Source organism: Micromonospora sp. HNM0581 (genome assembly GCF_012726175.1).
Lineage (GTDB): Bacteria > Actinomycetota > Actinomycetes > Mycobacteriales > Micromonosporaceae > Micromonospora.
Genome location: NZ_JAASAD010000017.1, coordinates 1 through 55,606, shown reverse-complemented (window position 1 = coordinate 55,606; position 55,606 = coordinate 1). Strand labels below are relative to the sequence as shown.

At 70.0% G+C, this 55,606-nt stretch carries 50 protein-coding genes, 6 tRNA genes and 4 pseudogenes; 33 read left to right on the top strand and 27 right to left on the bottom strand.

Annotated elements, in window-relative coordinates; genetic code table 11:
* Positions 1-68 precede the first annotated feature (68 nt).
* The 5 genes from HCA58_RS18965 to HCA58_RS18945 all read left to right on the top strand — a co-directional run bounded on the left by HCA58_RS18965 (position 69) and on the right by HCA58_RS18945 (position 5,848).
* Positions 69-1,358, top strand: coding sequence for an extracellular solute-binding protein (locus HCA58_RS18965; RefSeq protein WP_169599173.1), 1,290 nt, complete (start codon positions 69-71; stop codon positions 1,356-1,358).
* A gap of 111 nt (positions 1,359-1,469) precedes the next feature.
* Positions 1,470-2,435, top strand: a complete 966-nt coding sequence (locus HCA58_RS18960) for a sugar ABC transporter permease (protein WP_169599172.1) — start codon at positions 1,470-1,472, stop codon at positions 2,433-2,435.
* Positions 2,436-2,445: 10 nt separating this feature from the next.
* Entirely contained in the window at positions 2,446-3,288 is an 843-nt protein-coding gene (locus HCA58_RS18955) for a carbohydrate ABC transporter permease (protein WP_169599171.1), read from the top strand.
* Positions 3,285-4,718, top strand: a complete 1,434-nt coding sequence (locus HCA58_RS18950) for a GH1 family beta-glucosidase (protein WP_169599170.1) — start codon at positions 3,285-3,287, stop codon at positions 4,716-4,718. The genes HCA58_RS18955 and HCA58_RS18950 overlap by 4 nt, the downstream gene beginning before the upstream one ends.
* An 83-nt stretch (positions 4,719-4,801) precedes the next feature.
* On the top strand, positions 4,802-5,848 hold the full coding sequence (locus HCA58_RS18945; protein WP_169599169.1) for a LacI family DNA-binding transcriptional regulator: 1,047 nt from the start codon (positions 4,802-4,804) through the stop codon (positions 5,846-5,848).
* A gap of 13 nt (positions 5,849-5,861) precedes the next feature.
* On the opposite strand, the pseudogene HCA58_RS18940 reads toward HCA58_RS18945, so the two are convergent.
* Positions 5,862-6,093, bottom strand: a pseudogene (locus HCA58_RS18940) (phosphotransferase); the annotation flags it as partial.
* A gap of 148 nt (positions 6,094-6,241) precedes the next feature.
* On the opposite strand from HCA58_RS18940, the gene HCA58_RS18935 reads away from it, so the two are divergent.
* Together HCA58_RS18935 and HCA58_RS18930 are read left to right on the top strand one after the other, a co-directional pair.
* The gene (locus tag HCA58_RS18935) at positions 6,242-6,943 is read left to right on the top strand and encodes an amino acid-binding protein (protein ID WP_169599168.1); all 702 of its coding nucleotides are present in this window, start codon (positions 6,242-6,244) and stop codon (positions 6,941-6,943) included.
* Positions 6,944-7,048: 105 nt separating this feature from the next.
* Positions 7,049-8,113 (top strand): GNAT family N-acetyltransferase, encoded by a 1,065-nt coding sequence (locus HCA58_RS18930; protein ID WP_169599167.1) that lies wholly within the window; start codon positions 7,049-7,051, stop codon positions 8,111-8,113.
* Between the two features lie 565 nt (positions 8,114-8,678).
* On the opposite strand, the gene bioB is transcribed toward HCA58_RS18930, so the two are convergent.
* Entirely contained in the window at positions 8,679-9,674 is a 996-nt protein-coding gene (gene bioB / locus HCA58_RS18920; RefSeq protein WP_169599165.1) for a biotin synthase BioB, read from the bottom strand.
* A 164-nt stretch (positions 9,675-9,838) separates the two neighbouring features.
* Here bioB and HCA58_RS18915 point away from each other — a divergent pair, with 164 nt between their 5' ends.
* Together HCA58_RS18915 and bioD are read left to right on the top strand one after the other, a co-directional pair.
* Complete coding sequence (locus tag HCA58_RS18915; protein ID WP_169599209.1) at positions 9,839-10,975, top strand: 8-amino-7-oxononanoate synthase; 1,137 nt, start codon at positions 9,839-9,841, stop codon at positions 10,973-10,975.
* Entirely contained in the window at positions 10,963-11,700 is a 738-nt protein-coding gene (bioD, locus tag HCA58_RS18910; RefSeq protein ID WP_169599164.1) for a dethiobiotin synthase, read from the top strand. Before HCA58_RS18915 ends, bioD begins: the two co-directional genes overlap by 13 nt.
* A gap of 31 nt (positions 11,701-11,731) precedes the next feature.
* Here bioD and HCA58_RS18905 read toward each other — a convergent pair whose 3' ends face one another.
* Together HCA58_RS18905 and HCA58_RS18900 are read right to left on the bottom strand one after the other, a co-directional pair.
* Positions 11,732-12,916 (bottom strand): cytochrome P450, encoded by a 1,185-nt coding sequence (locus HCA58_RS18905; protein WP_169599208.1) that lies wholly within the window; start codon positions 12,914-12,916, stop codon positions 11,732-11,734.
* Positions 12,917-12,928: 12 nt separating this feature from the next.
* Positions 12,929-13,597, bottom strand: a complete 669-nt coding sequence (locus HCA58_RS18900; RefSeq protein ID WP_169599163.1) for a 50S ribosomal protein L11 methyltransferase — start codon at positions 13,595-13,597, stop codon at positions 12,929-12,931.
* Positions 13,598-13,774: 177 nt separating this feature from the next.
* Here HCA58_RS18900 and HCA58_RS18895 point away from each other — a divergent pair, with 177 nt between their 5' ends.
* Positions 13,775-14,656, top strand: coding sequence for a hypothetical protein (locus HCA58_RS18895; protein WP_205809063.1), 882 nt, complete (start codon positions 13,775-13,777; stop codon positions 14,654-14,656).
* Between the two features lie 54 nt (positions 14,657-14,710).
* Here the strand turns inward: HCA58_RS18895 and HCA58_RS18890 are convergent, their stop codons facing one another.
* Both HCA58_RS18890 and HCA58_RS18885 read right to left on the bottom strand, forming a co-directional pair.
* Complete coding sequence (locus tag HCA58_RS18890; protein WP_169599162.1) at positions 14,711-15,286, bottom strand: TIGR03086 family metal-binding protein; 576 nt, start codon at positions 15,284-15,286, stop codon at positions 14,711-14,713.
* 95 nt (positions 15,287-15,381) lie between these two features.
* Positions 15,382-15,984 (bottom strand): TetR/AcrR family transcriptional regulator, encoded by a 603-nt coding sequence (locus HCA58_RS18885; RefSeq protein ID WP_169599161.1) that lies wholly within the window; start codon positions 15,982-15,984, stop codon positions 15,382-15,384.
* Positions 15,985-16,159: 175 nt separating this feature from the next.
* On the opposite strand from HCA58_RS18885, the gene HCA58_RS18880 reads away from it, so the two are divergent.
* From HCA58_RS18880 to HCA58_RS18870, 3 genes are all read left to right on the top strand, one after another.
* Positions 16,160-16,232: transfer RNA gene (locus HCA58_RS18880), tRNA-Gly, on the top strand.
* 34 nt (positions 16,233-16,266) lie between these two features.
* Positions 16,267-16,337: transfer RNA gene (locus HCA58_RS18875), tRNA-Cys, on the top strand.
* Between the two features lie 15 nt (positions 16,338-16,352).
* Positions 16,353-16,427 (top strand) — tRNA-Val (locus HCA58_RS18870).
* A 167-nt stretch (positions 16,428-16,594) separates the two neighbouring features.
* Here HCA58_RS18870 and HCA58_RS18865 read toward each other — a convergent pair.
* Positions 16,595-16,840, bottom strand: a complete 246-nt coding sequence (locus tag HCA58_RS18865) for a DUF6458 family protein (RefSeq protein ID WP_169599160.1) — start codon at positions 16,838-16,840, stop codon at positions 16,595-16,597.
* A gap of 153 nt (positions 16,841-16,993) precedes the next feature.
* On the opposite strand from HCA58_RS18865, the gene HCA58_RS18860 reads away from it, so the two are divergent.
* Both HCA58_RS18860 and HCA58_RS18855 read left to right on the top strand, forming a co-directional pair.
* A tRNA-Gly gene (locus HCA58_RS18860) sits at positions 16,994-17,066 on the top strand.
* A 39-nt stretch (positions 17,067-17,105) separates the two neighbouring features.
* Positions 17,106-17,180: transfer RNA gene (locus HCA58_RS18855), tRNA-Val, on the top strand.
* A 50-nt stretch (positions 17,181-17,230) separates the two neighbouring features.
* On the opposite strand, the gene HCA58_RS18850 is transcribed toward HCA58_RS18855, so the two are convergent.
* Complete coding sequence (locus HCA58_RS18850) at positions 17,231-18,205, bottom strand: nitroreductase (RefSeq protein WP_169599159.1); 975 nt, start codon at positions 18,203-18,205, stop codon at positions 17,231-17,233.
* Between the two features lie 244 nt (positions 18,206-18,449).
* Here HCA58_RS18850 and HCA58_RS18845 point away from each other — a divergent pair, with 244 nt between their 5' ends.
* Positions 18,450-19,088 carry a response regulator transcription factor gene (locus HCA58_RS18845; protein WP_169599158.1) on the top strand — a complete coding sequence of 213 codons (639 nt, stop codon included), beginning with the start codon at positions 18,450-18,452 and terminating at the stop codon, positions 19,086-19,088.
* A 10-nt stretch (positions 19,089-19,098) separates the two neighbouring features.
* Here HCA58_RS18845 and HCA58_RS18840 read toward each other — a convergent pair whose 3' ends face one another.
* Positions 19,099-20,772, bottom strand: a complete 1,674-nt coding sequence (locus HCA58_RS18840) for a GAF domain-containing sensor histidine kinase (protein ID WP_169599207.1) — start codon at positions 20,770-20,772, stop codon at positions 19,099-19,101.
* A 120-nt stretch (positions 20,773-20,892) separates the two neighbouring features.
* Positions 20,893-21,927: a nitroreductase family protein gene (locus tag HCA58_RS18835; RefSeq protein WP_240956485.1), complete on the bottom strand. Its 1,035-nt coding sequence runs from the start codon at positions 21,925-21,927 to the stop codon at positions 20,893-20,895.
* Positions 21,928-22,076: 149 nt separating this feature from the next.
* On the opposite strand from HCA58_RS18835, the gene HCA58_RS18830 reads away from it, so the two are divergent.
* On the top strand, positions 22,077-23,993 hold the full coding sequence (locus tag HCA58_RS18830) for a heavy metal translocating P-type ATPase (protein WP_169599156.1): 1,917 nt from the start codon (positions 22,077-22,079) through the stop codon (positions 23,991-23,993).
* A gap of 84 nt (positions 23,994-24,077) precedes the next feature.
* Here the strand turns inward: HCA58_RS18830 and HCA58_RS18825 are convergent, their stop codons facing one another.
* Together HCA58_RS18825 and HCA58_RS18820 are read right to left on the bottom strand one after the other, a co-directional pair.
* Complete coding sequence (locus tag HCA58_RS18825) at positions 24,078-26,471, bottom strand: phosphoketolase family protein (RefSeq protein ID WP_169599155.1); 2,394 nt, start codon at positions 26,469-26,471, stop codon at positions 24,078-24,080.
* 84 nt (positions 26,472-26,555) lie between these two features.
* Positions 26,556-27,416 carry a universal stress protein gene (locus tag HCA58_RS18820; RefSeq protein ID WP_169599154.1) on the bottom strand — a complete coding sequence of 287 codons (861 nt, stop codon included), beginning with the start codon at positions 27,414-27,416 and terminating at the stop codon, positions 26,556-26,558.
* Positions 27,417-27,712: 296 nt separating this feature from the next.
* Here HCA58_RS18820 and HCA58_RS18815 point away from each other — a divergent pair, with 296 nt between their 5' ends.
* From HCA58_RS18815 to HCA58_RS18800, 4 genes are all read left to right on the top strand, one after another.
* A complete protein-coding gene (locus HCA58_RS18815; RefSeq protein ID WP_346776041.1) occupies positions 27,713-28,708 on the top strand; it encodes a diacylglycerol kinase family protein in 996 nt (331 codons plus the stop codon).
* Positions 28,709-28,856: 148 nt separating this feature from the next.
* On the top strand, positions 28,857-29,873 hold the full coding sequence (locus HCA58_RS18810) for a YihY/virulence factor BrkB family protein (protein ID WP_169599152.1): 1,017 nt from the start codon (positions 28,857-28,859) through the stop codon (positions 29,871-29,873).
* 72 nt (positions 29,874-29,945) lie between these two features.
* Positions 29,946-31,436 carry a phosphatase PAP2 family protein gene (locus HCA58_RS18805; RefSeq protein ID WP_169599151.1) on the top strand — a complete coding sequence of 497 codons (1,491 nt, stop codon included), beginning with the start codon at positions 29,946-29,948 and terminating at the stop codon, positions 31,434-31,436.
* Positions 31,387-32,232, top strand: a complete 846-nt coding sequence (locus HCA58_RS18800) for an endonuclease/exonuclease/phosphatase family protein (protein ID WP_205809058.1) — start codon at positions 31,387-31,389, stop codon at positions 32,230-32,232. Before HCA58_RS18805 ends, HCA58_RS18800 begins: the two co-directional genes overlap by 50 nt.
* A 120-nt stretch (positions 32,233-32,352) precedes the next feature.
* Here the strand turns inward: HCA58_RS18800 and HCA58_RS18795 are convergent, their stop codons facing one another.
* Positions 32,353-33,315: a TIGR03557 family F420-dependent LLM class oxidoreductase gene (locus HCA58_RS18795; protein WP_169599150.1), complete on the bottom strand. Its 963-nt coding sequence runs from the start codon at positions 33,313-33,315 to the stop codon at positions 32,353-32,355.
* 73 nt (positions 33,316-33,388) lie between these two features.
* Here HCA58_RS18795 and HCA58_RS18790 point away from each other — a divergent pair, with 73 nt between their 5' ends.
* Positions 33,389-33,544 (top strand): hypothetical protein, encoded by a 156-nt coding sequence (locus HCA58_RS18790; protein WP_169599149.1) that lies wholly within the window; start codon positions 33,389-33,391, stop codon positions 33,542-33,544.
* 102 nt (positions 33,545-33,646) lie between these two features.
* On the top strand, positions 33,647-34,663 hold the full coding sequence (locus tag HCA58_RS18785) for a sporulation protein (protein WP_169599148.1): 1,017 nt from the start codon (positions 33,647-33,649) through the stop codon (positions 34,661-34,663).
* Positions 34,664-34,788: 125 nt separating this feature from the next.
* Here the strand turns inward: HCA58_RS18785 and HCA58_RS18780 are convergent, their stop codons facing one another.
* A complete protein-coding gene (locus HCA58_RS18780) occupies positions 34,789-35,166 on the bottom strand; it encodes a hypothetical protein (RefSeq protein ID WP_169599147.1) in 378 nt (125 codons plus the stop codon).
* A gap of 309 nt (positions 35,167-35,475) precedes the next feature.
* Here HCA58_RS18780 and HCA58_RS18775 point away from each other — a divergent pair.
* Positions 35,476-35,712, top strand: a pseudogene (locus HCA58_RS18775) (hypothetical protein); the annotation flags it as partial.
* Between the two features lie 83 nt (positions 35,713-35,795).
* On the opposite strand, the gene HCA58_RS18770 reads toward HCA58_RS18775, so the two are convergent.
* Both HCA58_RS18770 and HCA58_RS18765 read right to left on the bottom strand, forming a co-directional pair.
* A complete protein-coding gene (locus HCA58_RS18770; protein WP_169599205.1) occupies positions 35,796-38,021 on the bottom strand; it encodes an AAA family ATPase in 2,226 nt (741 codons plus the stop codon).
* A 160-nt stretch (positions 38,022-38,181) separates the two neighbouring features.
* Positions 38,182-39,849, bottom strand: coding sequence for a tetratricopeptide repeat protein (locus HCA58_RS18765; RefSeq protein ID WP_169599146.1), 1,668 nt, complete (start codon positions 39,847-39,849; stop codon positions 38,182-38,184).
* A gap of 98 nt (positions 39,850-39,947) precedes the next feature.
* Between HCA58_RS18765 and HCA58_RS18760 the strand changes: the two genes are divergently transcribed.
* Positions 39,948-40,793: a hypothetical protein gene (locus tag HCA58_RS18760; protein WP_169599145.1), complete on the top strand. Its 846-nt coding sequence runs from the start codon at positions 39,948-39,950 to the stop codon at positions 40,791-40,793.
* A 155-nt stretch (positions 40,794-40,948) separates the two neighbouring features.
* On the opposite strand, the gene HCA58_RS18755 is transcribed toward HCA58_RS18760, so the two are convergent.
* From HCA58_RS18755 to HCA58_RS18745, 3 genes are all read right to left on the bottom strand, one after another.
* On the bottom strand, positions 40,949-41,122 hold the full coding sequence (locus HCA58_RS18755; RefSeq protein ID WP_169599144.1) for a DUF4236 domain-containing protein: 174 nt from the start codon (positions 41,120-41,122) through the stop codon (positions 40,949-40,951).
* A gap of 140 nt (positions 41,123-41,262) precedes the next feature.
* Positions 41,263-41,718 carry an Rrf2 family transcriptional regulator gene (locus HCA58_RS18750; RefSeq protein ID WP_169599143.1) on the bottom strand — a complete coding sequence of 152 codons (456 nt, stop codon included), beginning with the start codon at positions 41,716-41,718 and terminating at the stop codon, positions 41,263-41,265.
* Positions 41,719-41,786: 68 nt separating this feature from the next.
* Positions 41,787-42,686: an AraC family transcriptional regulator gene (locus HCA58_RS18745; RefSeq protein ID WP_169599142.1), complete on the bottom strand. Its 900-nt coding sequence runs from the start codon at positions 42,684-42,686 to the stop codon at positions 41,787-41,789.
* 193 nt (positions 42,687-42,879) lie between these two features.
* Between HCA58_RS18745 and HCA58_RS18740 the strand changes: the two genes are divergently transcribed.
* On the top strand, positions 42,880-43,656 hold the full coding sequence (locus HCA58_RS18740) for a glucose 1-dehydrogenase (protein ID WP_169599141.1): 777 nt from the start codon (positions 42,880-42,882) through the stop codon (positions 43,654-43,656).
* A gap of 169 nt (positions 43,657-43,825) precedes the next feature.
* On the opposite strand, the gene HCA58_RS18735 is transcribed toward HCA58_RS18740, so the two are convergent.
* Positions 43,826-44,257: an SsgA family sporulation/cell division regulator gene (locus tag HCA58_RS18735; protein ID WP_007457244.1), complete on the bottom strand. Its 432-nt coding sequence runs from the start codon at positions 44,255-44,257 to the stop codon at positions 43,826-43,828.
* Positions 44,258-44,772: 515 nt separating this feature from the next.
* Between HCA58_RS18735 and HCA58_RS18730 the strand changes: the two genes are divergently transcribed.
* Both HCA58_RS18730 and HCA58_RS18725 read left to right on the top strand, forming a co-directional pair.
* A complete protein-coding gene (locus HCA58_RS18730) occupies positions 44,773-45,228 on the top strand; it encodes a TIGR02611 family protein (RefSeq protein WP_240956484.1) in 456 nt (151 codons plus the stop codon).
* A gap of 50 nt (positions 45,229-45,278) precedes the next feature.
* Positions 45,279-45,350 (top strand) — tRNA-Val (locus HCA58_RS18725).
* Between the two features lie 83 nt (positions 45,351-45,433).
* Here the strand turns inward: HCA58_RS18725 and HCA58_RS18720 are convergent.
* The 3 genes and pseudogenes from HCA58_RS18720 to HCA58_RS18710 form a co-directional block, all read right to left on the bottom strand.
* Positions 45,434-46,649: pseudogene (locus HCA58_RS18720) on the bottom strand (tyrosine-type recombinase/integrase).
* Complete coding sequence (locus tag HCA58_RS18715) at positions 46,649-46,846, bottom strand: excisionase family DNA-binding protein (RefSeq protein WP_169599140.1); 198 nt, start codon at positions 46,844-46,846, stop codon at positions 46,649-46,651. Before HCA58_RS18715 ends, HCA58_RS18720 begins: the two are co-directional and overlap by 1 nt.
* Positions 46,843-48,410, bottom strand: a pseudogene (locus tag HCA58_RS18710) (replication initiator). Before HCA58_RS18710 ends, HCA58_RS18715 begins: the two are co-directional and overlap by 4 nt.
* Before the next feature lie 1,099 nt (positions 48,411-49,509).
* Between HCA58_RS18710 and HCA58_RS18705 the strand changes: the two are divergent.
* On the top strand, positions 49,510-50,034 hold the full coding sequence (locus HCA58_RS18705; RefSeq protein ID WP_169599139.1) for a hypothetical protein: 525 nt from the start codon (positions 49,510-49,512) through the stop codon (positions 50,032-50,034).
* 508 nt (positions 50,035-50,542) lie between these two features.
* Here HCA58_RS18705 and HCA58_RS18700 read toward each other — a convergent pair.
* A complete protein-coding gene (locus HCA58_RS18700) occupies positions 50,543-50,758 on the bottom strand; it encodes a winged helix-turn-helix domain-containing protein (RefSeq protein WP_254876763.1) in 216 nt (71 codons plus the stop codon).
* A 439-nt stretch (positions 50,759-51,197) separates the two neighbouring features.
* Here HCA58_RS18700 and HCA58_RS18695 point away from each other — a divergent pair, with 439 nt between their 5' ends.
* Together HCA58_RS18695 and HCA58_RS18690 are read left to right on the top strand one after the other, a co-directional pair.
* On the top strand, positions 51,198-51,353 hold the full coding sequence (locus HCA58_RS18695) for a hypothetical protein (protein WP_169599137.1): 156 nt from the start codon (positions 51,198-51,200) through the stop codon (positions 51,351-51,353).
* A complete protein-coding gene (locus tag HCA58_RS18690) occupies positions 51,350-51,646 on the top strand; it encodes a hypothetical protein (protein WP_169599132.1) in 297 nt (98 codons plus the stop codon). The genes HCA58_RS18695 and HCA58_RS18690 overlap by 4 nt, the downstream gene beginning before the upstream one ends.
* A 52-nt stretch (positions 51,647-51,698) precedes the next feature.
* Here the strand turns inward: HCA58_RS18690 and HCA58_RS18685 are convergent, their stop codons facing one another.
* The 3 genes from HCA58_RS18685 to HCA58_RS18675 all read right to left on the bottom strand — a co-directional run bounded on the left by HCA58_RS18685 (position 51,699) and on the right by HCA58_RS18675 (position 53,875).
* The gene (locus HCA58_RS18685; RefSeq protein WP_169599136.1) at positions 51,699-52,028 is read right to left on the bottom strand and encodes a hypothetical protein; all 330 of its coding nucleotides are present in this window, start codon (positions 52,026-52,028) and stop codon (positions 51,699-51,701) included.
* A gap of 144 nt (positions 52,029-52,172) precedes the next feature.
* Complete coding sequence (locus tag HCA58_RS18680) at positions 52,173-52,751, bottom strand: HD domain-containing protein (protein WP_169599135.1); 579 nt, start codon at positions 52,749-52,751, stop codon at positions 52,173-52,175.
* On the bottom strand, positions 52,748-53,875 hold the full coding sequence (locus HCA58_RS18675) for a helix-turn-helix transcriptional regulator (RefSeq protein ID WP_169599134.1): 1,128 nt from the start codon (positions 53,873-53,875) through the stop codon (positions 52,748-52,750). The genes HCA58_RS18680 and HCA58_RS18675 overlap by 4 nt, the downstream gene beginning before the upstream one ends.
* A 171-nt stretch (positions 53,876-54,046) precedes the next feature.
* Between HCA58_RS18675 and HCA58_RS18670 the strand changes: the two genes are divergently transcribed.
* Together HCA58_RS18670 and HCA58_RS18665 are read left to right on the top strand one after the other, a co-directional pair.
* Positions 54,047-54,460, top strand: coding sequence for a hypothetical protein (locus HCA58_RS18670; RefSeq protein ID WP_169599133.1), 414 nt, complete (start codon positions 54,047-54,049; stop codon positions 54,458-54,460).
* Complete coding sequence (locus HCA58_RS18665; protein ID WP_169599132.1) at positions 54,457-54,753, top strand: hypothetical protein; 297 nt, start codon at positions 54,457-54,459, stop codon at positions 54,751-54,753. Before HCA58_RS18670 ends, HCA58_RS18665 begins: the two co-directional genes overlap by 4 nt.
* Positions 54,754-55,606: the final 853 nt, after the last annotated feature.

Below are 55,606 nucleotides of genomic sequence, written 5' to 3'. Positions count from 1 at the left end.
TCGGGTCGGCAGGCGCTGCGGCACCCCCCACCACAATCAGCAGCCTCACCATTGAAAGAGGGGTCAGGATGAGCCTCACCACGCGGCGTTCCCGCATGGCGGCAGCCACCCTGGCCGCGATCACCGCTGTCGGCGGTCTCGCGGCCTGCGGCAATGACGACGACGCACCGGCCGAGGGCGGGAAGCCCACGAAGCTGGTGGTCGACACCTTCGGCGAAATGGGCTACGACGAGCTCGTCAAGCAGTACGAGCAGGAAACCGGCATCAAGGTCGAGCTGCGCAAGACCGCGCAGCTCAGCGAGTACCGTCCCAAGCTGGTCCGTTACCTCGCCACCGGCAAGGGTGCGGCCGACGTGACGGCCCTCGAAGAGGGCATCCTCAACGAGTTCAAGGCCAACCCGCGTAACTGGGCCGACATGACTCCGCTGGTGTCGTCCGACATCGCCGACGACTACCTGCCCTGGAAGTGGGAGCTGGGCAAGGCGCCCGACGGTCGGCTGATCGGTCTGCCGACCGACGTCGGCAGCCTTGCGGTCTGCTACCGCAAGGACCTGTTCCAGGCGGCCGGGCTACCCACCGAGCGTGACCAGGTGGCGGCGCTCTGGCCTGACTGGAACGGCTTCCACCAGGCTGGCAAGACCTACAAGGAAGCCACCGGCAAGGCGTTCATCGACTCGGTCACCGCTGTCTCCAACGGTGTGCTGTTCCAGCAGGGCAGTGATCTGTTCTACGACAAGGAGAACAACATCATCGCGGACACCAGCCCTGCGGTGAAGAGCGCCTGGGAGATCGCCACCTCGATGGCGGACATCTCCGCCAAGGCGCAGACCTGGTCGCCGGAGTGGTCGGGTGGCTTCAAGCAGGGCACCTTCGCGGCGACCTTCTGCCCGTCCTGGATGCTCGGCATCGTGCAGGAGAACTCCGGCGAGGCCAACAAGGGCAAGTGGGACGTCGCAGCCGTGCCGGGCGGTGGCGGTAACTGGGGCGGTTCGTGGCTGTCCGTGCCGGAGCAGAGCAAGTACCCCGAGGAGGCGGCGAAGCTGGCCCAGTTCCTGACCAACGCCACCAGCCAGGTCGAGGCGTTCAAGGCGAAGGGCCCGCTGCCGACCAACCTGGAGGCGCTGCAGAACGAGGCCTTCCTCAACTACACCAACGAGTACTTCAGCAACGCGCCGACCGGAAAGATCTTCGGTGAGAGTGTCGCCCAGATCGAGCCGATCCACCTGGGCCCGAAGCACCAGGCGGTGAAGGAGAACGCGCTGGAGCCGGCGCTGCGGGCGTTCGAGAACGGGCAGGCCAGCAAGGACAAGGCCTGGGAGCAGTTCACGAAGGACGCGCAGACTCAGGGTGCCTTCTAAGTGATTGCCTTCCGGTGGCGTTCGGGTTCGCTCGAACGCCACCGGTCGGTCCCCACCGCGCAGTGTGCTGCGCGAGGGCCCCCCGGGCCTCGTTGATAAAGGAAACTTCGCATGAGCCTGTCTGCTACCACGGCGGCACCGTCGCCAGCGCCACCGGACGACGCGCCGCCCCGACGTCGCCGGGGCTACCTCTTCAACCGCCTGGATCTGAAGTACTCGCCGTACCTCTACATCGCGCCGTTCTTCTTGATCTTCGGCGCTTTCGGGCTGTACCCGATGCTGCGCACCGCCTGGATGTCGCTGCACGACTGGGACATGATCGGCGACCACACCTTCATCGGGTTCGACAACTACACCGAGCTGGTCACCGACGACTACTTCTGGAACGCGCTGTTCAACACGTTCGGCATCTTCGCCCTGTCGACCATCCCGCAGTTGCTGATGGCGCTGTTCCTGGCGAATCTGCTCAACCGGACGTTCCTGCGCGCCAAGACCTTCTTCCGGATGGCGATCTTCGTACCGAACGTGGTGTCGGTGGCCGCCGTGGCGATCGTCTTCGGCATGCTGTTCCAGCGGGAGTTCGGCCTGTTCAACTGGCTGCTCAGCTTCGTCGGCGTCGAGCAGGTCGACTGGGACGGGCAGCGTTGGAGCTCCTGGACCGCCATCGCCTCGATGGTCAACTGGCGCTGGACCGGATACAACACCTTGATCCTGCTCGCCGGCATGCAGGCCATCCCGAAGGACCTGTACGAGGCTGCCGCGATCGACGGTGCGAGCCAGTGGCGGCAGTTCTGGCAGATCACCCTGCCGATGCTCAAGCCCACCTTCATCTTCGTGGTGATCCTCTCCACGATCGGCGGCATGCAGCTGTTCACCGAGCCGCTGCTCTTCGGCAACGGCAACATCATCGGTGGTGACCAGCGGCAGTTCCAGACGCTTGCCATGTACATGTACGAGAAGGGCATCGAGAACCTGAACACCGCTGGCTACGGCGCCGCCGTCGCCTGGGCGATCTTCATGATCATCGTGCTGGTGTCGCTGTTCAACTTCGTACTCATCCGCCGCACGGCCAAGTGAGGAGAGATCGATGATCTCGGCTTCCCAGCGCCTGTGGCGCACCAGTCCGTTGACCTACGTGGCGCTCGTTCTGGCGGCGCTGCTGTCGATCTACCCGTTCTACTACATGGTGGTGATCGGCACCCGCAGCCTGGACTCCATCAACGACGTGCCGCCGCCGATCACCCCGGGCGGCGCGTTCGGTGACAACTTCGGGCGGGTGCTCGAGAATGACGCGGCCAACTTCCTCAAGGGCCTGATGAACTCGATCATCGTGTCCACGGTGGTCACCGTGTCCGTGGTGATCACCGGCTCGCTCGCCGGCTTCGCCTTCGCCAAGCTGCGCTTCCGGGGCAGCAACGTGCTACTGCTGGGGATCATCGTCACCATGATGATCCCCACCCAGATGGGCATCATCCCGCTTTGGGGCATGATGCAGGAACTCCAGTGGTACGACACGCTCTACGCGGTGACCGTGCCGTTCCTGGTCAGCGCCTTCGGCGTGTTCATGATGCGGCAGTACGCCAGCCAGGCGATCTCCGACGAGCTGATCGAGGCCGGTCGGGTCGACGGCGCCAGCACGTTCCGGATCTACTGGAACATCGTGCTGCCCGCGCTGCGCCCGGCAGCCGGCGTGCTCGGTCTGCTCACCTTCATGGAGACCTGGAACTCGTTCCTCTGGCCGTACGCGATCCTCTCCCCGGAGAACCCGACCCTCCAGGTCTCACTCTCCTTCCTGTCGTACGCCTATTACACGGACTATTCCCAGGTCTTCGCCGCCACGGCGGTTGGCACCATCCCGCTGGTGCTCGTCTTTCTTATCTTCGGCCGCCAGATCATCGGCGGGATCATGGAAGGTGCAGTCAAGTCGTGAGCAACCCCGCCAACCCGCCCGCCGTCGGCGTCCTCGACGAGCGTGCGCCGCTCGCCTTCCCGCCCAACTTCCTCTGGGGCGCGGCGACCGCCGCCTACCAGATCGAGGGTGCGGCGAACGAGGGCGGCCGGACCGCGTCGATCTGGGACACGTTCAGCCACACCGAGGGCCGCACGGTCGCCGGGCACACCGGCGACGTCGCCTGCGACCACTACCACCGGCTCGGCGACGACGTACGGCTGATGGCCGAGCTGGGATTGAAGTCGTACCGGTTCTCGGTGTCCTGGCCCCGGGTGCAGCCCGGCGGGTCGGGTCCGGCGAACGCCGAAGGGCTCGACTTCTACCAGCGGCTGGTCGACGATCTGCTTGCCAACGGGATCGTGCCCTGGCTCACCCTCTACCACTGGGACCTGCCTCAGGAACTGGAGGACGCCGGTGGCTGGCCGGCCCGGGACACCGCTGCGCGATTCGCCGACTACGCCTTGCTCATGGCCGACGCGTTGGGTGACCGGGTCAAGTACTGGACGACGCTCAATGAGCCGTGGTGCTCGGCCTTCCTCGGCTACGGCTCGGGGGTGCACGCTCCGGGCCGATCCGACGGTGCCGCCGCGGTCCGCGCCGGGCACCATCTGATGCTTGGGCACGGCCTCGCCGTGCAGGCGCTGCGCACGGCGGTGCCGCAGGCGCAGCTCGGCGTAACCGTCAACCTGTATCCGGTGACCCCGGCCAGCGACGCGCCGGATGACGTCGACGCAGCCCGGCGGATCGACGGGCTGGCCAACCGGTTCTTCCTCGACCCGCTCCTACGCGGTGCCTACCCCGACGACCTGGTGGCCGATCTGACGCAGGTGACCGACTTCGCGCACGTCCACGACGGTGACCTGGCCACCATCGCCACCCCGCTGGACGTGGTGGGGATCAACTACTACAGCCGGCACGTGGTGGCCGCGCCGATCCCCGGTGAGCAGCCGGAGGCCTACTGGCGGGCGCCGTCCTGCTGGCCGGGCAGCGAGGATGTCCGGTTCGTCACCCGGGGGGTACCGGTCACCGACATGGATTGGGAGATCGACGCCCCAGGGCTGGTGGAGACCCTGCGCCGGGTACACGAGGAGTACACGGATCTTCCGCTCTACGTCACCGAGAACGGTTCGGCCTTCGTCGACGAGGTCGTCGACGGTCGGGTCGACGATGTCGACCGGCTGGCCTACTTCGACGCGCACCTGCGCGCCTGCCACGAGGCGATCAGCGCGGGAGTGCCCCTGCGCGGATACTTCGCCTGGTCGCTAATGGATAATTTCGAATGGGCCTGGGGCTACACCAAGCGGTTCGGCATGATCTACGTCGACTACGACAAGCAGACCCGCATTCCCAAGTCCAGCGCCAGGTGGTACGCGGAGGTGATCCGACGCAACGGTCTGGCCGCACAATAGGGCGACGGCCAGCCCAGTAGCGGGCGGCCCGGCACCGACGCCAACGAAGGTGCCGGGGCCGCCTGACGTCGGAGGAGCAGACGATGACAACGCAGCGCACCCGGTCGCTCGGGCGACCGACGCTCGACGCGGTCGCCGCCCGCGCCGGAGTCGGCCGCGGCACAGTCTCCCGCGTGGTCAACGGCTCCCCGCAGGTGAGCCCGGAGGCCCGGGCCGCCGTGCAGCAGGCCATCGCCGAACTGGGCTACGTACCGAACCGTGCTGCACGGGCCCTGGTCACCCAACGGACGGACTCGGTGGCCCTGGTGGTCAGCGAGTCCGGTGAGCGGATTTTCGCCGAGCCGTTCTTCGCCGGAATCGTCCGGGGGATCAGTTCCGCGCTGCTGGAGACGCCGTTGCAACTCTGGCTGGCCATGGCCCAGTCACCGCTGGAGCGGGAGCGGGTCGAACACCACCTGACCAACCAGCACATCGACGGTGTGCTGCTGCTGTCGCTGCACGACGACGATCCGCTGCCGACCCTGCTTGAGGAACGTGGCCTGCCCACCGTCCTCGGCGGGCGGCCCGCGCGGATGTTGCATCCGGAAGCCCAGCCCGCCTCTTTCGTGGACGTCAACAACGCCGGTGGGGCCCGGCAGGCCGTCGAGTATCTCGCCGGCCGGGGCCGGCGGCGGATCGCCACCATCGCCGGCCCGCAGGACATGGGCGCAGGCCTGGCCCGCCTGGCCGGCTATCGGGAAGCGGTACGCACCGCCGGGTTCGGCGTCAATCCCGACCTGATCGCGTACGGCGACTTCAGCGAGGAGAGCGGCGCGACGGCCATGCGGGGGCTGCTGGAGCGCTGCCCTGACCTTGACGCCGTCTTCGTAGCCGCCGATCTGATGGCCTTCGGCGCCATCCGGACGCTGCGTGAGGCCGGCCGCCGGGTGCCGCAGGACGTGGCCGTGGTCGGTTTCGGCGACGAGCCGATCGCCCGGCAGGCCAACCCGCCGCTCACGTCGGTGTACCAACCCGTGGAGGAGATGGGCCGGCAGATGGCGCGGCTGCTGGTCGACCGCATCCGGGGCGACGAGATCCGCACGCCGCACGTCGTCCTGGACACCCAGTTCGTCGAACGGGCGTCCACCTGAACCGCGTACCGCCGCGGAACTCCCGGGCCATGTCGTGCGCGGTGGCCAGCAGGTGCCCGAGCGGCGGGCGGCGCAGCACCACGTGCCGAGCGCCGGTGTGAACGAGGTACGTCAGGTTCGACCGGCCACCGGCGATCAGCTCGGCCCGTAGGGACCGGCGGCCAGATCGGGGTGGTGCGCCGTCAGGTAGCCGCCGAGCCGTTCCAGATCCCACCGGCGGGCGAGCCGGCGGTCGGTTCGGTCATCCAGGCAGTTCATGGCAGCTCCGGCGGCTTGTCAAGGTCGGCATTGACCCTCGGGACATGCCGCCGCAACAGGGGCGAAATGGTCAAGTGTCACGCTGGTATCAGCTTGCCGACCAGTGCGTCGGCCCGCCGAGCGGAGGGGTTTGAGATGTTGCTGCGCGTTCGGGTCACCCTGCCGGACCGGCCGGGCACGCTCGGTCAGGTGGCGCGAACCCTCGGCGTCTCCGGGGCCGACATCGTTCAGGTGGTCGTGCTGGAACGGCTCGGCGGGCGGGCGGTCGACGACTTCACGGTGGTGTGGCCGGGTGCTGCGCGGGTGGAGCGGCTACTCGCCGGCTTGGCGGCGATCCCCGGCGTACGGGTCGACGGTGTCTGGCGGGCGATCGGCGCGCCCACCACCACCGGCCAGGACGCCGAACTGCTGGCCCAGGTCGCGGCCAACCCGACCGACGGGATGGCCACCCTGGTCGACGCCGTACCGGGGCTGCTCGCCGCCGACTGGGCGGTCGCCGCAGTGGTGCCGGCCGACTGGGCGTCGCGTACCGATGGCGGTGGTGCGACGGTCGGGCACGCCAGCTGGCGTACCCCGGTACCGCCGAGGCTGCCGGAGGTGACGCCGCTGCGCGCCCGGGCGATGACCGCACCCGACGGCAGTCACTTCGCGGTCGCGCCGTTCGGCCGGGCCGGGCTGGTCCTGGTGGTGTCCCGCGAGCACAGCGAGACCCTCACGCCGGCCGCGTTCCACTCCACGGAGGTGGACCGGCTCGCGCAACTCGTCCGCGCCTGCGCGGTGATCCTCGGCGACCGGCTCGATCTGGTCGGCACCACGTCGGTGAGCAACAACCCCTGACCAGGCGGCTGTGACGCACACCGCAGGGCCCGACGTGGCTGGACATGGTGAGGCAACCGACCGGCAACAGCCGTGGACGAGGGTGGGACCGGAAAGGAGGCAACGATGACGCTGTGGCGGATCCGAGCCACCGTGAACGACCGGCCGGGCTACCTGTCGGTGCTCACGGCGAGCCTCGCGTTGCGTGGAGTCAACATCCTCACCGTGCAGGTGCACACCACCGAGCATGGCGCTGTCGATGACTTCCTCGTCGACGCGCCGGACACCCTCGACGAGGCGGGCCTGCTCGCCGCCGTCGAACGTGGCCGAGGGCGGAACTGCTGGGTCTCGCGTAGCGAGGCGCAGGGCCTGGCCGATCAGCCGACACGGGTGCTCGGGCTGGCGACCAGGCTGGTACACGACCCGGACGCGACCGGCGAGGTGCTCCGGGCGCTCCTCGGTGCCGACGAGGTGACCTGGCGGGCGACGCCGGTTCCGGCGGCCCGCCCCGGGATTGACGACGTGACGATGCTGCTGGTCGACCCGAACGGCGGCTCGTACACTCTGCGCCGAGCCGAGCCGATCTTCACCCCGGCGGAGTACGCACGGGCGCAGGCGTTGCTCGAACTGGGGGCCACCGCGGTGCGACGCAGCACCGAACAGGTCACCGTGGTCCTGCCCGATGGTGCCGAGTTGACCGTACGCCCTGCCGTCGCGGACGACCTGACGGCGGTGATCGAACTGCACCAGGCCTGCTCGGTGAAGAGCCGGCAGCGTCGCTACCTGGGCGGTGCGGGTGCCCCCTCGCCGACCCGGCTGCGTCGGCTTCTGGAGCCGGCACGCGGGCTGACTCTGGTCGCCACGACGACCGGCTCCGGCGGGGCGGTGGAGTCGGTTGTCGCCATGGGGAACCTGCTCGCTGAGGGCGACGAGGCCGAGTTGGCGTTGCTGGTGCGGGACGACTGGCAGCGTCGCGGGCTGGGCTCGACGCTGCTGCGTCGGCTGAGTCGGCAGGCGGAAGCTGCCGGGTACGCGGCGATGGTGCTGCACGTCCAGGCGGACAACGCGCCGATGCTGCGTACGCTGAGCCGGTTGTCCCGGCCGACCACCGTCCAGCGGGACGGCACCCTGCTGACCATGACTGTGCCGTTGGCGGTCGGGGCTGCGGCGGTGGCGGAGAACGCCGGCTGACGGTTCAGGCGACCGATCTCCGGTGCGGCGATCGGTGAGGTGGGCAGGATTCCCGGTGCGGGAGTCCTGCCCATCGTTTTCTCCGGCGGCTGTGCCTCGACCGGTCTTCACGAAGCGATGACCAGAGCACCGCCACCGCCGGCAGACCGTTCCGCCTGACCTGGCTCCGCCTCCGTAGGCACTGCCGGCCATGCACCAACCGACCCGGCTGGGCCATTCACCCGGCCGTGCACACCTGCCCGTCGCTGCCCGTGCGGCTGTCGGTCTTCCTCCCCGCACACTGTCGAGTTCCCCGCGAGCGTTCTCCATCGTCGGCCGCACGCTCCCCGGAGTCCCCGACCGTCACCGCCTCGCCACGCAGCATCCGATCAGCTCAGGATCTCGCCGTGCTCGACGCAGACCGCCGACCAGCCCACCGGCAGTACCTGCACCTTCATGCGGCGCCGGCACCGGGCGCAGTACCGGGGCGGCTCCAGGGCGCGGGCCGTCGCACACCGCTCGTGTGCGCCGGACGCCGTTGCCTCACCGCACCTGTCGCACCAGATGTGGCCTGCCGCCGGCGCTGTCACAGGGTCGCCGACAGCGCCTTGACCGGCATCTTCAGCTCATCGAGCAGCGCTAGGTCGTCGGTGGCCGGCCTGCCCAGGGTGGTCAGATAGTTACCGACGATCACGGCATTGATGCCGCCGAGTAGCCCGTCGCGGGTACCGAGATCACCCAGAGTTATTTCCCGGCCGCCTGCGTACCGCAGGATGGTCCGCGGCATGGCCAGTCGAAACGCGGCGATGGCCCGCAGCGCGTCCCTGCCCTCCACCACCGGGCGGTCGCCGAGCGGGGTGCCGGGCCGAGGGTTGAGGAAGTTCAGAGGCACCTCGTGCGGATCCAGTTCGGCGAGCTGTGCGGCGAACTCCGCCCGCTGCTCGACGGTCTCGCCGAGGCCGAGGATGCCGCCGCAGCAGACCTCCATGCCGGACTCGCGGACCATGCGTAGGGTCTCCCACCGCTCCTCCCAGGAATGCGTGGTGACCACGTTCGGGAAGTACGACCGGCAGGTTTCCAGGTTGTGGTTGTAGCGGTGCACACCCATCTCGACCAGCTCGTCGACCTGCTCCTGGGTGAGCATGCCGAGCGAGGCGGCGACCTGGATGTCGACCTCGGCCCTGATCGCGGCGACGCCCTCCCGCATCTGCCTCATCAACCGGGCGTCCGGGCCGCGTACGGCGGCCACGATGCAGAACTCCGTCGCCCCCGTCGCAGCCGTCTGCTTCGCCGCCTGCACCAGCGAGGGAATATCGAGCCACACCGATCGCACCGGCGAGGTGAACAGACCCGACTGCGAGCAGAAGTGGCAGTCCTCCGGGCAACCGCCAGTCTTCAGTGACACGATGCCCTCGACCTCGACCTCCGGACCGCACCAACGCATCCGCACGTCATGGGCGAGTTGGAGGGTGGCGGACAGGTGCTCGTCGGGCAGGTTCAGCACGGCGAGGACACCGGTCTCGTCGAGACCGACGCCGTCGTGCAGCACCTGGTCCCGGGCCTGGTCGAGGATCTCTGGCATGCCACGTACCCTACAAGGCCGCCGCGCCGTCCTGCCCGACCCGGCCGGCCGGTGGCAGAGCGCGGCGAGCCGTACGCCGCCACGCCGGTACGGGCATGCCGGATGGTAACTTCGCCCGGCGGAAGCGCCTGACAGGCGGGAGCCGGCAGGGAAGGGACATGGCGGTGGCGGACTGGCTGGCGGCCCTGGACCGTCGCGCCGAGCTGCGGGCGAAAGCGGGGCTGACCCGCCGGCTGCATCCGCGTACCGCCGGCGACGGCGTGATCGACCTGGCCGGCAACGACTATCTAGGGCTGGCCACCCATCCCGACGTGATCGCCGCGGCGGCCCGGGCCTTGGCCGGGTACGGGTTGGGGGCCACCGGTTCTCGGCTGATCCGCGGTTCCACCGATGCCCACCACACCCTGGAGGAGACCCTCGCGGGCTGGCTCGGCACCGAACGGTCGCTGGTCTTCTCCTCCGGATACCTGGCCAACCTCGGTGCGGTACGCGCGCTGGTGCGACCCCGAACGCTATTGATCTCCGACGCGCACAACCATGCGTCACTCATCGACGGCTGTCGTATCTCCGGTGCCGAGACGGTGGTGACCCCGCACGCCGACGTGGCGGCGGTCGCCGCAGCCCTCACGGCAGCCCTCGGGCGACCGGCCGTGGTGGTCACCGAGTCGGTGTTCTCCGTCGACGGTGACCTCGCTCCGCTGGCGCGGCTGCACGCCACCGTCCGTGAACACGGCGCCCTGCTACTTGTCGACGACGCGCACGCGCTGGGTGTGGTCGGACCGGACGGTGCCGGTGCGGTGGCCGGGGCCCGCCTGACCGGCGAACCCGACGTGGTGGTCACCGCGACCCTGTCCAAGGCGCTCGGCGGGGCCGGTGGTGTGGTGGCCGGCCCCACCGAGTTCATCCGACACCTGGTGGAGACCGCCCGGACCTTCATCTACGACACCGCTCTACCGCCGGCGGTGGTGGCTGGGGTGCAGGCTGCCGTCGAGTTGACGTGTGCCGGTGACGGGCTGCGCGCCGAGTTGGCCGACCGGGCGGCCCGGGTGATGGACCGGCTGCGCGCCGCCGGTCTGGAGGTGTCAGCTGCCGACGCCGCCGTCGTCTCGGTCACCGCGCCGGGCCCGGACGCGGCCACCGCGTGGGCCACCGCCTGCCGGGACCGGGGTGTGGCGGTCGGCTGTTTCCGCCCACCCTCCACTCCTGACAACCGGTCGAGGCTGCGTCTGACCATCAACGCCGGGGTCTCTCGGCGGGACTTCGAACACGCCCTGGAGGTCATCGTGGAATGTGCGCCATGACGGATCAGTGGCGCGGGCCGGTGCTGGTCACCGGCACCGACACCGAGGTCGGTAAGACGGTGGTGACCGCGTCGATCGCGGCGGCGGCGCAGGCGGCCGGGCTGCGGGTCGCGGTGGTCAAACCGGGCCAGACCGGCACAGCCGCCGGTGAGCACGGCGATGTCGAGGCGATCACCCGGCTGGCCGCCCCGATGACCGGGCGCACGCTCGCCAGCTTCCCCGACCCCCTCGCGCCGCTGGCCGCCGCCCGGGTCGCCGAGTTGCCGCCGCTGGAGTTGTACAGCGCGGTCGACGCGGTACGGGAGGAAGCCGAGAAACACGACCTGGTGCTTGTCGAGGGGGCCGGTGGACTGCTCGTACCGATGGGACTGCGGCCCTCCGGGGAGCCATGGACGGTCGCTGATCTGGCCGTGTCGCTCGGCGCTCCTGCGGTGGTGGTGGCTCGCGCCGGGCTCGGTACCCTCAATCACACCGCGCTGACCCTCGAAGCGCTGCAACGGCGGGCCGTGCCGGCCGGGGTGGTGATCGGTGCCTGGCCAGCCAAGCCTGCCCTGGTGCACTGGGCGAACCTGGGCGATCTGTTGCCGACCCTGCTCGGCGCGTTGCCGGCCGGGGCCGGCGCGATGGACCCGGGGGTGTTCCGGCGATCCGCGCCCGGATGGCTCACTCCCGCGCTGTACGGAGTGCTCGACGACTGGCGAACCTGGGCCGACGGGACCAGCTGAGTCACCCCGATCGTGGTCGCCGGAGGGGATGTCAGCGGCGGACGACGAAGGTGTCGGGCATCCGAAAGGTGAAATTGTCGGGATAGTGGGGTGGACGCACCACACGCACCCCTGTCAGCAGGGTTGTGGCCTCTGCGACAAGTGTGGCGGCCTCCATCCGGGCGAGCTGGTCGCCGACGCAGCGGTGGACGCCCGCGCCGAAGGCCAGATGCCGTCGTGACCCGGGTTGACCCGGCCGGAACTCGTCCGGCGACTGCACGACCTGAGGGTCACGTCCGGCTCGGGCCAGCCACAACACGACACTGCTGCCCGTCGTCACCGAGGTTCCGCCCAGCGTGGTGTCCACGGCGGCGATCCGTCGCCAGGTGACGATCGGCGGTTCCAGTCGCAGCCCTTCCTCGACCACGTCGGCGACGTTCACGCGTCCGTCCCGCAGCCCGGTGAGGACCGCCGGCTCACCGACGAGCCGGTGCATCAGCAGGGTGAGGAACTGGGAGGTGGTCTCCTGCCCGGCGACGAGCAGGAAGAACAGGGCGCCGACGACCACGTCGGGTGGGTGGCCGGCGGCGCGCAGGGACGCGACCAGACCGTCGCCGGTGGCCGCGAACTCCCGCAGCAGCAGGTGGAACCGGCCGACCTCGGCGGCGAGCATCTGCTGTCGGCTGGTGTCCAGCGGTGCCCAGAAAAGTTCCAGCGCCGCGCGGGCGAAGTCCTTCACTGCCGCTACGGGGGCGTCGGGCAGGTCGATCAGCCGGGCCAGGACCAGCAGCGGCAGGTCGGCGGCGAGGCCGGCGTGCAGGTCGACCGGGGCGCCGGTGGCCAGGGTGGCGGTCAGCTCGGCTACCCGCTGGCGGATCAGCGCGGTCAGCCAGTCCCGTTGGGCGGCCACCCGGGTGGGGTGCAGCGCCTCGGCGACCAGGGCGCGGATCGCCGGGTGACCGGCGCCGCCGTTGTTGGCCAGCGTCGGCGGTAGCCGGAACCGGTGGGCGGCGAGCGTCCGTAACGCGGCCACCGGTATCGGGGTGATCGCGTCGAGCGCGTTGTCGGGTCGGAACGTCGTCGGGTCGTTGAGCACCTGCCGGACCAGGGTGTGCCGGGTCACCAGCAGGTGCTCGACGCCTACCTGGTCGGCGACCCGGGCCACGTCGGGCCACGGGGTGACCCCGGCCCCGGTGCCGGCGCTCGCCGTGGGGGCCTGCTCCCAGCCGCGGAACAGCACGGCGTCACGCTAGTCGGCGGTTCCCGGTCGGCTGGTACGCAGCCGCCACACCGTGGTGTGCTTCACCCGTACGCTCTCCAACGCCGCACTCACCGGCACCTGGTAGGCGGCGAGTTCGGTGAAGCGTTCCCGGGGCAGGAAGGCCCGGCCCGGGTCGCCGACCAGCACCGTGGCCCCGCCACGGGCGGCGCGGAGCAGGAATCGCAGCACCCGGTTGGCCATCGCCTCGCTGTAGAACACGTCACCGGCCAGGATCACTTCGGCGTCGCGCGCGTCGCCGTCGAGGATGTCGCCGTGTTCGGCGTCGACGTGTACTCCGTTGGCTTCGGCGTTGAGTGCGACGGCCGCGACGGCCAGTTCGTCGATTTCCACGGCCCGGACGGTGGCCGCGCCGGCCCGGGCGGCGGCGATGGCCACCAGGCCGGAGCCGGTGGCCAGGTCGAGAACCCGGTGTCCGGCGACGGTTTCCGGGTGGTCGGTGACGTAGCGGGCCAGGCCCTGTCCGCCGGCCCAGGCGAAGGCCCAGAACGGTGGCGGCCGGTCGCTGCGGAACTCGCCTTCGGTCAGCTCCCACAGTCCGATCGGCTCGTCCGCTTGGTGCAGCCGCACCTCCGGTACGAAGGCGACGGGCGCGAGCCGGGCGTGCAACTGAACGAAGGCGGTGGAGAGCGCGGACATCAGACGATTGTCCACCGGCACCTGTTTCACGGCGTGTCGCGCTGATTCGTGTCCGGTTCAATACTTTGCGTGAAAACGGGCATCTCGCTTCACAGTACGTGCAAACACCCCCGTCTACCGGGTGGCCTCCTGCGCTCCTAGCGTTGCCAATGGAGGCGACCAACGGGAGGACGGATCGTGAAGAGGCTGTGGCGTTACACGCTAAGGATCGGGGTGGCGTTGGCATGTCTCACCGGAGTGGACGTTGCCATGGCTGTGCCGGCACAGGCGGCGTTCGCCACCGAACTCGGCGGCCTGCCGGACCAGTTCACCGCCGGCGGGCAGGTGGAGACGGTCTCCGCCGTGGTGTCCCGCGACGATGAGGGCGACTGCATAAAGGTGCGCTGGTCGTTGGTGCTGGGTGTGCAGGGGCTGCGGCTGGATCAGGTGCGGGTGGAACGGATCGAGGAGACAGGTTCGTTCCCGGTGGAGGTGCAGGCCGAGGGGGACGCGGCGCGGCTGACCGACCGTCAGCTCGACCCGGGCACCCTCTGCCTGGGGCGCACGGTCACCGCCCAGTACCGGATCGCGTTCGACGGGGACGTCGACCGGGGACGGGTGAGCCTGGCAGCTGAGGCGTACGACCGGGACCTGCGGCTGCTGTCCCGACAGACCGCCACCCGTGAGGTGGTGGGTCAGGGCGTGGAGGTCGACCAACCGACCGAGCCCCCCACCCCGACGGAGGAGCCGGTCGACGTGCCGACCGTGGACCCGACCGAGGAGGAGACCGAACCTGCCGACGACGCGGGGGACGCGGGTGGGGCGGTCGATCCGCCGGACGCCGACGCGGCCGGCAACCAGACCGGCAGTGGGCTCGGCCTGACCGAGGCGGCCTTCCTTCTCGGGGGTCTGCTGCTGTTCCTCGGAGTGGGGCTGTTGCTGCGGCTGCGGCAGTTGACCCGGGAGCCCGAGCCGGCGGTCGGGGCAGTCAGCCGGGCGCCCAGACGTTGGGTCGAACGGCGCTCGGATCCGCAGGGCGGGTGGCGGACGGTACCCCGCGACGACGGTTACCTGAGTTGACACTGGAACACGGTGGGCGGCGTTTCGTCCGGCCCACCGTGGCTTCAGGTCACGTCACGGGGCCCAGTTCGGGTCGCGGCCGAAGGCAGCGAGGAGCCGGTCCTGTTCGTCGGCTCCGTCGGGCAGCTCGACCTCCGGTTCGACGAGGTTGTTGCTCCGGTAGTCCTGCACGTGGCGGGAGTACCAGCGGGCCGCCTCGGCGACCGCGTCGGCGTCCATCGTCGGGTCAGCGCCGATCGCCACTGCCAGGTCCCAGCCGTGCACGAGATGTTCGGCGAGCAACTGGTGCAGGTACTCCTCGGCGGGGGTGGCGCCGGCCGACAGGTGCACGGCCTGTTCCAGGGCCCCCGGGCTGGTGGCGGCGACCTCGGCCTGTGCCGCGGCTTGTCGGGCGACCGCGATCGGGTCGGCGCCGAGTTGGTCGCCGTCGTAGCGGTCACCCACCTCGTCGATGGTCCGCCCGGCGAGTAGCGGCACGCTCCACCGTTCTTCGCTGACCACGTGGTTGACGAGTGCGCGCACGTCCCAGCCGGGGCAGGGGGTGGCGGCCGACCATTGTCCGGGGTGTACCTGTTCCACCCGGTCGGTGAACTCGGCCAGGCTGCGCCGGTATGTCTTCAGCAGCTCCATGTCGCCTCTGTTCCCGTCGTTGGCGCGGGTAACCCGCTGGATCGGGTGGTGCGGGTAACCCTCGGATCCGTGGCGTCGATCGTGGCGGTAGCGCCCTACTCCAGCTGCTCGGCAGCCAGTCCCAGCTCGCGGGCGGCCACGAGGCGCACCCATTCGGCGAACTGCCGGCGGGAGATCACCCGGTCGTGTACCGCGAGCTGCACCGCCAGGCCGTCCATCACGGCGCTGATCCGCCAGGCGGCACCGGCCGGGTCGGTGCAGACGAAACTTCCCTCCCCGACCCCGTCGGAGATCACCGTCGCCAGGTCCTGCCGCCACCGCAGGTCCAGCTTGCGGGAGACCTTCTCCAACTCGGGGGTACGCAGCGACTCCGCCCAGCCGTCGATCCACATGGACCAGGAGATGGCGCGTCCCGCGGGTGTGTAGAGGCGCAGGATGCGGCGGAGTTTGGTCAGTGGCGGGGCGCCGGATCGGGTGACCGCGTCGAGCCGGGCCAGATCCTGTTCGACCGCGTACGCGAAGGCTTGGGCGAGCAGGCGTTCCTTCGTGGCAAAGTGGTAGAAGACGAGCGCCTGGCTCACCCCGGCGGCCTGCGCCACATCCGCGGTGCGGGTGTTCGCCAACCCGCGCTGCCCGATCACGTCACATGCGGTGCGCAGCAGGGCATCCAGGCGGATTTCCGCCGCACGTCTCGTCACGCCCGTCACCGTATCCGATCGAGATGGATACGGCCGGTCACCAAACCCCTGTTGATCCGGCTTGCGGCAGTCGGAAGCCGGACAGTTTCGGACTCGCCGGCATTGGACCCCGATTTGGCATCCGTTCCGCCGCTCGGCTAAAGTTCTCATCCGTCACCGGGAACATCCGGGGCATGCGGACGTAGCGCAGTTGGTAGCGCATCACCTTGCCAAGGTGAGGGTCGCGGGTTCGAGTCCCGTCGTCCGCTCGGAGCTGCCGCCACGCGTGACGGGGGCAACCTCGGTGGGGTGGCCGAGAGGCGAGGCAACGGCCTGCAAAGCCGTGTACGCGGGTTCAAATCCCGTCCCCACCTCGGTAGGAACAGCAAGGGCGATTGGCGCAGTGGGAGCGCGCTTCCTTGACACGGAAGAGGTCACTGGTTCAAACCCAGTATCGCCCACCAGTAGATAGAAGCCCGTTACCGGTGATCCGGTAACGGGCTTCTCGCGTATCCGCTGACGTGCTCTGTCCGCTCCCGGCGCTCGGTGCCACGGAGCGGGCCGTCGGCTCGTCGTGGCCGACCTGCGGCGGTGGCGGGCACCCGCTACGGTGACCGCCACCACCGGTCGGTCACCTGGGCGGTGCGACGTCCCGACGCTCCTCGACCCGGCGGTACTCCACCGGCTCCTCGGTGGTGGTGGCGACCGTCTGGCGACGGCGACCCCAGACGAGCGTGGTCAGGATCAGGCCGAGCGCGCCGGCGGCCATCAGGATCCAGCCGACCACGTCCAGATCGAGTCCGCCGACGCTGGCGTTGACCGCGAAGGTGAGGATGGCGCCGAGCGCCAACAGAAAGATGCTGGTGCCGATACCCATGACAGCCTCCTTTGTCCGGGGGGTGCGGTGTGCTGTCGGGAGAGGTCTGTACCCGGGGGGTGAGCGGCGCAATCACTGTTGTCCCGGCCCGCCGCTCCAAGCGATCTTGTCATCGGGTAGAGTTGCCCCGTCCCCGGCACAGTCGGAGGCAATGCGGACGTAGCGCAGTTGGTAGCGCATCACCTTGCCAAGGTGAGGGTCGCGGGTTCGAGTCCCGTCGTCCGCTCGTGACCCGGCCGCACCTGCGGGTGCCGCCGGTCGCCGCGGGCGATTGGCGCAGTGGGAGCGCGCTTCCTTGACACGGAAGAGGTCACTGGTTCAAACCCAGTATCGCCCACCACGACCTCCGGTGTGACTGGTGGAGCTTGCGGCACCGTCCCGAAGTGACAGTCAGGCGAGCTGCATCGGCAGGTCCAGCACCTCGTCCACCGGGCGGCGAGGGGTGGGCCAGCCCGGCTGGCCGTACCCGACCCGCATCACCATCTGCGGCGTACCGAACCGTCCCAGCGACAACCGCAGCTGCTCCCGGGCCGACGGCACCTCGATCGGCTGCGACAGCATCGACACCGACAGCCCGGCGCTGGTGGCGGTCAGTAGCACCCGCTGCAACGCCTGACCCGCGACCACCTGGTCGACGGCGGTGTTACCGGCGGAACCGAGCACCGCCACCAGCGGCTCCGGCTCGAAGTCCCGCCCGGGTGCCCGCCGGGTGCCACCGAAGCCACGCGTCGGCAGCAGGTCCTGCGGCTCGGCCCGCGGGCCGCTGGCGGCCATCGGGACGCCGTCCGGCTCGGTGCCGGCGCGTACCCATGCCTCGCGTTCCGCCCGGTAGGTGGGGTTACGTTCGAGTACCCGGTGTGCGCCGCGGGCGATCTCGGCGAAGGCGTTGACGGCACTCACCCCGATCAGCAGTTCCAGCCAGCAGTGCTCGGCCCGGGCCGCCTCACCCAGCTGCCAGCGGGAGTCAGCCGGAACGGGGTCGGGCCAGAACGGGGCACGGTTGCTGAACCGGCGTGGAATGGCCAGGTGGAGGCTCTGCTCGCCGGGGCTGGGTCGACGTGGCAGATCCGGCACCAGCCGGGCCAGCACGTCCGGCTCCGACGGGTACGGGCGCAGTCGTACCGTCGCCGGTGTGCCGGCCACCGCCAGGGCCAGGCGCAGGTTGAACAGCGCCGCGCCACCGGCGACGCGGGCACCCCAACCGCTCGGGTCGGTGGCGGGTAGCCGCCGGGTCGGGTCGAGAAGCACCTCGATCCCGCCGTCGCGTAGCCGGAATCGCCACGGCTGGACGTTGTGCAGGGACGGCGCGCGGACCGCGTCGGTCGCGACGGCCCGCAGTTGTTCGACGGTGTAGCCGGTCTCCATGGTCGTGCCCCCTCGCTTCCGCCTGGTACTCCTCACGGTGCGCCCCGCACACCCCACCCGGCAGGGCCACACGTCCCGAACCCTCGGGCCCCCGGCCGCCGCCCGGCTACCGCAAGTTGCCGGGCCACGCCGGGCCACGCCGGAGGTCAGCTGCGACAACGTCATGACTGACGGGGCGAAGGCGGACGGAAGGTCGGGACTTTCGACCCGGGTGGGGGTGAGCGGGAGGGGGTAGAAAGGGGAAATGATCCGGGTGTTCCTGCTTGACGACCATGAGGTCGTCCGTCGTGGTCTGGCCGACCTGCTGCACGCCAGTGGGGACATCGAGGTGGTCGGTGAGTCCGGTTCCGCACCGGAGGCGGCCCGCCGGATTCCGGCGCTGCGGCCCGACGTGGCGATCCTCGACGCCCGACTGCCCGACGGCAACGGCATCGACGTGTGCCGGGACGTACGGGCCGTGGACTCCTCGATAAGAGGGCTGATCCTCACGTCGTACGAGGACGACGAGGCGCTGTTCGCGGCGATCATGGCTGGTGCCTCCGGGTACGTGCTCAAGCAGATCAGGGGCACCGACCTCGTCGACGCGGTACGCCGGGTGGCGGCCGGTCAGTCGTTGCTCGACCCGGCGATCACCACCCGGGTGCTGGACCGCATCCGCAGTGGCGTGGAGCAGCCCCGCGAGTTGCGGTCCCTCACCGAGCAGGAGCGGCGCATCCTGGAGTACGTCGCCGAGGGGCTGACCAACCGGGAGATCGCCAGCAAGATGTTCCTGGCCGAGAAGACGGTGAAGAACTACGTTTCCAGCGTGCTGGCCAAACTCGGTCTGGAGCGACGAACCCAGGCCGCGGTGCTGGCCACCCGCCTGCTCGGCAAGACCAACTGACCAGTGCGGCTCAGTCCCGGATCGGGACCGACCAGTGCAGCTCAGTGCCGTGGGGTTCCGCGCCGCGTACCTCGAAGGTGCCGCCGTGCCGTTCGGCGCGTTCACGTAGGTTCAGCAGCCCACCCCGGGCGGCGGCCGGGTCACAGCCCACCCCGTTGTCGGTGACGGTGACGGTGACCCGGGCGGCGTGTACACGTACCTCCACCGACACCGTTGTTGCCGTGGCGTGGCGTACCGCATTGGACAGCGCCTCGCGGAGCACGGCGGTGAGTTCGGGGCGGACCTCGTCCGGCACGGCGCTGTCGACCGGCCCGGTCAGCTCCAGTCTCGGTCGGAAACCCAACGACTCGGCGGCGGCCTCCACCGCCTCGCGGATCTCGGTGCGCAGCACCGCACTCATCGGGGTACGTAGTTCGAAGATGGTGCGGCGGATGTCCTTGATCGTGGTGTCGAGTTCGTCGACCGCGGTGTTGATCCGGGCGACGATCTCCGGCCGCGATATCAGCGGCACCGCGCTCTGCAGTTGCAGGCCGGTGGCGAACAACCGCTGGATCACCACGTCGTGCAGGTCCCGGGCGATCCGCTCGCGGTCCTCCAACACCACGAGCTGCTCGCGTTCCTCCTGGCCCCGGGCGCGCTCCATGGCGAGCGCCGCCTGACCTGCGAAGCTGCCCAGCAGGGTCGTATCGTCGTCGGTGGCGCCGCCGTGGTCGACGCTGTGCGCGATCACCAGTACCCCGTGCAGGGTGTCGGCGGTGGCCAGTGGAGAGATCACCGCCGGCCCGGTGTGCAGCACCGCCGGCCACGGTGCGGCGTGGGCCAGATCCTCCACCGAATCGTGCCGGCCCGCCACGATGGACCCGGCGAAGCTGGTGTCCCCGGCCGGCAGCACCGTACCGACGAGCGCGCGGGCCTGGGTGCCGACACCGTCGACGACCTCGACGGTGAAGTGCTCAGCCTCGTCGTCGTAGAGCAGCACCAGAGCCAGCTCGGCCTCAGCCACTTCACGGGCTCGCCTGGCGACGAGGGTCAGCGCGTCGGTGCGACGCACCTCACCGAGCAGCAGTGAGGTGATCTCGGCGGTAGCGGCGAGCCAGCGTTCCCGCCGGTGGGCCAGCGCATACAGTCGGGCGTTCTCGATCGCCACACCGGCCGCGCCCGCGAGCGCGACGACGATCTCCTCGTCGTCCTCGGTGAATTCGGCGCCGCCCTGCTTCTCGGCCAGGTAGAGGTTGCCGAAGACCTGGTCGCGGATGCGGACCGGCACGCCGAGGAAGGTGTGCATCGGCGGATGGTTCGGCGGGAAGCCGTAGGAGTTCGGATGCCTCGTGATGTCGGGCATCCGTACCGGTTGCGGATCGTCGATGAGCAGGCCGAGCACCCCTCGGCCGTGCGGCAGGTCACCGATCTCCGCGTGTAGTTCCGCGGCGATGCCGTGGGTGATGAAGTCGTGCAGCATCCGGTCGGGCCCGATCACCCCGAGCGCGCCGTAGCGGGCCCCGGCCAGGTCGCATGCGGCCTGCACGATACGTCGCAGGGTGCTGCGTAGATCCAGGTCGGTACCGATGCCGACGACCGCGTCGAGCAGCGCCCGTAGCCGTTCCCGGCTGGTCACCACCTCGCCGACGCGATCCAGCATCTCCTGGAGCAGTTCGTCCAGGTGGACTCGGGACAGCGGGCTCAGGCCGAGCGACGGTGGCTCGTGCCGGGGTTCGGGTACACCGACGGTCACCGGGCGATGCTAGCCGGCTGATGGACGCGCGGGAACGCCCACCGCCGCTTCGACGCGACGCCGGGGTGCCGCTCAGGCGGCGTCGTCGGACACCGCCGAGGTGTCCACCACCTGCTCGCGGGGCAGTCGCGGGGTGTGCGGTGGGCCGGCGTGGACCGGGTCGGCGACCCCCAGTCGCAGGCCGAGGTACGGGTGGCCGAGCCCGGCGAGCACCTGGCGCAGGGTCTGCCGGGTGGCCGGCACCTCGACCACGCCACTGAGCGGCACCATCGACACACCCAGCCGGGTGGCGGCGAGCCAGGCGGCCGACAGTGCCTCGCCGGCCCGGAGCCAGTCGACGGGCTCGTCCCGGTCGCCGTAGAGCACCGCGTAGGACGCCGCCCGGTCGTGCCCTGGCCCGATCGGCAGGCTGCCGGGGCGACCGAAGTCCCGGCCCGGCACGGTGGTCTGCGCGGGCTGCTCCGGCAGCACCTCCGGTGTGAGCCCGGTGCCGCCGGCGCGGCTGGTCCAGTACTCCAGTTCGTCCCGTAGCCGGGAGTCCTCCGCTTCGACTGTGGCCGCGTGCGAGGCGGAAGCGGCAAGCTGTAGCACCTGATCGCGGTCGAGGAACTCCCACTGGGCGCCCTGCTGCCTGGCGGCCGTCGCGATGGCAGTCAACGAGTCGTCGGTGACCGGCTCGTCGCTGACCGGCCGCCGGTCGGTGTGCCTCGTCTGCATGCACTGCACCGACCGCATCGCGTCCGGGTCGGCGCCGGTGGCCCGTGGCGCGGTGAGCCGGGCGAGCAGATCAGGGTCACCCGCGTCGGGAATCCGCTGCACGCTCGTCTCCCAGCCCTCGGCTGCCAACGCCAACCGGGCGTGGTGCAGCGCCGCACCGCAGCTGAGCACAACCAGCTCACCCTGCGGGTCGGTGGCAGCCAACCTGGTGTCGCGGAGCATCCTCAGCTCCAACGCGTCGGGCAGCACCCGCCAGCGCCACGGCTGGCTGTTGTGCACCGATGGCGCGTGACCAGCCATCGCGGCAGCATCCGCAAGAGCGGTGGTCAGCGGGCGGTGGGTGACCGGCGTCTGGTGGCTCATCCTCACGACCTTTCCGTCTCTGCTCATCGTGCCGCACCTCGGTGGGACCGTGGGGGCGGTCCGGCCCATCGTGTGCCACCGGTCGGTGGTCCGGCACGATCCGTACGTCCCGACCGCTCGGGACCTGTGACCCGTGTTCCGTCCCCACGCCGCGCGGCGGCTGACACGATCCGCAGGTGGGGCAGGAACAGACAGCGCGTGACGGGGTCGCAGGCGAGTGCCTGCCGGACCAGCCGGCGCGATCTACACCCGAGAGGCCCGGAAGGTGGCGCCGGAGCTGGTGGCTGTGGACCCCGCTGGGCGGGCTCGTGCTGCTGGTGTCGGCCGGTGCGGTGGCGCGATCGGTCGGGCATCCCGGCGTCGCCGACCGGTGGTGGGCCTTCGCCACCCTGGCCGCGTTGCTGCCGGCCGCCGTGTCGGTGCTGCGGGAACTGTTTCGGCGGCGGTTCGGCGTGGATGTGATCGCCGTACTGGCGCTTGGCGGCGCCCTTGTCGTCGGCGAGTACCTGGCCGGCGCGGTGGTCGCGGTGATGCTGGCTACCGGGCGGACCCTGGAGGCGTACGCGCAGCGTCGGGCGACCCGTGATCTGCGGGCACTGCTGGAGCGGGCCCCCCGCACCGCGCGGCGGCGTACCGCCGAAGGTGGCGTCGAGGTGGTGCCGGTGGACCGGGTGGCGGTAGGTGACCGGTTGCTTGTCGGCCCAGGTGATGTGGTCGCTGTCGACGGTGCAGTAGAGACCGACGCGACGTTCGACGAGTCGGTGGTCACCGGGGAGTCACGGCTGGTCGAGCGGAGGGCCGGGGCCCGGGTGGCCAGCGGTGTGGTCAACGCCGGAGCGGCCGTGGGGCTGCGGGCCGTGGAGAACGCCGAGCGCAGCACGTACGCCGGGATCGTACGGTTGGCCGAGGAGGCGACCGCCCGTAAGGCACCGACGGTCCGGCTCGCCGACCGGTACGCCGCAGCCTTCGTGCCGTTCACGCTCGTGCTGGCCGGGCTGGGCTGGATGCTCTCCGGTGAGTTCCTTCGCGCGGTGGCGGTACTGGTGGTGGCGACACCGTGCCCCTTGCTGCTGGCCACACCCATCGCCATCGTCTCCGGACTGTCCCGGGTGGCTCGGCGTGGGGTACTGGTTCGTGACGGCGGTTCGCTGGAGGTCCTGGGCCGGGCGCGCACTCTGCTCGTCGACAAGACCGGGACGCTCACCGCCGGTCGTCCCCGGGTCGCCGACACCGTCGTGGCTCCCGGCGGTGATCCCGACGAGGTGTTGCGGTTGGCCGCCTCGGTTGAGCAGTTGTCCTCCCATGTGTTGGCGTTGGCGCTGGTGCGTGCCGCAGCTGAGCGCGGCCTGCGACTGATCGCACCGGCCGAGGTGACCGAGGATCCCGGCCGGGGGGTGAGTGGGCGGGTGGACGGGCGGCGGATCCGGGTCGGCCAGGTCCCGGTGGAGCTGCCGGAGTGGGGTGAGCGGGCCGGTGCGGCGGGACACTCGCTGGTCTGGGTGGTCGACGAGCAGGCCGGGCCACTCGGTGTCGTCCTGTTGGAGGATCCGGTACGCCCCGACGCCCAGCGGACCGTGGCGCGGCTGCGGGCCGCAGGGCTGACCCGGATCGTGATGGTGACCGGGGACCGGCCGGAGAATGCCCGCCGGGTCGCCGACGCGGTGGGTGTCGACGACGTGGTGGCCCGGTGCACCCCGCAGGAGAAGGTGAACCAGGTCCGTGCCGAGGCGGGTCGGGCGGTGACCGTGATGGTGGGTGACGGGGTGAACGACGCTCCGGCGCTTGCGGAGGCTGACGTCGGCGTGGCGATGGGGGCCACCGGGGCGACCGCCTCGGCTGACGTCGCCGACGCCGTGCTGAGCGTCGACCGTCTCGATCCGCTGGCCGACGCGGTGGAGGTGGCCCGGTACGCCCGCCGGATCGCCGTGCAGAGTGCCACGGTGGGGATGGGGTTGGCGTTGCTCGCGATGGGAGCGGCGGCGGCCGGTCGGCTACCGCCCGTGGCGGGCGCGTTCCTTCAGGAGGGCATCGACGTGCTGGTGATCCTCAACGCGTTGCGTGCGCTTCGGGGTGGGCGCCGTGGGCCGGCGTGACGGGGGCCGGCCCACGGTGTACCTCAGCGTTCCGGATCACCGTGACCGGGCCCGGTGCTGTGCGCGCTCAGGACGGATCCCTGCTCACCTGCTGGTCGGGTCGCTCCCGCGGACCCAACGCCACTCGGCCACCTTCGGGTCGTCCTCGCCGAAGCGGCGGGTGTGGTCACGGGCCGACTGGCGCGCGTCGGTCATCTCCTGCCGCAGGTGCGCGGCGCGGGCGGCCAGCCCAGGCACCCGGTCGATCACGTCGATCACCAGGTGGAAGCGGTCCAGGTCGTTGAGCATCACCATGTCGAAGGCAGTGGTGGTGGTGCCCTCCTCCTTGTACCCGCGCACGTGCAGGTTGTGGTGGTTGGTGCGTCGGTAGGTCAGCCGGTGGATGAGCCACGGATAGCCGTGGTACGCGAAGATGATCGGCTTGTCGCGGGTGAACAGTGTGTCGAACTCGGAGTCCGGTAGTCCGTGCGGGTGCTCGGAGTCCGGTTGGAGCCGCATCAGGTCGACGACGTTGATCACCCGGACCTTGAGTCCGGGTAGGTGCTGGTGCAGTAGGTCCGCCGCGGCGAGGGTCTCCAGCGTCGGCACGTCACCGGCGCAGGCGAGTACGACGTCCGGTTCGCTGCCGTCGTCGGTGCTGGCCCAGTCCCAGATACCCACGCCACGGCGACAGTGGGCGACCGCCTCGTCCATCGTGAGCCAGTTGGGTGCGGGCTGCTTACCGGCCACCACCACGTTGATGTAGTGGCGGCTGCGCAGGCAGTGGTCCATGGTGGAGAGCAGCGTGTTGGCATCCGGTGGCAGGTAGACCCGAACCACCTCGGCCTTCTTGTTCATCACGTGGTCGATGAAGCCTGGATCCTGGTGCGAGAAGCCGTTGTGGTCCTGCCGCCAGACATGGCTGGAGAGCAGGTAGTTCAGCGAGGCGACCGGCTGCCGCCACGGTATGCCACGGGTGACCTTCAGCCACTTGGCGTGCTGGTTGACCATCGAGTCGACGATGTGGATGAAAGCCTCGTAGCTGGTGAAGATGCCGTGCCGTCCGGTCAGCAGGTAGCCCTCCAACCAGCCCTGGCACAGGTGTTCGGAGAGAACCTCCATCACCCGACCGTCGGGGGAGAGGTGCTCGTCCCCGTCGACCATGCCGGCGACCCAGGCCCGATCGGTGACCTCGAAGGCGGCCTGGAGCCGGTTGGAGGCGACCTCGTCCGGCCCGAACAGGCGGAACGTCTGCGGGTTGGCGCTGATCACATCCCGGACCCAGGTGCCGAGTTCGCCGGTGGCGCTGGTGACCGTCGCACCGGGCCGGGGTACCTCGACGGCGTAGTCCCGGAAGTCGGGGAGGGCCAGATCGCGCAGCAGGGAACCGCCGTTGGCGACCGGGTTGGCGCTCATCCGCCGTGGTCCTCTGGGAGGTAGCTCGGCCAGCTCGGCGACGGGTGCGCCGGTGGCGTCGAACAGCTCCTCCGGTCGGTAGCTGCGTAGCCACCGCTCCAGTTCGGCCAGGTGTTCCGGGTTGCTGCGGACCGCCGAGATCGGCACCTGGTGCGCGCGGTAGGTGCCCTCCACCTGTTTGCCGTCGACGTCGTGGGGTCCGGTCCAGCCCTTGGGGGTACGCAGCACGATCATCGGCCAGCGGGGGCGTGTGACGGTGGCGCCGGAACGGGCGTGGCGCTGGATCTCGGCGATCTCGTCGAGCGCCCGGTCCAGGGTGGCCGCCAGGCTCTGGTGGACCAGGGACGGATCGTCACCCGCCACCACGTACGGTTGGTAGCCCTGACCCCGCATGAGGTCGAGCAGATCGGACTCGGGGATGCGGTCGAGCACCGTCGGGTTGGCGATCTTGTAGCCGTTGAGGTGCAGGATGGGCAGCACCGCGCCGTCGCGGGCGGGGTTGAGGAAAACGTTGGACAGCCAGCTGCCGGCCAACGGACCAGTTTCCGCTTCGCCGTCTCCGATCACGCAGGCGACCAGCAGGTCAGGGTTGTCGAACGCGGCACCGTAGGCGTGACTGAGGGCGTACCCCAGCTCGCCGCCCTCGTGGATCGATCCCGGCACCTCCGCCGCGACGTGGCTCGGGATGCCACCGGGGAAGGAGAACTGTCGGAACAGCCTCGCCATGCCGGCCTCGTCGCGCCCGATGTCGTGGTGGAGCTCGCTGTAGGTGCCTTCGAGCCAGGTGTTCGCGACGAGTGCCGGTCCGCCGTGCCCGGGCCCGGTGATGTAGATGGCGCTGAGGTCCCGCGCGACGATGGCCCGGTTCAGGTGGGCGTAGATCAGGTTCAGCCCGGGGGAGGTGCCCCAGTGCCCGAGCAGGCGGGGTTTGACGTGTTCGGGGGCGAGTGGTTCGCGTAACAGTGGGTTGTCCAGCAGGTAGATCTGCCCGACGGTGAGATAGTTCGCCGCTCGCCAGTAGGCGTCCAGCCGGCGCAGCTCGTCATCGGTCAGGGGGCTTCGCAGGTCCACGGCGATGTCCATACTGGTCGAGCCTCTCGCAGTCATTGTTCTCCGGCATCCACGACGCGGTTCCTCTGTCAGCATTGCCGCGGTGACGATCCTCGATCAGGGCCGTTGGTCCCGCCGGGCCCGGTACGACGACCCGTCTGGTTCAGGTGTGTCGGTGACGCCCCGGATCACGAGCACCGGGGAGGGGGCGTGGTAGAGCAGCGATTGACTGACCGGGCCGAGCATTCCGCGCATCGGTTCCTCACCCCGGGCGGCGACCACCACCAGTTGTGCCGAGCGGGACTCGTCGACAAGCACGTCACCGGGCTCACCCCGGATGACGTGGCATTCGACGGTGGCGTGGGGGTGGCTGACCCGTTGCCGGGACATCATCTCGTCGAACCGTTCGGTGGCCTCCTCGACGCTGCCGTCGGAGTCGACGACCCAGACCGCCAGCAGCCCTGCCTGCTGACGGGTGGCGCAGTTCAGCGCCCAGTTCAGGGCGATTTCGCCGGAGGCCGAGCCGTCGACCCCGACCAGGACCGGGCCGGAGGGGGGCGGCTCCCGCCGGGCGACCAGCACCGGGCACTCGGCGCGGGCGGCCACCTGCACGGCGGGCCTGTCCGCCGGGATGCAGCGGTCACAGTGGGCCATGCCCCCGTCGCCGACCACCGTCAGGAAGGCGTTCTCCGACCTACGGACGAGGTTCGCCACCGCCGACCCTTCGGCGATCTCTGCGTTGACCGTTACACCCGGCCCGCTCTCGTTGGCTGCCGCGGTCGCCTCGGTGATCAACCGTTGCGCGTCGGCCCGGGAACTGGAGACCGCCGGTGCGTCGAAGGCGGCCCAGTTGAAGGCGTGCAGCAGGTGCAGCCCGCGTCCGTGGGCGGCGGCGACCCGGGCGGCGAGGCGGGCCACCGGCAGGACGTCCTCGGGACCGACGCCGACGAGCACCGGCGCGTCACTGGTGGCGGCCATCCGCATCACCCCCGCAGCTGTGGCACCCGGCCTGTGTCTGAGGCTAGTCCCGGTGGTGCACCTGGGGGGCCGGATCCGTCGTACGCCCGCCGGGCTGTGACCGCGCAGACGCTGTCGAGCTGACCCGTCTGTGCTGGCATTCGCCGGCAGCGCGTACGTGCGCCGGCCCATGACGGGAGTGGTCGGTGTTCCCTTTGGGGTGGCGGATGAAACGTCCGCGACCGGAGCCGGGTCGGTGAATCGAGGCACACCGCTGTCGGGTCGCCCAACCCGGCGCGGTGCTGCACACTGGCGCCGTGGATGGTGGACGGGACGAAGGGCCGCTGCGCAGCGCGGTGGTGGTCAACCCGGTCAAGGTGACCGATCTCGACGCGCTGCGCCGGACCGTCGGTGACACGCTCGCCGCAGCCGGCTGGCCGGAACCGCTGTGGTTCGAAACCACCCCCGAGGATCCTGGTCGCGGTCAGACCGGGCAAGCGCTCGCTGCCGGGGTCGACGTGGTCTTCGCCTGCGGCGGCGACGGTACGGTGATGGCCTGCGTCGACGCTCTGGTCGGTACGGAGGTGGCGCTCGCCGTGCTACCTCAGGGCACCGGCAATCTGCTCGCGGCCAACCTGGGCCTCTCCGTCGACCTGGCCGCCGGGCTTGCGGTGGCCGTCGAGCGTGGCCGGCGCCTGCTCGACGTCGGTGCGGTGGACGGGCAGCACTTCGCGGTGATGGCCGGCATGGGTTTCGACGCCCAGATGCTCGACGCCACGAGTGAGACGACCAAGCGGCGGATCGGCTGGCCGGCGTACGTGGTGGGGGCCGCGCGGCATCTGCGGGACCGGCCGATGCGGGTGTCGATCCGGCTCGACGATCAGCCGCCGCTACGCCGCCGCGCCCGTTCGGTGCTGGTCGCCAACGTCGGTCGGCTGCAGGGCGGAGTAACTCTGCTCACCGACGCGGAACCCGACGACGGGTATCTCGACGTCGCGGTGCTCACGCCGCGCAGGCTGCGGCACTGGGCCTCGCTCGGCTGGGCGGTGCTGCGTGGCCGCGACCGGGTGCCCCGGATGGAGGTGTACCGCGCCCGTCGGGTGGAGATAACCAGCAACCGGAATCAGCCTCGGGAGTTGGATGGTGACCTGGTCGAGCCGGGCCGTGAGCTGCGGGTGCAGATCCGTCGGCGGGCGTTGTGGCTGTGTGTACCGCTGCCGGAGCAGGCGTCCGACCTGGCCGAGGACGTGTCGGCCGCCGCTGAGCGCGGCGAACGCCTCGTCGAGGAGGGCCGAGGTGAGCGCGAGGAGTGAGCTTGCGAGCCCCGCAGTCGCGAGCGGGGTTGGTGGGGTGAGCGCGAGGAGTGAGCTTGCGAGCCCTGCAGTCGCGAGCGGGGTTGGTGGGGTGAGCGCGAGGAGTGAGCTTGCGAGCCCCGCGGTCGCGAGCGGGGAGGGGTGAACGGTGAGCAGCACCCGGATGGTGCCGGAGACCCGGTTGATGTCCGACGAGCAGCTCTGCGCCGACCACGCCTGGCAGACGTTGCGCCGGGAGGGCGGTTGGCACCTTCTGCGCGACGCGTTCACCCGGTTCCGTTACGGCGACGGGTTCAGTCACTCCCGCGCTTTCGCGTTCCAGCTCTGCCTGGCCGTGGTGCCGTTCCTGATCGCCCTCACCGGGCTGGTCGCCGAACTTGGCGTCGCCGAGGGGGGCGAGGTGGTCGCCGACACGGTGCTGGCGTTGACTCCCGGATCGAGTGAGCAGGTGGTGGCCGACCTGCTCGGTGAGGGTGACGACGTGGGTGCCGAGCAGGCCGAGGAGGTCGGCGAGGTGGCCCTGGCCCTCGGTCTGGTCACCGGGCTGGTCGCGCTGACCAGCACGATGGCCCAGATCGAGCGGGGAGCGAACCGCATCTACGGTGTCGAACGTGACCGCCCGGCCTTGTGGAAGTATCTGCGGGCGGCCGTGCTCGCCGTGAGCGCCGGCCTCCCGGCCCTCGCCGGTTTCCTCATCCTGGTCGGTGGTGGACCGATGGGTGACTCGGTGGAGCGTCACTACGCCTGGGGCGACGTCGCCAGCGTGGTGTGGGATGTGGTGCGTTGGCCACTCAGCCTCGGTCTGACGGTGCTGGCCGTCGCGGTGCTGTTCCGCCAGGCGCCCCGGCGCCGTCAGCCCGGCCTGTCCTGGCTGTTGTTCGGTGCCGGCATCGCCACCACGATGTGGTGGCTGGCGAGTCTCCTGCTCGCCGGGTACGTGCGGTTCAGTGACGACTTCGGACAGACCTATGGTGCGTTGGCCGGGATCGTGGCGCTGTTGCTCTGGGCGAACCTCACCGGCATGGCGCTGTTCGGGGGGCTGTCCTTCGCGGCACAGCTGGAGGCGGTGCGCATCGGTGTGCAGGAGCCGGCGAAGCCGGATCTGTGGGAGCCGGACGCGCAGCGTGTCGCGGTGCACGACACCGGCGAGATGACTGCGCTCTGACACGTCTGGCCGCCGGGTGTACCGCGGCGGAGGACCGGGTACTGCGGCACGCCAGAGGCGAAGGAGGCTGCCGTGGGCGCGGTCAGGGACGTACTGCGACGACCCCTGGGACACTTCACCGAACGTACGCTCGCCGGTCTGGCGCTCGTACTCGGTGCCGGGGTCGGCTTCGGGTTGCTGCTGGTGCTGGTCCGGGTGCGCTGGTCACCGCTGTACGACGTGGACCACGGTGTCGCCCAGTGGCTCAACGACCGGGTCGCGCCGATCGGGCCGCTGGTGACGGTGCTCAATGCCTTCACCGATCTCGGTGGGCGGGCGGTCATCATCTGGCTGGTGACCGTCGCTGTGGTGGGGCTGCTGATCCGCCGGCAGGGCCGGCTGGCGGTGTTCCTGATTGTCACCGGGGCAGGAGCGTTGATCCTCGACCCGTCGCTGAAGGCGCTCGTCGACCGGTTGCGTCCCGAGGTGGACGTGCCCATCGGGGCGTACGCCGGGCAGAGTTTTCCCAGCGGCCATGCCCTCGGGTCGATGGTGGCCTACGGCGCGCTGCTGCTCGTGTTTCTGCCGGCGATGGCTTCCCACTGGCGTCGGCCGGCGATGGCCTTGGTCGCCACGGTCGTCTTCCTGATCGGCTTCACCCGGGTCGCGCTCGGGGTGCATTTCCTCTCCGATGTGCTCGGTGCCTGGCTGCTCGGCGCGGCCTGGTTGGGCGTCACCGCGTACGCGTTCCGGTTGTGGCGGTTGGAGCGGGGTCGGCCGGCGGCGCCACTGATCGAGGGTTTGGAGCCGGAGGCGGGGCACGAGGTGGCGCCCGCGCCGGACGAGGAGAAGCTGCTGCCGCATGCCCGGGCCGGTGTCGCCGAGTTAATCGTCGGCTGGGTGCTGGTGTTCGGTGCCCTCTACGGGTTCGGCATGTTCGTCAGCTACCACGCTGACGGCACCTTCCTGGCCGATCTCGACGAGTCGGTGCCCATCTGGTTCGCCGAGCGCCGTACCGGGTCGCTTGACGAGTTCAGCTGGTGGTGGAGCAAGGTGGGCGACACCCACGCCATCATGGCGATCTCGCTCGTCTTCTGCCCGCTGGTGCTGGCGATCTGGCGGCGGTGGCGGCCGGTGCTGTTCGTGGCGTTGACCATGTTCGGTGAGCTGTCGCTCTTCCTGGCCAGCGCGGCGGCGGTGGACCGGCCGCGCCCGCCGGTGGAGAACCTGGACGGTCCGATGCCGACCTCGTCGTTCCCGTCCGGGCACATCGCGGCGACCCTGTGTGTGTGGGTGGCGATCGCTGTCATCGTCTTCGCCCGGACCGACCGGTGGTGGCGTTGGCTGTTCGTGGCGCTCGCCGTGGTGATGCCGGTCGGGGTGGCGGTCTCCCGGATGTACCGGGGCATGCACCACCCGACGGACTTCATGGGGGCGATCCTGCTCACCACCCTCTGGGTCGGCCTGTTGTACTGGGTGATCCGCCCCAACGAGGACGTCCGGCAGGGCAACCGGCCGGCGATCGAGTCGGAGGATGTGGGCACCCTCGACGACGAGTTGGCTCGGGCGGGCCAGCCGGGTTGAGCCGGCCGTGCTGCGAGTGATGACCTGGAACATCCGCACCGGTGGTCGGGACCGTCGCGGCTCGGACCGGCGTGGGCTGGTGGCCAGGGTCATCGCACGTCAGCGGCCGGACGTGCTCGCGTTGCAGGAGTTGGGTGATCTCGACGTGGCGGGCTTCGCCAGCGGTATCGGGCTCCGGCCGCATCTGGCCCGGTCCTGGCTGGGGCAGCCGGTGGCGCTGCTGGTGGAGCCGCGCTGGCCGGTGCTGGCCGCCGCAGCGGTACGCCGGCCGTTCCACCATGCGGCGCAACGCGTGGTGGTGGGTACCGACGCCGGTCCGTTGACGGTGCTCGGCACCCACTTCGACCCGTATTCGGGTACCCGGCGGCTGGTCGAGGCGGGGTGGGTCGCCGCGGCCCTGCGCCGCAGCCACCACGGCTTGTCGCTGCTCGCCGGTGACCTGAACACGCTCGACCCGTACTCGGGGCACGTGGGCCGGGTCGGCCGGCTTCCGTCCGCGTACCGTCGTCGGCACCTGCGCTTCGACGGGCGGACGGTGGAGACCCGGGCGGTGGCCCGGCTGCTCGCCACCGGGCTTGTGGATCTCGGAGCGAGCGCCGGTCCCACCGTCCCGACCGCAGTCGGGGGGGCGGAGTTCGTCGACATGCGCCTGGATTATCTACTCGGTACGGCAGAGCTGGCCGCTCACCTCGTCGGCATACGTGTGGTACGCGACCCGGACACCGCGCACGCCTCCGACCACTATCCCCTGCTCGCGGAGTTCGCCCTCACGCCGAGGGTCAGATCAGCAGGTTGAGCAGGATGGTCAGGACGATCGAGGCGACGACGGAGAAGAGGATCATCAGGAGGCAGCCGATGCCGCCGCCCGCCGGTCGGATCTCGGTGTTGCCGATGCGCATCGTCGACTCCTGACTGTTCAGAGTTCGCGCAGCCGGGGCAGCAGCTGTTCCTGCGCCCAGTCCAGAAACATCGGTTGGCTGTCGCCGCCGATCTGGACCAGGGCCACGTGGGTGAAGCCGGCGTCGGTGAACTCCTTGACCGCCGCCACGTGCTGGTCCACGTCGGGGCCGCAGGAGAGTCCGGCTGCCACGTCCTCCTCCCGTACGTTGCGGGTGGCCGCCTCGAAGGAGTCGGGGTCGGGTAGGTCGGTGTTCACCTTCCAGCCCATACCGAACCAGCGGAACTGGTCGTGGGCGATCTTGCGGCATTCGGCCTCGTCCGGCCCGTAGCAGACCGCCACCTGCCCGTACCGTGGGCGTGCGGAGCCGCCGGCCTGTTCGTACATCTCGATCAGGTGTGCCTCCGGCTCGGTGGCGATAATGCCGTCGGCGTACTCGGCGGCGAGGGCGGTCGACTGCCGGCCGGAGGCGGCCACCGCCATCGGCACCGGCACGTCGGGCCGGTCCCAGACGTAGGCGTCGGGCACGTCGAAGTGATTTCCGGAGAACGTCAACGTCTCGCCGTTGAGCAGGGGGCGGATGATCTGCAGTGCCTCTTCGAACATCTCGTGCCGCTGCTGGACGTGTGGCCAGCCGCCCACGACGTGTTCGTTGAGGTTCTCTCCGGCGCCGAGGCCGAGGGTGAACCGGCCGTCGGAGAGCACCCCGAGCGTCGACGCCTTCTGTGCCACCACGGCCGGATGGTAACGGCGGATCGGGCAGGTCACGAACGACATGAGCGCCGTCCGGGAGGTGGCGTGCGCGACCGCGCCCAGCACCGACCAGGCGTACGGTGAGTGGCCCTGCGACTTCAGCCAGGGGTAGTAGTGGTCGGACATGACGAGGTGGTCGAAGCCGGCTGCCTCGGCACGTACGGCATGGTCGACGAGATCCTTCGGACCTGCCTGTTCGCAGAGCAGGGTGTAGCCGATGCTGACCATTGACGTCTCCTTCCCGCCCGGGTGGATCGATTCCGGGTACCCCGCGCGGGACCGGTCAACCCTGCGGGGTCGCTTGACGACGCGCCAGGACGCGCAGGCCAACGGCATGGGCTGGCTGGGCTGGTCGTGGAGCGGCAACAGCGGCGGCGTCGAGGCTGACCGTCACGCCACGCAGGTGGCCGGGTCCTCGTGCGGGCCCGGCCACCGGATGCGACACGTGACACTCTGACCGGCCAGTTTTCAGCGACCTCTCAGACCCGGTCGGTAGGGTGCGCTGGTCAGCGTCCGCTCCCTCGCCGGAGTACGGGCACCAGACTCCGCAGGAGTACCAATGGTCTTCAAGAAGATGTTGAGCGCGTTGGGCGTGGGCGGTCCCAGTGTGGACACCGTCCTGTCCAATCCGAACACCCGGCCCGGACTGGCCCTCGACGGTCAGGTCAACCTCCTGGGCGGGGACGCCTCGGCGGACATCGAACAGATCGCCATCGGTCTGGTCAGTCGCGTCGAGGTCGGTGAGGCCGCCGGTGTGATGGAGTTCCACCGTCAGGTGGTGAGCGGGCCGTTCCAACTGGCGGCGAAGCAGGCGCTGTCCATCCCGTTCCAACTTCCGCTGCCCTGGGAGACGCCGATCACCGCCGTGTACGGTCAGCGCCTGCACGGCATGGCGCTCGGGTTGCGTACCGAGTTGGCGATCGCCCGCGCGGTCGACAAGGGCGACCTCGACGAGATCAACGTGCACCCCCTACCGGTGCAGGAACGCATCCTCGAGGCGTTCCTGCAGCTCGGTTTCCGGTTCAAGAAGGCCGACCTGGAGCGTGGTCTGATCCATGGTGTGCAGCAGACCCTGCCGTTCTACCAGGAGATCGAGTTTTTCGCCGCGCCGCAGTACGCGCAGACCATCAACGAACTCGAACTGACCTTCGTCGCCAACCCGCACGGCGTCGACGTGGTGTTGGAGTGCGACAAACGCGGCGGCTTCCTGACTCCCGGCCACGACGTCTTCGGCCGCTACCGGGTCGCACACACCGACGCGGAACGCTCCGACTGGGTGCAGGTGGTCGACGGCTGGTTGCAGGAGACGATCGGTCGCTTCGGTGCGCTGCGCGCTCAGGGGTTCGGCCCGCACGGCTACGGCCCGCACGGCTACGGCGGCGGGCAGAAGTTCGGCCATCCGCACCAGCGTGGCGGTGTCGGCATGGGTCGGGTGGTGGCTGGCGCGGCGCTGGGTGCCGCCGGTGGCATGCTCGCCGGCCACATGCTCGGCAACGCCTTCGACGGTGCCGAGGAGGAGGTGGCCGACGTCGCCGGTGACTTCGGCGGTGACTTCGGTGGCTTCGAGGAGTTCTGAGCCGGCTCCGCCGGACGTCGACCGGGTTCTGGTGCGCCGGCGGCACAACGGGACGGTGGCCCTTCGGGAACTCCCGAAGGGCCACCGGGTGTACGCGGGCCGGTCACGACCGCGCGCGGGTGGGGTCACCGGCCCCGCTTACGTTCCTCACCGGAACGTTTCGCGCTGCCGGCCTTGGCCAGACCGCGGCTACCCAGGTAACCGAGGGTCAGCAGCGTGATGAAGAACCACGCCTGGCCGGGGTTGTTCAGGTTCAGCCCGTATGCGCTGGTGCCACGCCAGAAGGCGGCGATGACCACTGTGGTGACGGCAGCGGCGTAGATCCAGAACTCGGTGGTCAGGAACGCCTGCTTGGTCTCCGTACCCGGTGCCGGCATCGGTTCCCGGTGCCCGTTGTGCATCATCGGCATCTGACGGGTGGGTGCCTCCTGCATGGCCGCCCGGTTCTGCACGTCCTGCGCCGGACGGTTCATCGGCCTGGTAGATGCAGCCTGCGTGCTCATCTGTCCTCCTCAGGATTGATGAGTCGTAACCTGCGACCCTCGCCCCGCTACCGCGTGTCGGCCACGGCACGGTTCGCGCACTTGGCGGGGGCACCCCGCGTCTACCCCGTACGCCGGGGTCAGTAACGTCCGCCCGGCCGGATCCATCCACCTGTCGCGGGACGGAGGGTGTCGTCGACGGACCTGCGGGCGCTCGCTGCCGGCAGCCGGTACCGGCGACAGGCCGGCATCGGGTGAACCGGCGGTGCGGGTTTGCCGTGCCGGTCACCGGGCACGCACCGACACCGACTTTCTGCGAGGTGATGGATCGTGCGTGAGGACGAGATGCGGCAGGAGGCCGCCCGCCGAGCCGAGGAGCGGATGGCCGGCGGCCGGTACGGCGAGGGCGCCCTCGACGAGGTGACCGTGCCCCCCACCGACGTGGAGAGCCAGTTGCAGCGCGACGACCCGGACGACCCGGCTGACGTACCGATCGACCCGACCGTGCTGCGCGACGGCGGACCGACGCGTGGTCAGGGTGCCGTCACCACGACCGGTGGCCCGGCCGCACACCGTCCCGACGTAGGTTGATCATGGGGTTGGCCGCGCACTGAGCTGCGTGGCTGCCGCCAACCCCATGCTCGACGCGATCAGGGATGGGTGGGGGTGAGGGTGGTCAGGCGTTGGGTCGCGCGGGTGAGCGCCACGTAGAGGTCGCTGCGGCCCCGGGGGGACTCGGCGATGATGCGGTCGGGGTCGACCACGACGACCGAGTCGAATTCGAGTCCCTTGGCCTCGGCGACGGTCAACACCACCACCCGGCTGCCCAACTCCGGTTGCTCACCGACGGCCGCCTCGGGCAACGCGACCGTCACGGCGGCACCGAGGTCGTCGAGCCGGCCGGCCGGGACGATCACGCCGAGCCGCCCGTCGGCCAGCCCGGTTGTTTCGGCGGTGACGAGGGCAACCAGCTCGACCGCGAGCGAATCCGCCGGCACCGCGTACTGCTGCGGCGCGACACCACTCGAACGTACGGCGCGGGGCGGGCGTAGCGTCGGGTCGATCTCAGCCAGTACCCGCGCAGCGACCTCCATGATCTCCGCGGGGGTGCGGTAGCTGACGGTCAGCTCGGTCAGCCGCCACCGGTCCGCCACGTACGGCGCCAGCGCCTCCGCCCACGACGGTGTGCCGGCCAGCGCACCGGTCTGCGCCACGTCACCCACGATCGTCATCGACCGGCTGGGGCAGCGGCGCATCAGCAGTCGCCAGGCAAGTGGTGTCAGCTCCTGCGCCTCATCGACGATCACGTGGCCGAACGCCCAGTTGCGGTCGGCTGCCGCGCGCTGTGCGGTGGTGAGCCGATCGGCCTCCTCCTGCCGTTCCAGCAACCGGTCGGCGTCGAGCAGGTCGGTCACGCCGAGGATTTCACCGCCCTCGGCTTCGTCCTCCACGTCGATCGAGCGCGAACCTCTGGCGATCTCCAGCACACCCTCGGCGTACTCGCGTTCCAGGGCCCGCAGCCGGTTCCGCCGGGCGGCGGCGGCCCGCTCGTCCTCACCCAGCAACTCCGCCGCCTCGTCGAGCAGCGGCACGTCCGCGGGCGTCCAACCGCCCGGCTCTCGGTGCAGCGCGGCCCGCTCCGCGGCACCGAGCATGGGCGCGGCAGCGTTGATGCGCTCGGGTGCGGCGTACAGGTCGGCGAGCAGGCGTTGTGGTGTGAGTACCGGCCACAACTCGTCCAGGGCCGCCCGCACCTCCGGCTCCTCGCGCAACTCGCGGCGAATCTCGGCGCGGTCGGCTTCTTCGAGCAGGTTCTCGCCGCCGAGCGGGTCGGCACCTATGCGTTCGGCGACCTGGTCGGCGAGAGCGTGGACGACCTCGATGTCGAAGACCGACCGGGCCAGATTGTGCGGTCGACCGCTGTGCCGGGCCCGTTCCCGGGCCGCGCGCACGGTGGCCGGGTCGAGGACGAGGACCTCCCGCTGCGGCAGCTCGATCTCCACCGGCTCGTCGGGCACCCGTTGCCGGTCACGCACGGCGTTGACCAGCACCTCCACCATCGTCAGTCGTCCCTTCAGGGCGGCGGTGGTGGCGGGCTCGGCCCGGTGGGCACTGACGCCGGGGAAGAGGTCGCCCTGGGTGCGTAGCAGCACGCCGGTTTCGGCGAGCGCCGGCAGCACCTGCGAGATGTAGCGCAGGAACGTCACGTTCGGGCCGACGAGCAGCACACCACGCGTCGACAGCTCCCGCCGGTGGGTGTAGAGCAGGTACGCGGCCCGGTGCAGTGCCACCGCCGTCTTGCCGGTGCCCGGCCCGCCCTGCACGACGAGCACCCCCGGCAGGTCGGCCCGGATGATCCGGTCCTGCTCGGCCTGGATGGTCTCCACGATGTCGCGCATCCGCCCGGTCCGGCCGGCGTTCAGCGCGGCGAGCAGCGACGCCTCACCGGTCAGCTCCTCGTGGGCGGTGGGGGAGGCGGTGGCCAGGTCGAGCACCTCGTCGTTGAGGCCGACCACCTTGCGTTGCCGGGTACGCAGGTGCCGACGTCGCCGGACGCCTTGTGGGTTGGCGGCGGTGGCGAGGTAGAAGGCGCGGGCGGCCGGAGCACGCCAGTCCATCAGCAGCGGCTGGTAGTCACCCTCGGTGTCGAAGATGCCGATACGACCGATGTAGTGCCGGTTGTCGTCGTCGGTGTCCAACCGGCCGAAGCAGAGGCCGGTCTCCACCGTCGAGAACTGCTCGACCTGGTCGGCGTACATGCCTACCGAACTGTCCCGCTGCGAGCGGTCCTGCAACGTGCCACCGGTGGACCGCAGTTGCTCGGTCAACCGTGCTGCCGCCTGATCCCGCAGGTCGTCGAGGCGCTGATAGAGCATCGAGACGTACTCCTGCTCGCGGCCGATCTCGTCGTCGGACGGCGAACCGCCGGAGTGCGTTGACAATACGTCTCCCAATTGGCTAGAATTCCTGCTCAGAACGGCTCTGAGGGCCGTTCTTTTTTGTGCCTGAACTGCCAAAGATAGCGTGCTCCGACGGTCAGCCGCGCTCTGTGCAGACCTCGTCGGAACGGGCGACGGTGTCGGTGGACCAGGCGACGGCCACCGTGAAGCAGTAGTCGAGACTGCGGTTGAGGCCGTAGACGACGAAACTGTCGCTGCCGGCGGGCAGATCCGCGAACGGGCTCTGCGGCTGGCCGTCCCGGCCGCCCGAGACGATCACCGGCCCTTCCGCCCCGACCGGGTACGTCCACCGCAACGTCACATTGTCCCGGTTGTCGCGCAGCGACACCCCGCTCGGTGGGGCACCGGGAGCAGCGCCACCGGCCGTCGCCGTGGCCGCCGGGGGTGCCGCGCCGCTGGCCGCCGGTGGAGCCGGATCACCGCCGCCGACCCGGGACACCCCGGCGACGACCGCCGCGGCACCGAGCAGCACCACGACCACTCCGGCCACGACGATCAGCACCATGCGGTTCTGCCCGCCAGTCGAAGCCGGTACGGCGGTGCGCGGCACCGGCACCGGCAGCAGCCGCGACGGCGGACCGGGGTGCTCCGGCTCGACCCGGCGCAGCCGGTACACCCCGGGACCCTGCGGTGTGCCGGTCAGCCCGACCACGTTCGGTGGCACGGCGCCACCGGGCGGCGACGGCACCTCCGGATGGGGGTCCGGAGCGGGATGCTCCACCGCCGGGCCAGCCCACCAGTCCTCGGGCGGCCCGGCCGGACCGTCGACGGGCTGCCGTGGCGTGGGTACCGCCGAGGCGGCACCGGTCGTCGCGTGATCAGCCGGCGGGTACCCGTGGCTCGGGTGGTAGCCCTCCGCCGGATGCTGTTCCCGGCCGGTGTCGTGTGCCGACCGCCATGGTTGACCGTCGTCGTCCGGTGACGGGTCCGCTGCGGTCACCGCCCAGGTGGGAGGCCAGGTGTCGGACGGCGGGGCCGGGGTGTCGTCGGCCGTCGGGATACGAGCGGACGGCACCACCGGTTCCTCGACGCTCACCGGTGGGTTGTCGGCGCACACGTGATCCGGGTTGGCTGCCGCCCGGGCCAGCGTCGCCACCTGGGCGGCCAGCGGGTCGTCCGCTGGGAGGTGCTCGCGGGCCAACTCGCGGGCCAGGGCCAGGTTGTCCTGTGCCTCGGCGAACTGGCCGCAGTCACGCTGCATCGAGCCGAGCCGGGCCAACATCTTGATCCCGCTCGGGTGACCGTCGCCGTAGACCTCGCGGTGCAACTCCCAGGCGTCCTGGAGCCGGTCGCGGGCGACCTGGCACTGACCCCGGGCATACTCCACGGTGGCCAGATCGGCGTGGGCGGCAAGTACCCGCAGCGACTCCGGCCCGTCCGACGCGGTCAACTCGATGATCACTTCCTGGTACAGCCGGGCCGCCCGCGACCAACTGCCCACCCGGTGCAGCACCGCCGCCAGGGTGGCTGCGGCGGCCACCGTACGGGGATCGGAGCGGCCGTACAGGCGGTTGCCGGCGGCGTACGCGTACGCCGCCCAGCCGCGCGCGGAATGCGGCTCACCGAGCGCGACGAGCACCCGCGCGTGCAGGCTGGCCGCCTCGGCCAACTCGGACGTGGCGTTGGCCGGTCGCGGGTCGGCGCCGGTCAGCGCGTCGGCGAGCAGCCGTTGAGCGCCGGCGAGATCGCCGGCGGAGACCAGGTCGTGCGCCTGATCAGTCAGTTCACCGAAGCCGGAGGGCACGCCCCATCGTGCTCATTCAGCGACGATTAGTACAAGACCCGCGCCGGAGTGGTTCGGTCAGTATCCGGTCAACGTGGCGGTTGCGGTAGAACGACACCATGCCGATCGAAACCGTAGGGCACGCGCCGTTCCTCCGACACCTGGACCAGTGGCTGCCCACCGCCCTGCGACGCGCCCGTCGGGCTACCGTCGCCCTCGGGTACGACGGCAGCGCCCCGGACCTGGCCGAGCAGACCGTACGCCTGGCCGGCGAGCACGCCGCGCGGCTGCGCGGCAGCCGTATCACCGTCCTCGTGCTCGCCGAGGGGACCGAGAAACTGCCGGCCCGCCTCGGTGCCGCTGAGGCGGCACTGCCGGCCGAGGTCGCCGTACACCTGATGCCCGGCCCACCCAGCCTGCTGCCCGTGGCCCTACGAGCGGCGGGTGCCGCAGGAGCGCCGGTGCTGTCCTACCTGGAGACGGACGACCCGGTGGCGCTGACCGCCGCCGCAGCCGGCCGGGCCGCCGAGGCGCTGGTGGTGGCCGGGGCGGTGACCGCCCTGCGGGCGGCGCTCATCGACGCCGGGTTCGCGCTCGCCACCGAGGTCGAGCTGGTCGACGTCGACGGGCGGCTCGGTTTCGGCACCGCATCCGACCGCAGCCTGGAGGAGCTGAAGGAAGCCCTGTGGACGTACGGGTCACGGTTGCGTGACCCGTACGGCGAGCCACTGTCGCCGGCCCCCCGGGTGGATCCGGCACCGCTGTGTCGTGCCCTGCTCGACGAGCTGACCCGGCACAGCCCCCGCACGGTCACCGAGCTGCGCCGGTTCGCCGTCACTGCCACCGCGTACCGGGCGGTGGACGCGGTCCGGGCGATCACCGCGTTGCTCGACTCCGGCCAGGTGACCCGGATGCCGGAGCAGGGTCGGCTCGGCGGCGACGTACTCGTCACACCCGTGCGGTGAGGCGTCCGACCACAACGGAGAAGCCGGCGGCGATCACCCCGATCAGACCGGCACGACGAAGTAGGTCACGAGAAGCAGCCCGCCGGTCAGCGTGGTACGCCGCCGCGTCAACCGGAGGTCCCGTTTCTGTCTCACCCCCACCTGTCGACGGTGCCTCAGGACTTGTCCTGCTTCCAATGCATCGGCCCCGGCAGGTCGACGCGGTGTGCCTTGGCCCGGGAATTCCAGGACCACCGGCCGAGCTTGATGCTCCAGGACGAGAAGCCGTTCTGCGTGAAGTGCAGGGTCAACGGCCCGAACTTCTTGCGCTTACGCAACATCACACCCATTGTGGGTCTCCCTTCGAGACTTCCCGTTCGGGCAGGAACATGCCCGGAACCCCGATTCGTGAAACCCGATGGGCGGTGTCGCGCTGATCGGCCGCCTTGACTGACCCGACGGCGGATCAGCGGGCGAGAAACCAGCAGGGTCAGCGTGGTTCCCAGGCGTCGGGCAACGTGGTCAGTCGGCGGATGTGTGGCGGTAGCCGGCCGTCGACCAGTTCGGCGAGGCTCACCTCGTCGACCACCCGGCGCAGCGCGGCGCGGACCGCGACCCAGAACTGTGGCAGATGGACTGCCACGCCTTCGTACCGTGTCTCCTCCGGACGCAGTCCACGCACGCCTGCCAGCGGGCCCTCCGCCGCCCGTAGCACCGCGCCGACGGTCACCTCGTCGGGTGGGCGGGCGAGAGCGTAGCCACCCTCGGCGCCGCGCTGGGCGCGGACGATGCCGGCTCGACGCAGGTCGGCGAGGACCGCCTCCAGGAACTTCCGGGGCATGTCCTGCTCCGCGGCGATGGTTTGGGCGGACAGCAGCGACGGGTACGTGGCCGCGAGGCTCAGCGTCGCCCGTACCGCATAGTCGCCGCGCGCGGAGATCTGCACCCCGTCATCATGCCCAATGAGCGGTAGCCGGTGCTGCACCGTGCCTACCCGGATCTTCCGGCCGCGCGTCACGTCCGACGGATGTCGACCCCGATGTCGAGTGGTGGCCGGGGGCGCACCACCGGTGGCGGTGCGGGCCGTTCGCAGGCAGCCCGGAACGCCCCCGGACTCATACCGACCTCGCGGGCGAAGAAGCGTCCGAAGTTCGTCGCCTCGGTGAAACCGAGGTGCCGGCCGATCCGGGCGACCGGCTCGTCGGTGGCCGCCAGCAGCCGGCTGGCCTGGAGCGCGACCCGCTCGTCCACCACCTGCTTGGCGCTGCGGCCGGTGATCGCGAGACAGGCCCGGGTGAGGGTACGCACCGAGCAGCCCAGCCGGTCGGCGTAGTCCTCGACGCGGCGGGTGGCCTGGTATCCCCGTTCCACCTCGCGGAACAGCCGCCGGAAGGTTTCGTCCTCCGGCCGAGACGGCGGTCCGGTGCGGGTCGGCAGCATGCTCAACCGCAGCAGCAGCACGCCCAGCTGGTGGCGCAGCAGACTGCGGGCGGCTCGCGTGTCCCGGTGGCGGCTGGCGTCGACAGTCAGCTGGCTGACCTCGTTGATGATCGCGTCTTCGTCCTCGCCGGCGAGCTGAACCCAGGTGGGCACGTCGTCGTCGACGACGTCGAGCCCGTACAGAGCCTCCGGTTGCCAGCGGACGACTGTGGCGTCAAGTTGCGGCAGGGCACAGCGCAGGACCTGGCCGGTACGGAGCCGCAGCAGCGTACCGGGCCGGCAGGGCAGGGACCGGAAGTCCACCTCGGCGAGCCCGTGACCACCCGTGGTCAGCACGATCAACTCGCGGTCGAGCAGCACCGGCCGCCGCCACCCTGAGTCGGACGAAAGGTCACCGAGGGTGACCGTGTCGATCTCGGCCGGGCTGGCGGCAGCGGTGGGCGGTGTCGTGGCGAGGTGACCGGAAGGGACCATCACCTGCGACGTTAGCCCGAGGCCGGCCCGCACGCATCCCTCGCCGCGCGGTGTCATCGTCCCGGCTCCGGCGCGCGGCCGGGGTTGTTTCCGAAGCGACGGGACGGTTAGGTTACTGGACGGTAGTGGCTTGTCGTCGTGGCGGCGGCACCGACACCGGCTTCCCGTGGCCGGGAGGCGCGAGGGGGCTGACGTGCAGGACCTGTTCTCCGTCGACGGCAAGACCGTCCTGGTCACCGGCGGCTCACGGGGCATCGGCCTGATGATCGCCCGCGGTTTCGTCGCAGCCGGGGCGCACGTCATCATCTCCTCCCGCAAGGCCGACGTGTGCGAGGCGGTGGCCATGGAGTTGGCCGCGCACGGCCGCTGTGCGGCGATCCCCGCCGACCTGGGCCACGACGGGGGAGCGCAGCAGTTGGCCGCGGCCGTCCAGGACCGGGCCGGCAAACTCGACGTACTCGTCAACAACGCCGGCGCCACCTGGGGTGCGCCGCTGGAGAGCTACCCAGAGAACGCGTTCGACAAGCTGTGGGCGGTGAACGTCAAGTCCGTGTTCCGGCTGACCACCGCGCTGTTGCCGGCGCTGCGCGCGGCGGCGGGCCCCGACGACCCCGCACGTGTGATCAACATCGGCTCGGTCGACGGCATCCGGGTGCCCTCCATGGAGGTGTACGCGTACTCGGCCACCAAGGCGGCAGTGCACATGCTGACCCGCAGCCTGGCCCACCAGCTGGCCAACGAACAAATCACCGTGAACGCGATCGCCCCTGGCCCGTTCGAGAGCAAGATGATGGCGTTCGCGCTCGACGACCCCGGCTCCCGCTCGGCGATCGAGGCTCAGGTCCCGCTCGGCCGCATCGGTCGACCCGAGGACATGGCCGGCACCGCGATCTACCTAGCCTCCCGAGCCGGCGCCTACCTGACCGGCGCGGTCATCCCCGTGGACGGCGGCCTCACCACCCACGGTTGACCCCCCATGCCCCACCCCATCACGCCCCCTGCCCTCGGTCGCGATCATGCAGTTGTGGCACCTGCCATGACGAGCAAAGGCGACGGTGATGGTGCGGGCGGTCACGGTCGTCGGGGCAGGAGGAGGCCGCGCAGATCCGGCAGATCCGCGCGGCCTCTGTTTCGACTCGTCAGCGACCGGCGAGCAGCCGGTTCACCGCGGTGTCGACGTCCAGGTGCTCGGCCTCCCGGCCACGAGGCACGACCACGTAGGTCCGCCGCAGGAAACGCACGAGCACGCTGCGCGGTACCTCGAACAGGGCGTTGCCGTCCGGCGACGACAGCGCCAACGCGACGAAGTCGCCGCGTGGGGTGGCCCACGGCCAAACCCTGACGTCCCCGATGCCTGCCGGCTCGTCCAACCCGGTGACGAGCAGTTCGCGGGCGAAGGACCAGCTGACTGCCTCGCCGCCAGCCGACTCCGCGTGGAACAGGACATGGACCGCATACGGGTCAGCAGGGTCGTAGCGCAAACTGGCGCGCACCGGCAAAGCGGTGGCGTCAGGTGCGACGAGCCTTAGCGACGTCTCGACCTCTACGGTCGTCGGTCGGATGACACTCATGAACGTTCTCCCCCCGGCACCGCTGCGGAACGCGCGTGTCCCGCTTTCCTCATACTCAGCCGCCACTCCCGGCTACGCTCCGCCATGCGCTGACTTCACCCAGTGGTGGGAAGGGGGTCGGAGGAGCCACGTGAATGTGAAAATTCGCGTAGGATTTCCGATTCTGCCCAGTGGGTTCATCCTGCCCGGCATCGGGTTTGTTGAGTCGTCGACTTACTCCGGTAACGTCCAGTTGGCGGTTGCAGTGACGGGCCCGCGCCACACTGGCGGGAAATGGTTGCGGACGCCATCCTCAGTGGAAGTGGCGACCCGCTGGGCCCATCGAACGTCACGGTCCGGACAGCCGAACAGCGGGGGTGCGGGTGCCGAAGAGGCAGAGGAGCCGACGCGGTCGGTCAGTGATCGATCACGGAAGGGCAAGGGGACGCGGCGCCGCAACCGTCCAGGTGCGTGACATTCGTGGCTGACCCGGAGGATGCCGGGATAGATCGACCGGGAAAGGGCATCGTGAGCAGATGAGCGGTGGTACGCAGCATGACGGGGGTGGTGTCGCCATGGCCGAGCGGCGCGAATCGCCGTCATGGCGACAACGAATATCCACCACTCTCGCCCTGGTCCGTGCCAACCCCACCGGCCGGATAGCACTCAAAGTCATCTTCGGTTTCCTCGGCGCCCTCGTCGTCACCGTCGGCATCGCGCTGATCCCGCTACCCGGGCCGGGCTGGCTGCTGGTGATCGCCGGCCTCGGTATCTGGGCCGTCGAATTCCACTGGGCCAAGCGCCTGCTCGATTTCACCCGCCGTCACGTTCACGGCTGGACCGCCTGGGTGAAACGACAATCACTGCCCGTACGCCTGGTGATCGGCTCGGTCGGCCTCGTCTTCGTCGGTACCGTCGCGCTCCTGTCGATCAAGTACAGCCTCGGCATCGACGTGATCGCCCAGGTGCTGCGCTACCTCGCGACCCACTGACCCCGGGTTCGCGACCTGCGCGTCGGATCGGGTAGAGTCATGCGCGCCGAGGGCGATTAGCTCAGCGGGAGAGCGCTTCGTTCACACCGAAGAGGTCACTGGTTCGATCCCAGTATCGCCCACGCAGGTCAAAGGCCACTTCCCAGCTCCGGGAGGTGGCCTTTCTGCTGCCCGTACAGCAGCGAAGTACAGCAGTTCGTCATCGCTATAGGGATTCGCCGAGGCGCTTGAGCGCATCTCTCGTCGCCTGCGAGGACACCTGCGTGTAGATCTCCATCGTTACGGAGAAGCGGGCGTGCCGGAGGATCTGCATGGCGACTCGCGGGTGGACGTCGAGGTCGGCCAGGAGGGTGGCGCAGGTCCGTCGCGCGTCGTGGACGGTGATCGGCGTGACACCCGCCTTGTCGCAGCGGGCCTGCCAGGAGCGTTGGAAGTTGCGCGGCTCGATGGGCGTGCCGTAGCGGGTTGTGAAGACGAGTCCGGTCTCGTGCCACGCCTTGCCGGCGGCTGCTCGTGCCTCGTCGCGTTGTTGTTGTCTGAGCTTGAGAGCGGTCAGGCAGATATCGGGCAGCGGGAGGGTGGCGTCGGACGCCTGGGTCTTGGTGTCGCGGTGCAGGAGCTGCCCGCGCACGCGTTGGAGCTGACGGCCGATGGTCAGCTCTCCGGCGTCGAGGCCGACGTCCTCCCACGTCAGTCCGAGGGCCTCGCCCTTGCGCAGGCCGGTGACGAGGACCAGGGCGTACGCGGCGTAGAGCGGGTCGCTGTCGGCGCGGGCGGATTCGAGGAACCGGCGTGCCTCGTCGCTGGACCAGGACTTGCCGCGTCGACGGCGGACGGTGGCCAGGGTGACCGGCACGGCCGGGTTGCGGGTGATGAGGTCTTCGGCCTGGGCGTGGGTGAGGGCGGCCCGCAGCGCGGCCCGGATGTCGCTGACCGTGCGCGTCGACGGGACCGCCTGGCAGCACCGGCCGACCGAGCAGCAGCGCCGCTTGTGCTTCGGCCTTGCGGCGTCCTTGCCCTGGGCGCAGCACTGGCAGGTGCGGGCCACCTGGTTCAGCCAGGTCTGCACGTCGCGGGACTGGAGCCGGTCGAGTCGCTTGGCTCCGAGACCGGGGGAGAGGTAGCGGCGGACGAACGTCTCGTAGGTGGCGTAGGTGAGCGGCGCCCGGTTCGGCTCGATGATCTCGGTCAGCCAGTAGGCGAGGAAGCTGCCGACAGTCGGGACGCTTGTCGCCACCGGTCCGGCCTTGGCCTGCTGGTGCAGTTTGATCCACTTGTCGTGGACAGCGTTGCGGGTCTTGCCGTAGACGTACTTGCGGGTGCGTTTCCCGTCCGGTTTGGTGACCCAGACGTACGCGGCGAAGCCGTTGCGGTAGGGGGAAGATGGAGCCTTCGCCGTTGGCGCGGGCACGGGCGGGCATCAGGCGGCCTCCTGCCGGTCGATCTGGTCGCGGATGTAGTCGTCGACCCATTCGGGGAGGATGCGGCGGTACTTGCCGTCCTTGATGGAGCGCAGTTCACCGGTGGCGATCTTCATCTTGACCTTGGAGATGCCAAAGCCGAGCAGCACGGCGACCTCGGCGGGGGAGTACCAACGCGGGCGCAGGTCGTGGTTCATGCGGCGGCCCCGGTGAGCCAGGCTGCGTGGGCGAGTTCTTCCCGGCCGACGCGTCTGCTCTCCCGTCGCTGCCGGGCGGCGGTGTTGGCGAGCAGGGCGTCTCCGTCGGTGCGCCAGCCGGCCCCGAGGTAGGTAAGCGTGCCGGTGGTGAGGGTGTCGGCGGGTTCGTTGTCTTCGGCGCGGCGGTAGGTGGCGCGGGTGTCGCGGAGCAGGGCAAAGGTGACGGAGTAGCGGCGGGCCTTGGTGAGGAAGTGGCCGCCGAAGCCGAGCATGTGCGCCCATCGGCGTAGTCCCGCGTAGGGGTTCGCTGTGGTGTCAAGGCAGCCTTGACGGTCGCCGTCCCGTGCCGTGCTGCCGATGGTGCGGGTAGCCGTCGGTCGTCCGAGTCGCCAGCAGGCGTCGATGAGGCGGGCGAGGTGGTCGCCGTCGGGGTCGGCGTAGGCGTCGATGGTGTCGGAGGTGAGCCGGGTCGAGGCGTGGCCGGTGACCTCGGTGGCTTTGGTGGCGTACTTGGCGAGGTAGGCGGCCACCTTGGCGTCGGTCACGTCACCGTCGCCGCTACCGACGCGGCGCACGTCGACCTGCTCGCCCCAGGCCACCGGCCAGCCGTCCGGGCGGTCGGGGTGTGGTGGGGTGCTGACGGTGATCTGCCGGGCGGCGACGTGCACGGCGTCGTCCAGGTCATCGGCGGTGATGCCGGCCGGCGGCGGCACCAGAGCGTCCTTGTCGCCGGGGTCGGCGCCGTCGAGGCGAAGCAGGACGTGGAAGTGCACGGCTCCCCGGCGCTGCATCTCGGCGACCTTGCCGTGGGACACTCGCACCGGCGGCACCCGACGCACCCGGCCGGAGTCGGTGACGACCTGGCGTGGCTGATGCCACGTTGGCGGCAGCGGGCGGCAAGCTGGCGTTCGATGGCCTGCTTGGTGCGTCGCCACAACTCGCCGGAGGCGAAGTTCCACACGGCCTGGTGGTCGTGGTCGTAGCAGTCCAGACACAACGGTCGTCCGAGCTGCGGATCGTCGGTGTCGTGGCGGGTAAAGCAGGCCGCGGGCTGCCCGTGCTCGCAGGTGCGAGCGTCGCGGCGGGCGTGGCAGGGGGCAGGTCGGCAGTCGCACCGCTGGCGGGTGGCGCAGGTGTGGCGGGGTACGTGCCGGTGGTGGACCGCACCGAAGGAGGGTGCGGTGAAGGTGGCGAACACGACCGGATGCCGTGCGACGGTGGCGGGGACGGTCTTGCCGCCGGTCAGGCCGGTGCGGACGACCTGGAAGGCGTCGCCCGCGTAGACCCAGGCGCAGTCCGGGCACTGCGACGCCCGGCGGTTGCCGCACGCCTTGTAGATCGCGCGGTCGGGCAGCTCGTCGGTGTGCAGCCCTCGGATGACTCGGCCGGTGTCGGCTTCCACGCTGGCGAGGGTGCCGGTGAGGCGGATCGGGCGGGTGCAGCCGCCAGCGGCGGCGGTGTGTTCGAGCCAGCCGAGGTAGTCCGGCGTGGCGGCCCGGTGCAGGGCCTGGGCGAACCGGCCGGCAGCGAGGCCGGGCCGGGACAGGGCGAGTGGGGCGGACATCGGTTTCTCCTCACGAGGTGGCAGGGACGGAAGACGAAGCACCACCAGCCGTGGACCCTGGTCCGCTGGTGGTGTTCGTCGTGTCTCCTGGCACCGCCGGAAGGGCGGCCGACGCCGGAGGGCGGAATCGTGGTGGTGCCACACTCCGCCGATGGGTGATGTCCTCTCGCGCTCGTGGAGGTCATGGGGCCGGCACGGGTGGGGAGCCTGGGATATCGGCATCCGGCGGGATCGCCGCAGGCTGCCCCACCCGTGGAAGGTGTGTGAATCCGGGCCATCGTGGACGGCGAAAGGCCGTGCTGGGCCGCTCGGCGGATTCAGAGTGCCGGCACTGTGGCCGGGCGATGGAGAGGCGGCGGGACGTGTCTCGCATCAGCGACAGGAAGGCCGCTCGGCCTCTCAGGAGTCGAGTCCAGCGATCCGGCGGGAAGGCCGCGCTGGCGTGCTCAACGACCGCCAGAGTAGCACCGGGTACCGACACGTCAACCCGCCGTGATCCCTCCGGCCGGGCTGGGCCGGCTGGGCCGGCCGGTGTGGGAGAACTTTCTGTACGTCTATCAAGGCGGCCCTTGACGGGCCGCACGCGCCGCCGCCTGGGCGCGTGGCCTGCACTCCGCTGGCGCTCCGACTCCGGCCACGCAACACGCCCGGCGGCTGGCGCGAAGGGCGGGTAGCTCGGTGGGCCGCCGCATGACGACAGCAGCGTTGATCGGGTTGTGGCGGGCCGGCAGCCGGCCGGGCCGCGCGGCCACGAGCCCGCGCGGCGTAGGAAAGCGCACGCCGGCCGCGTCGGCGAGCTGGTGGTGGTCGAGAGGTTGCGGCTACTGCGCCTCCGGCGGGGGCGCTCCGGCTCCAGGATGGCCGGGGCTGCGTCGGCGGGTCGCGGTCCGTGGGTGGTTGCGGTAGGCCATCCCGCCCCGCCATCGACCCGGGCAAGCCGAGCAGACCACCGCCCGACCCGCCAGCGTCCGTACGGGCGTCAAGGCCGTCTTGACGTGGCGGGCCGGGCGGCGGCCCGCTCCCCAGGAGGGCGGGTCGACGGCAGACGGGATGGCTTCCACGCGCCGCTTATGGATGAGGCTTGATAGCTTGGTCAGCCGTGGCCAACATCGATTATGGCAATATGCCGACGTGGATCTCCGCGATCGGCACTACCGGAGCCCTCCTGATCAGTACCGTTCTTTTGAGGAAGGCCCTTAAGGAGCGGACGGAAGCGCTTGACGAGAAAAAACGGGATCAAGCTAGCAAGGTTTCCGCATGGATGGATGGAGAATCTCGGTCGATCCGAGTTCGGAACGGCTCGGAAGCAGTTGTCGACGAGTGCTTCGTGTTCGTCTGGTTCAAGCGCTCGGGACTTCCGCCCGGGTCCAACGAAGTCACTAGGGCTGAGTTGCCCATCATAGCCGTTCCGCCAATGACCACCCGGGAGATCGAACTTCCTTGGGAAGAACCATTGCAATGGTCCCTGAGCGGGGTGCAATTCCGCGATTCAAAGGGACGCAGATGGAAAAGGAGCATGGGTGAAGGGCTTGTTGAGCTACTGCCGCCGTGGGAAGCGCCACTACTGGCACGAGTCCTTCGCTTCCTGAAGAAGGTGGTCAAGCGCAAGGATCGAGATGGCTAAGACCGATAACCCGTCTCGATCGGCTGGACGACGGTCGTGCTGCAGTTCGTTGTCGCTGTCTCGCTACGCTTGGCTGAGCTCGACGCGAACGTGGCGCCGCCAGCGTGGATGCCACTTGCGGATCAGTGGGGTGGCCGTAAGTGGGCCACGGTCGCTGAGGTGCGCCGCGAGTAGAACGTCCTCGGACGTCGGGGCAGGATTAGGACCCGGTTGTCGAGCCTCTTCACTCGCACGGTCACGTCGACCGAGTTGCCGCCGATTTGGCGGCATCTAGGGCCATCTAGCGCCGCCCACCGCTACAGTCGTTATCTGGCCTTCCGCTGCTCGGGGTGACGCGCGAATGACCGTCGACAGCCACGGTGACAGCAACGGGCCGGAACGAGGACAGCCATCGGCCGCCGGACAAGGACGGTTGCCCGAGGTCGCAGATGCCGACGGACTCCGCCAGACAGAGCGCCCAGAACTTACAAGCGATGGGTCCGAGTCGAGTCGGCGGCTGTGAAAGTGCCTACTCGGCGACGAAGACGCCCACGCCTGGCAGTGTCTCGGTCATTCCCTTGATCCGTAGTACCTGCATGGCGCGGTCGATCACCGGCTCGGTGACCTCGTAGTGCTCGATCAGCTCTCGTCGGCTGGGCAGCTTGGAGCCCGGTGGGAACTCGCCGGATGCGATGCGTTCGGCGAGGTCGTCGGCTATCTGCTCGTAGCGGTAACGCGGTGGCACGTGGTTCTCCTCGGTTGGCAACACGAGTAGACCACCTACGTCAGCCCTTGACTACCCAACGCTACCCATGGGAGGTTGGCGGGGAGGTCGATTCCCTCGGTTGGCGCTGTTGGGCCGTCCTCGCCGACGTGGATGTCCGGCGCATTCCCCCGCGTTCGGGCATCCACGTCTTCAAGTAGCTGCGGCACAAGGAGGTGGCGGTGCTCCCTTCGAGATGGCCGAGAGGAACGCGCTTGGACCGGGCGCGTAACGAGCCGGTCAATCGGGTCTCCTACGACGAGTACGTCCTAGCCGTCGCGCTGACCCTGGCCCGCCGACATCGGCCAGTGTGGTCCTGGCAGCACTGGCGGCGCATCTGTCAGTGCGGAGCCGACCTGCCGTGCCGTGCCCGGCACCGAATACCGATCAATCGTGGGCACTGGCCGCAGGCGGGTGAGCAATGAGCGGCGGATCGGAGTGGGTGATCCTCGCGGCGCGTGTTCAAGGGCTCTACATCCTCGCCACCCTGGTCGCGTTCACCGCCCGTGCCGGCTTGTGTGTCGATTGCCGGGTGGCTCACGCGAGCGTCGTCCGACTACTGGGCGGTGCGCGGTGACCAGCCACGGCCCGGTCATGCCGATCTGGAGCTGCGGGGGCTGCGACCTGCCGTGGCCGTGCCCGACCCGACGGCGGGAGCTGCGGGCGGAGTACGCTGACGCGCCGGTGTCACTGGCCCTCTACCTCGGTGCCTACCTCGTCCAGGCCGTCGAGGACATGCCATGGGCACCGGCCGGCGCACTGCACCGTCGCTTCATCGGCTGGACCAGGCAGCCGTCGGAAGTACAGCAGCGAAGTACAGCAACCGTGCCGACCGGACCCGACCGGTACGGGCGTCACCAGGCCGGATGACCTCGGATCGAGCCCGATCCGGCCGGTCTGCCGAGAGTTCACACCGAAGAGGTCACGTGATGAAGGTGCCGTCCGGGCTCATGATCTCGTCTCTCAGCAGCGGCACCAACGCCGACGAGCTGCCATCGTCCACGGTGACTGACATGCGGACCCGACCGTCGCCGTCGTCAATGGCGTAGCTGACCACGGTGTACCGCTTGCCGTCCTCGCCCACGACCAGGCGCATGTCCTTGTCGTCGAGCATTGCGCGCCACTCGTTATAGCCGTTGCGTCGCCATTCCGCCAGGCGTGCCTCGGCGAGCTGCGCTGCGGTCCACTTGTTCAGCCCCACGCGCTCACTCTCCCACCCGGGCTGGCTGTCGACAGCAACGAGCCGCGACACGGACAGCCGCCGGCCGCCGTGCGCGGACAGTCGTCCGAGGTCGCGAACGCGGATGGACCCCGCCGGACGAAGCGCCTAGAACTTACAAGCGAGGGGTCATTTGCTTGGAGTGATCGGCTCCGGTAGTAGGTCTGTGCCTGGTGGTTACGCCGGTGGGGGAGGGGTGAGCCAGGCGAGGGGTTGTCCAGTGAGGGCGGCGTTGGCGAGGCGGTGGGCGCTGGTGGTTTTGAGTGCCGCGCGTGAGCTGTCGATCCAACGTTGTACGTTGTCTATGCCCTGGTGGCGGTACTCGACTGCTTGGACGAGGCATTCCAGTTTGTCAGCGTCGTGGGCGACGATGGCCTCTGGTGTCTCACCCGCTTCGTACTCTGCGACGGCGGTGTTGATGAGGTCAGCGACCTCGGGCGGGCAGGCGGCGACCTGGTCGGCGGTGACGGTGGTGTTGGGTGCGGCGGTGAGGTAGCGCTTGGCGATGTGGGGGATGTCGGTGATGCGGGTTTCCTGAGTGTCGTGCAGGACGCATAGCATCGATACGCGGGCTGGGTCGGCACCTTCCATGGCGGCGAGCATCATCCCGATGAGCGCGGTCCGGAACGAGTGTTCGGCGATGGATTCGGGGTGCTTGATGCCGGCGAACCACCAGCCGGTGCGGGCGGCGCGTTTGAGTACGCCGGCCTCGAAGATGAAGCGCATGGCTCCGGCGGCGTCGTGGTCGTCGTTCATCTGCCCGTCCCTGTGCCGGTGACTCCGTCTGCTCGCAGGCTGTAGACGATAGAGGTTAGTTCTTGCCGGGATTGTGGAGAGATGTGGTCGCTGTCCAGGATCCGGGTGCTGCGTTTGAGGAGCGCGCGGCTCTCGGCGGGGTTGTCGAGGGTGAGTCTGCGGCGTACGGCGAGCAGAGCCCAGATGTTGTGGACGTTGAGGTCGACGAAGGGGTGCGTGGGGTCGAGGCGCTGGACCAGGTGCCGGAAGAGAACCGAGCCGTGCCAGTCCGCGAGCGGTGCCGGCATGAATGAGTCGTCGTGTTGGCGGTACGGGATCTCGCCGACCCAGTAGGCCGAGTAGTTGAGGGCTGCTCGCTGGCAGGTGTCGTCCGGATGGGCGCGGGCGAGGAAGTCTCGTAAGGGTTCCGGGTCGCCCTGGTTCGCAAGGGATGTGACTACGGACCGGGCGTCAGGCCACAGCGGCGACCAGGTTCGTAACGTGATCGCTCTGCGGGTGCGGGTGGTGGTCTGGGAGAGCCATCCTGCGGCTGTCCTGGTGGGGTCCATGCCCGCGAGGAAGCAGGCTTGGCGATGCAGCAGAACGCTCGGGTCACGTCCGGCGGCTGCCCGTTCGGCGAGTACGTGAAGCCGGGTGAAGAACGCCCGTTGCTCGTCGGCGGGCAGGGCCGGCCCCGACGCCACCGGACCTCGCCGAGCGTTGGCGACGGGTATGCCTCTGGCGAAGGTTGGTGTCTGCCCGAGAACAGCCCAGAGGATCAGATCGGTCAGGCGGTGGGTGAGTACGCACCAGCCGAGCGGCTGTTCGGCGATGTAGCACCGATCCACCTGGCCGTCCAGGACTGCGGCGAGGATGACGTCTGCCTCGGCGGCGTCGTCGAGTGCGGCGAGCAGGGTCACGTTCGCTCCGAGCCGGCCCAGCCTGCGCCGGACGGCGAACGCCTGCCCGAGCGGCACCGCCGTGAATGGCCGGCGCCCGGACTCCCAGCTCTGCACGGTCACACGGTCGACGCCCAGGTCGGCGGCAAGTTGCTCCTGCGTCAGCGGAACGGACTCCCGGATCAACTTGAGCAGGTAGCCGGTCACCTCGCCCCGCTGCGGTGCTGATCGTCCGCGACCTGCCATGCGTCATCCCTACGTTGACCGGTGGTCGACGTTTCCGCCTTTACTCAACTGCTGCGGCTGACATGTGGGCTGCTCACTCGTACTGCGGGTGAGTCCCACCGTCGTCGTGGTGATCGTAGCGTCGCAGTTACCGAACGTTCTAGATCCGGTCCCGTGGCTTGGGGGTCGGCCATGGGGCGCTGCCCGGCGGAGGGGGCCAGTAATGCGGGACAGGACGCCACCGGGGCGACGAGTGTCCTACGACCAGTACCTGATCGCCGTAGCGATGACCTTGGCGCGGCGACACCGACCGGCATGGTCGTGGCGCAAGTGGAGGTGGCTGTGCCGGTGCGGGGCCGACCTGCCCTGCCGGAACCGACACCGCATCCCGATCAACCGCGGGCACTGGCCGACCGAGGAGGAGCAATGACCAACGGCGCGGAGCAAGCCATCCTCGCGGTCCATCTTCGAGGGCTCGACGGCATGTGCGTCGGCTGCCGGGCGTGGTGGTCGCGGCTGTCGCCGTACCCGTGCTGGCAGGTGGAATGGGCGACCAGCCGGCAGGCCCGCGCGAGCGTCGCTCGGTTCCTGGGCGGTGTGCGGTGACCAGCCACGGCCCGGTCATGCCGATCTGGAGCTGCGGGGGCTGCGACCTGCCGTGGCCGTGCCCGACCCGACGGCGGGAGCTGCGGGCGGAGTACGCTGACGCGCCGGTGTCACTGGCCCTCTACCTCGGTGCCTACCTCGTCCAGGCCGTCGAGGACATGCCATGGGCACCGGCCGGCGCACTGCACCGTCGCTTCATCGGCTGGACCAGGCAGCCGTCGGAAGTACAGCAGCGAAGTACAGCAACCGTGCCGACCGGACCCGACCGGTACGGGCGTCACCAGGCCGGATGACCTCGGATCGAGCCCGATCCGGCCGGTCTGCCGAGAGTTCACACCGAAGAGGTCACTGGTTCGATCCCAGTATCGCTCACCATCGATATGTGCAGGTCAGAAGCTCGTTGCCGGAACGGTCGGTAACGAGCTTCTTCCCTGTCACCCCTCAAATTGGGAGCAGTTTGGGAGCAGGCTGGCGATGACGCGGGCCGGGCCTCCCCGCCCGCCATTCCGGCGGCCGACGACCGCGTGGTCGCTGTCGAGATCGTCAGAGCAGGATCGGGAATCTCGAAGCCCGGTCGGGTCGGTTCTTGGGCCGGTGGGTGTCGCGGAGATTCTTCTGCCGGCCATTGACCTGCTGGCACTGGCGACCTTGTCCCACATTGGAGGTCGGGGCGCCACCGCTGAGTGCTCGCAGCGCCTGCCACGCGATGGCAATGCCGGCAACCACCCGAGGTCTTCGAACGGGTCGACGACTTCTCGCGCTGGTACGGCCAACGGCCCTTCGTCTTCCGCAACCCCGCCAAGACCGACAAGGCCTGCTCGTGAATGGGGGCCGCACACGAACTCGGACACCTGCTCCTGCATCACGACGCCGATCCCGGCAGCCAGGTCCTGGAACGCGAGGTCGCCGCGCTCGCCGCCGAGTCCTCGCCGCACGCTCCTGGCCGACGAACTGTCACCCTGGCTCGACTTCGAACTCGAACGCCGCTGGGGCATAGTCCAATGCTGCGTAGCTTAAGTTGATCTTGGGGTGTGGTCTGCGGTTGTGTGGATGCTGTCGGGTGGTGCGGCGTGGCGGGCTGCGGGCCGACGGGGTTGGCTGTTCTGATTCCGGGTCATGTCGGTGGATGCGGTGGTGCGGCCGGAC

Coding starts and splice junctions, on each gene's coding strand:
- HCA58_RS18845 (WP_169599158.1), top strand. CDS start 18,450: ATGATCCGGGTGTTCCTGCTTGACGACCATGAGGTCGTCCGTCGTGGT.
- HCA58_RS18800 (WP_205809058.1), top strand. CDS start 31,387: ATGTGGGCACCCTCGACGACGAGTTGGCTCGGGCGGGCCAGCCGGGTT.
- HCA58_RS18825 (WP_169599155.1), bottom strand. CDS start 26,471: ATGGACATCGCCGTGGACCTGCGAAGCCCCCTGACCGATGACGAGCTG.
- HCA58_RS18900 (WP_169599163.1), bottom strand. CDS start 13,597: ATGTCCGCGCTCTCCACCGCCTTCGTTCAGTTGCACGCCCGGCTCGCG.
- HCA58_RS18670 (WP_169599133.1), top strand. CDS start 54,047: ATGGGGCGCTGCCCGGCGGAGGGGGCCAGTAATGCGGGACAGGACGCC.
- HCA58_RS18890 (WP_169599162.1), bottom strand. CDS start 15,286: ATGGAGCTGCTGAAGACATACCGGCGCAGCCTGGCCGAGTTCACCGAC.
- HCA58_RS18945 (WP_169599169.1), top strand. CDS start 4,802: ATGACAACGCAGCGCACCCGGTCGCTCGGGCGACCGACGCTCGACGCG.
- HCA58_RS18820 (WP_169599154.1), bottom strand. CDS start 27,416: ATGGCCGCCACCAGTGACGCGCCGGTGCTCGTCGGCGTCGGTCCCGAG.
- HCA58_RS18755 (WP_169599144.1), bottom strand. CDS start 41,122: ATGGGTGTGATGTTGCGTAAGCGCAAGAAGTTCGGGCCGTTGACCCTG.
- HCA58_RS18930 (WP_169599167.1), top strand. CDS start 7,049: ATGACGCTGTGGCGGATCCGAGCCACCGTGAACGACCGGCCGGGCTAC.
- HCA58_RS18785 (WP_169599148.1), top strand. CDS start 33,647: ATGGTCTTCAAGAAGATGTTGAGCGCGTTGGGCGTGGGCGGTCCCAGT.
- HCA58_RS18695 (WP_169599137.1), top strand. CDS start 51,198: ATGAGCGGCGGATCGGAGTGGGTGATCCTCGCGGCGCGTGTTCAAGGG.
- HCA58_RS18865 (WP_169599160.1), bottom strand. CDS start 16,840: ATGGGTATCGGCACCAGCATCTTTCTGTTGGCGCTCGGCGCCATCCTC.
- HCA58_RS18935 (WP_169599168.1), top strand. CDS start 6,242: ATGTTGCTGCGCGTTCGGGTCACCCTGCCGGACCGGCCGGGCACGCTC.
- HCA58_RS18745 (WP_169599142.1), bottom strand. CDS start 42,686: ATGGTCCCTTCCGGTCACCTCGCCACGACACCGCCCACCGCTGCCGCC.
- HCA58_RS18680 (WP_169599135.1), bottom strand. CDS start 52,751: ATGAACGACGACCACGACGCCGCCGGAGCCATGCGCTTCATCTTCGAG.
- HCA58_RS18780 (WP_169599147.1), bottom strand. CDS start 35,166: ATGAGCACGCAGGCTGCATCTACCAGGCCGATGAACCGTCCGGCGCAG.
- HCA58_RS18960 (WP_169599172.1), top strand. CDS start 1,470: ATGAGCCTGTCTGCTACCACGGCGGCACCGTCGCCAGCGCCACCGGAC.
- HCA58_RS18795 (WP_169599150.1), bottom strand. CDS start 33,315: ATGGTCAGCATCGGCTACACCCTGCTCTGCGAACAGGCAGGTCCGAAG.
- HCA58_RS18965 (WP_169599173.1), top strand. CDS start 69: ATGAGCCTCACCACGCGGCGTTCCCGCATGGCGGCAGCCACCCTGGCC.
- HCA58_RS18850 (WP_169599159.1), bottom strand. CDS start 18,205: ATGGAGACCGGCTACACCGTCGAACAACTGCGGGCCGTCGCGACCGAC.
- HCA58_RS18735 (WP_007457244.1), bottom strand. CDS start 44,257: ATGAGTGTCATCCGACCGACGACCGTAGAGGTCGAGACGTCGCTAAGG.
- HCA58_RS18675 (WP_169599134.1), bottom strand. CDS start 53,875: ATGGCAGGTCGCGGACGATCAGCACCGCAGCGGGGCGAGGTGACCGGC.
- HCA58_RS18770 (WP_169599205.1), bottom strand. CDS start 38,021: ATGCTCTATCAGCGCCTCGACGACCTGCGGGATCAGGCGGCAGCACGG.
- HCA58_RS18835 (WP_240956485.1), bottom strand. CDS start 21,927: ATGAGCAGAGACGGAAAGGTCGTGAGGATGAGCCACCAGACGCCGGTC.
- bioB (WP_169599165.1), bottom strand. CDS start 9,674: ATGCCAGAGATCCTCGACCAGGCCCGGGACCAGGTGCTGCACGACGGC.
- HCA58_RS18955 (WP_169599171.1), top strand. CDS start 2,446: ATGATCTCGGCTTCCCAGCGCCTGTGGCGCACCAGTCCGTTGACCTAC.
- bioD (WP_169599164.1), top strand. CDS start 10,963: ATGTGCGCCATGACGGATCAGTGGCGCGGGCCGGTGCTGGTCACCGGC.
- HCA58_RS18730 (WP_240956484.1), top strand. CDS start 44,773: ATGAGCGGTGGTACGCAGCATGACGGGGGTGGTGTCGCCATGGCCGAG.
- HCA58_RS18715 (WP_169599140.1), bottom strand. CDS start 46,846: ATGAACCACGACCTGCGCCCGCGTTGGTACTCCCCCGCCGAGGTCGCC.
- HCA58_RS18760 (WP_169599145.1), top strand. CDS start 39,948: ATGCCGATCGAAACCGTAGGGCACGCGCCGTTCCTCCGACACCTGGAC.